The organism is Streptomyces sp. NPDC002004 (genome assembly GCF_053593975.1).
Map to the genome: position 1 here is coordinate 1 of NZ_JBSFDP010000031.1, position 56092 is coordinate 56092.

51 protein-coding genes (1 of these 51 cut by a window edge) are annotated in these 56092 nt (G+C 73.1%); 20 read left to right on the forward strand and 31 right to left on the reverse strand.

Going from position 1 to position 56092, the window contains the following annotated elements:
• Nucleotides 1-96 precede the first annotated feature (96 nt).
• Complete coding sequence (locus tag ACWCP6_RS30020; RefSeq protein WP_365800620.1) at nucleotides 97-471, reverse strand: hypothetical protein; 375 nt, start codon at nucleotides 469-471, stop codon at nucleotides 97-99.
• A 701-nt stretch (nucleotides 472-1172) separates the two neighbouring features.
• Here ACWCP6_RS30020 and ACWCP6_RS30025 point away from each other — a divergent pair.
• The gene (locus tag ACWCP6_RS30025) at nucleotides 1173-1517 is read left to right on the forward strand and encodes a helix-turn-helix domain-containing protein (protein WP_059130428.1); all 345 of its coding nucleotides are present in this window, start codon (nucleotides 1173-1175) and stop codon (nucleotides 1515-1517) included.
• 468 nt (nucleotides 1518-1985) lie between these two features.
• On the opposite strand, the gene ACWCP6_RS30030 is transcribed toward ACWCP6_RS30025, so the two are convergent.
• From ACWCP6_RS30030 to ACWCP6_RS30120, 19 genes are all read right to left on the reverse strand, one after another.
• Nucleotides 1986-4904 carry an ATP-binding protein gene (locus ACWCP6_RS30030; protein WP_450935724.1) on the reverse strand — a complete coding sequence of 973 codons (2919 nt, stop codon included), beginning with the start codon at nucleotides 4902-4904 and terminating at the stop codon, nucleotides 1986-1988.
• Between the two features lie 117 nt (nucleotides 4905-5021).
• Entirely contained in the window at nucleotides 5022-5786 is a 765-nt protein-coding gene (locus ACWCP6_RS30035; protein WP_450935725.1) for an SDR family NAD(P)-dependent oxidoreductase, read from the reverse strand.
• Between the two features lie 297 nt (nucleotides 5787-6083).
• Complete coding sequence (locus ACWCP6_RS30040; protein WP_450935726.1) at nucleotides 6084-6296, reverse strand: hypothetical protein; 213 nt, start codon at nucleotides 6294-6296, stop codon at nucleotides 6084-6086.
• Nucleotides 6297-6363: 67 nt separating this feature from the next.
• Nucleotides 6364-7629, reverse strand: coding sequence for a mannosyltransferase family protein (locus tag ACWCP6_RS30045; RefSeq protein ID WP_450935727.1), 1266 nt, complete (start codon nucleotides 7627-7629; stop codon nucleotides 6364-6366).
• A gap of 26 nt (nucleotides 7630-7655) precedes the next feature.
• The gene (locus ACWCP6_RS30050; RefSeq protein WP_450935728.1) at nucleotides 7656-8933 is read right to left on the reverse strand and encodes a hypothetical protein; all 1278 of its coding nucleotides are present in this window, start codon (nucleotides 8931-8933) and stop codon (nucleotides 7656-7658) included.
• Nucleotides 8930-10150 carry a glycosyltransferase gene (locus ACWCP6_RS30055; RefSeq protein WP_450935729.1) on the reverse strand — a complete coding sequence of 407 codons (1221 nt, stop codon included), beginning with the start codon at nucleotides 10148-10150 and terminating at the stop codon, nucleotides 8930-8932. The genes ACWCP6_RS30050 and ACWCP6_RS30055 overlap by 4 nt, the downstream gene beginning before the upstream one ends.
• 99 nt (nucleotides 10151-10249) lie before the next feature.
• On the reverse strand, nucleotides 10250-10756 hold the full coding sequence (locus ACWCP6_RS30060; protein ID WP_450935730.1) for a hypothetical protein: 507 nt from the start codon (nucleotides 10754-10756) through the stop codon (nucleotides 10250-10252).
• 11 nt (nucleotides 10757-10767) lie between these two features.
• Nucleotides 10768-11274: a SigE family RNA polymerase sigma factor gene (locus ACWCP6_RS30065; RefSeq protein ID WP_450935731.1), complete on the reverse strand. Its 507-nt coding sequence runs from the start codon at nucleotides 11272-11274 to the stop codon at nucleotides 10768-10770.
• 348 nt (nucleotides 11275-11622) lie between these two features.
• Nucleotides 11623-12819, reverse strand: coding sequence for an NAD(P)/FAD-dependent oxidoreductase (locus ACWCP6_RS30070; protein WP_450935732.1), 1197 nt, complete (start codon nucleotides 12817-12819; stop codon nucleotides 11623-11625).
• Nucleotides 12820-12912: 93 nt separating this feature from the next.
• Nucleotides 12913-13857 (reverse strand): RNA polymerase sigma-70 factor, encoded by a 945-nt coding sequence (locus ACWCP6_RS30075; RefSeq protein ID WP_450935733.1) that lies wholly within the window; start codon nucleotides 13855-13857, stop codon nucleotides 12913-12915.
• A gap of 277 nt (nucleotides 13858-14134) precedes the next feature.
• Entirely contained in the window at nucleotides 14135-15193 is a 1059-nt protein-coding gene (locus ACWCP6_RS30080) for a CU044_5270 family protein (RefSeq protein ID WP_450935734.1), read from the reverse strand.
• Complete coding sequence (locus ACWCP6_RS30085) at nucleotides 15190-15810, reverse strand: RNA polymerase sigma factor (protein ID WP_450935735.1); 621 nt, start codon at nucleotides 15808-15810, stop codon at nucleotides 15190-15192. Before ACWCP6_RS30085 ends, ACWCP6_RS30080 begins: the two co-directional genes overlap by 4 nt.
• Before the next feature lie 271 nt (nucleotides 15811-16081).
• On the reverse strand, nucleotides 16082-16723 hold the full coding sequence (locus tag ACWCP6_RS30090; protein WP_450935736.1) for a hypothetical protein: 642 nt from the start codon (nucleotides 16721-16723) through the stop codon (nucleotides 16082-16084).
• Nucleotides 16724-16907: 184 nt separating this feature from the next.
• Nucleotides 16908-18155 (reverse strand): serine hydrolase domain-containing protein, encoded by a 1248-nt coding sequence (locus tag ACWCP6_RS30095; RefSeq protein WP_450935737.1) that lies wholly within the window; start codon nucleotides 18153-18155, stop codon nucleotides 16908-16910.
• A 258-nt stretch (nucleotides 18156-18413) separates the two neighbouring features.
• Nucleotides 18414-18749 carry a hypothetical protein gene (locus ACWCP6_RS30100; RefSeq protein WP_450935738.1) on the reverse strand — a complete coding sequence of 112 codons (336 nt, stop codon included), beginning with the start codon at nucleotides 18747-18749 and terminating at the stop codon, nucleotides 18414-18416.
• Nucleotides 18750-19109: 360 nt separating this feature from the next.
• A complete protein-coding gene (locus ACWCP6_RS30105; RefSeq protein WP_450935739.1) occupies nucleotides 19110-19706 on the reverse strand; it encodes a hypothetical protein in 597 nt (198 codons plus the stop codon).
• Nucleotides 19707-19932: 226 nt separating this feature from the next.
• Nucleotides 19933-20214 carry a Sec-independent protein translocase subunit TatA gene (gene tatA, locus ACWCP6_RS30110; protein WP_450935740.1) on the reverse strand — a complete coding sequence of 94 codons (282 nt, stop codon included), beginning with the start codon at nucleotides 20212-20214 and terminating at the stop codon, nucleotides 19933-19935.
• A gap of 146 nt (nucleotides 20215-20360) precedes the next feature.
• Nucleotides 20361-23060, reverse strand: a complete 2700-nt coding sequence (mgtA, locus tag ACWCP6_RS30115) for a magnesium-translocating P-type ATPase (RefSeq protein ID WP_450935741.1) — start codon at nucleotides 23058-23060, stop codon at nucleotides 20361-20363.
• Nucleotides 23053-23415, reverse strand: coding sequence for an ArsR/SmtB family transcription factor (locus tag ACWCP6_RS30120; protein WP_450935742.1), 363 nt, complete (start codon nucleotides 23413-23415; stop codon nucleotides 23053-23055). Before ACWCP6_RS30120 ends, mgtA begins: the two co-directional genes overlap by 8 nt.
• 437 nt (nucleotides 23416-23852) lie before the next feature.
• Between ACWCP6_RS30120 and ACWCP6_RS30125 the strand changes: the two genes are divergently transcribed.
• Entirely contained in the window at nucleotides 23853-24119 is a 267-nt protein-coding gene (locus tag ACWCP6_RS30125) for a GlsB/YeaQ/YmgE family stress response membrane protein (RefSeq protein WP_450935743.1), read from the forward strand.
• 152 nt (nucleotides 24120-24271) lie between these two features.
• On the forward strand, nucleotides 24272-24727 hold the full coding sequence (locus tag ACWCP6_RS30130; RefSeq protein WP_450935744.1) for a tellurite resistance TerB family protein: 456 nt from the start codon (nucleotides 24272-24274) through the stop codon (nucleotides 24725-24727).
• 71 nt (nucleotides 24728-24798) lie between these two features.
• Here ACWCP6_RS30130 and ACWCP6_RS30135 read toward each other — a convergent pair whose 3' ends face one another.
• Nucleotides 24799-25527, reverse strand: a complete 729-nt coding sequence (locus tag ACWCP6_RS30135) for a lytic transglycosylase domain-containing protein (protein ID WP_450935745.1) — start codon at nucleotides 25525-25527, stop codon at nucleotides 24799-24801.
• Between the two features lie 382 nt (nucleotides 25528-25909).
• Here ACWCP6_RS30135 and ACWCP6_RS30140 point away from each other — a divergent pair, with 382 nt between their 5' ends.
• A complete protein-coding gene (locus tag ACWCP6_RS30140) occupies nucleotides 25910-27097 on the forward strand; it encodes an acyltransferase family protein (protein WP_450935789.1) in 1188 nt (395 codons plus the stop codon).
• Here the strand turns inward: ACWCP6_RS30140 and ACWCP6_RS30145 are convergent.
• From ACWCP6_RS30145 to ACWCP6_RS30155, 3 genes are read right to left on the reverse strand one after another with little or no spacing between them, the layout of a single operon-like run.
• Nucleotides 27045-27617: a potassium channel family protein gene (locus ACWCP6_RS30145; RefSeq protein WP_450935746.1), complete on the reverse strand. Its 573-nt coding sequence runs from the start codon at nucleotides 27615-27617 to the stop codon at nucleotides 27045-27047. The genes ACWCP6_RS30140 and ACWCP6_RS30145 overlap by 53 nt on opposite strands.
• Before the next feature lie 6 nt (nucleotides 27618-27623).
• Nucleotides 27624-29045 (reverse strand): DUF1254 domain-containing protein, encoded by a 1422-nt coding sequence (locus ACWCP6_RS30150; protein ID WP_450935747.1) that lies wholly within the window; start codon nucleotides 29043-29045, stop codon nucleotides 27624-27626.
• A gap of 19 nt (nucleotides 29046-29064) precedes the next feature.
• Nucleotides 29065-29505 (reverse strand): hypothetical protein, encoded by a 441-nt coding sequence (locus tag ACWCP6_RS30155; protein WP_450935748.1) that lies wholly within the window; start codon nucleotides 29503-29505, stop codon nucleotides 29065-29067.
• A gap of 234 nt (nucleotides 29506-29739) precedes the next feature.
• Between ACWCP6_RS30155 and ACWCP6_RS30160 the strand changes: the two genes are divergently transcribed.
• The 3 genes from ACWCP6_RS30160 (at nucleotide 29740) to ACWCP6_RS30170 (ending at nucleotide 32811) form a co-directional block, all read left to right on the forward strand.
• Nucleotides 29740-30258: a DUF7144 family membrane protein gene (locus ACWCP6_RS30160; protein WP_450935749.1), complete on the forward strand. Its 519-nt coding sequence runs from the start codon at nucleotides 29740-29742 to the stop codon at nucleotides 30256-30258.
• Entirely contained in the window at nucleotides 30255-31622 is a 1368-nt protein-coding gene (locus ACWCP6_RS30165; RefSeq protein WP_450935750.1) for an ion channel protein, read from the forward strand. Before ACWCP6_RS30160 ends, ACWCP6_RS30165 begins: the two co-directional genes overlap by 4 nt.
• Nucleotides 31623-31761: 139 nt before the next feature.
• On the forward strand, nucleotides 31762-32811 hold the full coding sequence (locus tag ACWCP6_RS30170; RefSeq protein WP_450935751.1) for an NAD-dependent epimerase/dehydratase family protein: 1050 nt from the start codon (nucleotides 31762-31764) through the stop codon (nucleotides 32809-32811).
• A 72-nt stretch (nucleotides 32812-32883) separates the two neighbouring features.
• Here the strand turns inward: ACWCP6_RS30170 and ACWCP6_RS30175 are convergent, their stop codons facing one another.
• Both ACWCP6_RS30175 and ACWCP6_RS30180 read right to left on the reverse strand, forming a co-directional pair.
• Nucleotides 32884-34002: a sensor histidine kinase gene (locus tag ACWCP6_RS30175; RefSeq protein WP_450935752.1), complete on the reverse strand. Its 1119-nt coding sequence runs from the start codon at nucleotides 34000-34002 to the stop codon at nucleotides 32884-32886.
• A 29-nt stretch (nucleotides 34003-34031) separates the two neighbouring features.
• Nucleotides 34032-34751 carry a response regulator transcription factor gene (locus ACWCP6_RS30180; RefSeq protein WP_450935753.1) on the reverse strand — a complete coding sequence of 240 codons (720 nt, stop codon included), beginning with the start codon at nucleotides 34749-34751 and terminating at the stop codon, nucleotides 34032-34034.
• 123 nt (nucleotides 34752-34874) lie between these two features.
• Between ACWCP6_RS30180 and ACWCP6_RS30185 the strand changes: the two genes are divergently transcribed.
• The 3 genes from ACWCP6_RS30185 (at nucleotide 34875) to ACWCP6_RS30195 (ending at nucleotide 37608) form a co-directional block, all read left to right on the forward strand.
• Nucleotides 34875-35567, forward strand: a complete 693-nt coding sequence (locus tag ACWCP6_RS30185; protein WP_450935754.1) for a glycosyltransferase family 2 protein — start codon at nucleotides 34875-34877, stop codon at nucleotides 35565-35567.
• On the forward strand, nucleotides 35564-36277 hold the full coding sequence (locus ACWCP6_RS30190) for a TIGR04282 family arsenosugar biosynthesis glycosyltransferase (RefSeq protein ID WP_450935755.1): 714 nt from the start codon (nucleotides 35564-35566) through the stop codon (nucleotides 36275-36277). Before ACWCP6_RS30185 ends, ACWCP6_RS30190 begins: the two co-directional genes overlap by 4 nt.
• Before the next feature lie 467 nt (nucleotides 36278-36744).
• Complete coding sequence (locus ACWCP6_RS30195; protein WP_450935756.1) at nucleotides 36745-37608, forward strand: class I SAM-dependent methyltransferase; 864 nt, start codon at nucleotides 36745-36747, stop codon at nucleotides 37606-37608.
• A gap of 382 nt (nucleotides 37609-37990) precedes the next feature.
• Here the strand turns inward: ACWCP6_RS30195 and ACWCP6_RS30200 are convergent, their stop codons facing one another.
• Nucleotides 37991-39247 carry a molybdopterin-dependent oxidoreductase gene (locus ACWCP6_RS30200; protein WP_450935757.1) on the reverse strand — a complete coding sequence of 419 codons (1257 nt, stop codon included), beginning with the start codon at nucleotides 39245-39247 and terminating at the stop codon, nucleotides 37991-37993.
• Nucleotides 39248-39474: 227 nt separating this feature from the next.
• Between ACWCP6_RS30200 and ACWCP6_RS30205 the strand changes: the two genes are divergently transcribed.
• Nucleotides 39475-40836, forward strand: coding sequence for a hypothetical protein (locus tag ACWCP6_RS30205; protein ID WP_450935790.1), 1362 nt, complete (start codon nucleotides 39475-39477; stop codon nucleotides 40834-40836).
• 127 nt (nucleotides 40837-40963) lie between these two features.
• On the opposite strand, the gene ACWCP6_RS30210 is transcribed toward ACWCP6_RS30205, so the two are convergent.
• The gene (locus tag ACWCP6_RS30210; protein ID WP_450935791.1) at nucleotides 40964-42178 is read right to left on the reverse strand and encodes a PP2C family protein-serine/threonine phosphatase; all 1215 of its coding nucleotides are present in this window, start codon (nucleotides 42176-42178) and stop codon (nucleotides 40964-40966) included.
• Between the two features lie 113 nt (nucleotides 42179-42291).
• Here ACWCP6_RS30210 and ACWCP6_RS30215 point away from each other — a divergent pair, with 113 nt between their 5' ends.
• Nucleotides 42292-42681 (forward strand): hypothetical protein, encoded by a 390-nt coding sequence (locus ACWCP6_RS30215; RefSeq protein ID WP_450935758.1) that lies wholly within the window; start codon nucleotides 42292-42294, stop codon nucleotides 42679-42681.
• Between the two features lie 128 nt (nucleotides 42682-42809).
• Here ACWCP6_RS30215 and ACWCP6_RS30220 read toward each other — a convergent pair whose 3' ends face one another.
• Entirely contained in the window at nucleotides 42810-43151 is a 342-nt protein-coding gene (locus ACWCP6_RS30220; RefSeq protein ID WP_450935759.1) for a hypothetical protein, read from the reverse strand.
• 131 nt (nucleotides 43152-43282) lie between these two features.
• Here ACWCP6_RS30220 and ACWCP6_RS30225 point away from each other — a divergent pair, with 131 nt between their 5' ends.
• Nucleotides 43283-44197, forward strand: coding sequence for a hypothetical protein (locus ACWCP6_RS30225; protein ID WP_450935760.1), 915 nt, complete (start codon nucleotides 43283-43285; stop codon nucleotides 44195-44197).
• Here ACWCP6_RS30225 and ACWCP6_RS30230 read toward each other — a convergent pair.
• Nucleotides 44112-45458 carry an aminotransferase-like domain-containing protein gene (locus tag ACWCP6_RS30230; RefSeq protein ID WP_450935761.1) on the reverse strand — a complete coding sequence of 449 codons (1347 nt, stop codon included), beginning with the start codon at nucleotides 45456-45458 and terminating at the stop codon, nucleotides 44112-44114. The genes ACWCP6_RS30225 and ACWCP6_RS30230 overlap by 86 nt on opposite strands.
• A 92-nt stretch (nucleotides 45459-45550) precedes the next feature.
• Here ACWCP6_RS30230 and ACWCP6_RS30235 point away from each other — a divergent pair, with 92 nt between their 5' ends.
• The 3 genes from ACWCP6_RS30235 to ACWCP6_RS30245 all read left to right on the forward strand — a co-directional run bounded on the left by ACWCP6_RS30235 (nucleotide 45551) and on the right by ACWCP6_RS30245 (nucleotide 50012).
• Entirely contained in the window at nucleotides 45551-46318 is a 768-nt protein-coding gene (locus tag ACWCP6_RS30235) for an alpha/beta fold hydrolase (RefSeq protein ID WP_450935762.1), read from the forward strand.
• Nucleotides 46319-47059: 741 nt separating this feature from the next.
• Nucleotides 47060-48028, forward strand: coding sequence for an endonuclease/exonuclease/phosphatase family protein (locus tag ACWCP6_RS30240; RefSeq protein ID WP_450935763.1), 969 nt, complete (start codon nucleotides 47060-47062; stop codon nucleotides 48026-48028).
• Nucleotides 48029-48035: 7 nt separating this feature from the next.
• Nucleotides 48036-50012 carry an FUSC family protein gene (locus ACWCP6_RS30245; RefSeq protein ID WP_450935764.1) on the forward strand — a complete coding sequence of 659 codons (1977 nt, stop codon included), beginning with the start codon at nucleotides 48036-48038 and terminating at the stop codon, nucleotides 50010-50012.
• A 129-nt stretch (nucleotides 50013-50141) separates the two neighbouring features.
• Here ACWCP6_RS30245 and snpA read toward each other — a convergent pair whose 3' ends face one another.
• Nucleotides 50142-50837: a snapalysin gene (gene snpA, locus ACWCP6_RS30250; protein WP_450935792.1), complete on the reverse strand. Its 696-nt coding sequence runs from the start codon at nucleotides 50835-50837 to the stop codon at nucleotides 50142-50144.
• A 206-nt stretch (nucleotides 50838-51043) separates the two neighbouring features.
• Here snpA and ACWCP6_RS30255 point away from each other — a divergent pair, with 206 nt between their 5' ends.
• The 4 genes from ACWCP6_RS30255 to metG all read left to right on the forward strand — a co-directional run.
• Nucleotides 51044-52138, forward strand: a complete 1095-nt coding sequence (locus ACWCP6_RS30255) for a LysR family transcriptional regulator (protein WP_450935765.1) — start codon at nucleotides 51044-51046, stop codon at nucleotides 52136-52138.
• Nucleotides 52139-52305: 167 nt separating this feature from the next.
• Nucleotides 52306-52926, forward strand: coding sequence for a hypothetical protein (locus ACWCP6_RS30260; RefSeq protein WP_450935766.1), 621 nt, complete (start codon nucleotides 52306-52308; stop codon nucleotides 52924-52926).
• A 284-nt stretch (nucleotides 52927-53210) separates the two neighbouring features.
• Entirely contained in the window at nucleotides 53211-54830 is a 1620-nt protein-coding gene (locus tag ACWCP6_RS30265) for a VWA domain-containing protein (protein WP_450935767.1), read from the forward strand.
• A 169-nt stretch (nucleotides 54831-54999) separates the two neighbouring features.
• Nucleotides 55000-56092: the 5' portion of a methionine--tRNA ligase gene (gene metG / locus ACWCP6_RS30270; RefSeq protein ID WP_450935768.1), read on the forward strand. Its footprint extends 635 nt past the window's final position; only the first 1093 of its 1728 coding nucleotides appear in the window; it begins with the start codon at nucleotides 55000-55002; the stop codon falls past the right edge of the window.

A 56092-nucleotide genomic window follows, 5' to 3' on the forward strand; every position in this document is an offset into this window, starting at 1 on the left:
GTGGGGGCTCTGTCGACGCGCGTCGACAGAGCCCCCACCGCTGTGTCCTCGTCCGCTCGGAGACTCTTGGCCGAGCAGCGGGGCGGGGACAGCGTCTCACCGGTCGAAGTAGCTGAAATCACCCACGGTCCATGCGCTGACGTCCTTGATCGCGACTCGGTACATGCCGCCCGTCTCCGGGATACCGAGGCTGCCCTGCAGGATCCGCGCGAGATGGAAGTGCAGATGCGTGGGATCTCCGCCGCGGCCGGGCCGTTCCCCTCGCGGGCCGCCGGTGAAGACGCCGGAGAACGGCCCGAGGCGGTCCGATTCCTTCAGGACCTCCGCCACCCGCTCCCTCCACACGGCCTCGGGAGCCAGCCGGCCGGTGATGACGGCGCCGCCGACGACCACGGTCAGCGACATCTGATTGCTTCGCTCGGACTCCACCGCGGCGGAGAGAGCGACAAGCAGTTCATCAGGGTTCGACATGAGAGCAGATCTTATTCAGCTGCCTGTCTCGGGCCCGCCCCGCGGGAGGTGAAGCAGCTTCGCGGACGGCGGGAGGCGGTTCTTGACCGAGCGGCGAGGAGCCCCATCCGTCGTGGCGCCGCGCGCGACGGACTAGAGGGAGGTCGTCGTCGCAGGTGGCAGGATTCCTCCTCTGTCATAGAGGTGAAATCTACTCTTGCCAGAGTAGACATTACCTCGCGGCGTGGTTATGCTCCCTGTCGTAGAAGACGGTCGAACGAGACCCGGCAGAAACGAACTGGCGGGTAGCTGTACACGAAATTCGCAGGTCAGTGCGGCTCTCGAGCCTCGAAGCCAAGGTTTCCCAGAACGGCGACGGCGCTGGGAGCCGCACTGGGCGGCTCGCATGTCGAGGAGCTGCCGCAGCAGTACCGCAGTGCCGATTCATCCAGTGGTTGGTTCAGAGAGGAACGGAGGAGCAGACGCCATCAGGATCGCCCGGCCCGAGAAAGCACTCGGCCCGGGTACCGCAAGACCCCGGAATGGATGGTGGTCCCCGGTCAAGCAACTGCGATCCCCCGCTACCCCGCCCCCTGCCGGGCCGGATAGCGGAAACAGAAGGTCGGCACAGCAGTAGGGCCGACAGATGGTGTTGAATTTCCTTCGGGGCCTTGGTGCCGTACGGCACCAAGGCCCCTCGACGCGTTGCACAGCGAGGTGACATGACAGCGGACAACCCTCTTAGTGATTTTCTGGACGACGACGACTACCCCGCCTACACGATGGGCCGGGCAGCCGAGATGCTCGGCACCACCCCGGGCTTCCTTCGAGCCATCGGCGAGGCTCGTCTGATCACTCCGCTCCGCTCGGAGGGTGGGCATCGCCGGTACTCCCGCTACCAGCTGCGGATCGCCGCTCGCGCCCGCGAGCTCGTCGACAGGGGCACCCCGATCGAGGCCGCCTGCCGCATCGTCATCCTCGAGGACCAGCTCGAGGAAGCTCAGCGCATCAACGCCGAGTACCGTCGTGCCGCGGACGAGGCGGCCGGCAGCTCCGGTTCCAGCTGATCGCGTGGGCGCGGGCCACCCGGAGCGCCTTGTGGTGGTCACACGAGAGTACGGGCCGGAAGTCCCGCGGTCGGGGTGACGACAGCGTCGGCTGTCGTGGGAGCGACGGGATGGAGCTGGGCCGGTTCCCGCCCGTCCGGCGGACCCAGCCCTCACCGGGCCGACCTCAAGGGTGGGCATCAGGCGGGCTGTGCACCGATGCCGCGGAGCGGGCAACAGCGGTCAATCACGGTGCGATCCCGCACTCGTGAGGAACTCCGATCAGCGCGTACGTCCAGCTCGGGGCGTATGAGTCCGCGCAAGCGCCGTCGCTTCCCAAGCTGAGAGCGCGAGTTCGATTCTCGTCACCCGCTCCACCAGAAACCCCCAGGTCGTGGACCCGGGGGTTCTTTGTTGTCGGGAAAGGTGCGGGCCGCCGCCCGGGTCCAGGCCGAGGCATCGGCACAGGCCCAGCACCGGGGCAAGCGCTCACCGTCGGCTCAGCGTCTCGACGAGCGGCCCGGGGAGGCCCAGCAGGCGCAGTGCTTCGGGCAGCGTGGCCGCCACGACGACCGCGGACACCGCGGCCTGCGCGGCCTCCCGGTACCGTGCCCGGGCGTCGGCGTAGTCGCCGTGTGCCTCGGCGGTCCGGCCCAGGCCGGCCAGCGTACGCACGCGGTTGGCGGCCCCCTTCACCCCGTGCGGGTCGAGGTGTTCCAGGGCCTGGGTGTAGAGGTTCTCCGCCGTGGCCCGGTCCCGCCCCGCCAGGGCGATGTCGCCGAGTCCGCGCAGCGCCGCCGCCAGGGCGCCGGTGCTGCCGGCGCGGCGGGCCAACTCGGCTGCCCGCGCGTAATCGGCCCTTGCCGCCTCCGGGTCGACGTCGACACGCAGGTCCCCCCGGTTGACCAGAAGGTCGGCACAGTCCTCCAGGGCGTCCAGCTGTTCGGCGAGGCCTAGCGCCTCATCGGTGAGCGCGACCGCCGTCCGCCGGTCACCCCGCGTGCCCGCGACGCCGGCGAGCGCGTCCAGCGCCAGCGCGGCGCCCCAACGGTCGCCCAGCGCACGGAACTCCGTGACCGCCGTACGGAAGGTCCGTTCAGCCTCGGCCAGGTTGCCATCGCCGAGCGCACCGAAGCCGGTCACGTACTGCGCCGCAGCGCCGGCCCACGGTTCACGGCTCTCGCGCTGGGCCGAGACGAGGGCGAACGCACCCGGTGCGTCCCCCTCGCTCGTCGCGTTGTGCATCATCCACAGCAGCAGGGCAGCCGGGTGGTGACCCGACCGACCGTCCGACCACGCGACGGTCAGCGCCTTGCCCGCCGTTGCCCGGTGCCGGTGCCACACCTCCCGCCCGGCCGTGCCGGATGCGGCGATCAGCACGCAGACCGCGTACTCTTCGCCCAGCCCGTCCGGGGGCGTGTCGCCCATGGCACCGAGAACGGTGCGTGCCGGTGGGGCCAGGGTGCCGGAGGCGCCGCGGATCCACAGGTACGTCGAGGCCGCGGCGATCAGTTCCAGGGCAGTTCCGGTCTCCCGTGCCCCGACCGCCCAGCGCACGGCCGCCAGCAGGTCGGGCTGCTCCGCCGCGAGCGCGGGCAGCAGCTCCAGTTGCTCACTCCGCCGCAGGCCGGGGCCGGCGGCGCGCAGCAGCTCCAGCAGCGTCCCGGCATGGACGCGCCGTACCGGCTCCGTCTCGCCCGCGGCATCCAACTGCTCGGCGCCGTAGGCACGAATCGTCTCCAGCATGCGGCAGCGACCGTCCGTCCACTCCAGCAGGGACTTGTCGGCGAGCGACTGCAGGGTCTCCTCGTCCGTGTCGCAGACCCGCAGGGCGGAGGCGACACCCGCCCCGCCGGCGAACACCGAGAAGCGCCGGGCGGCCCTTTGCTCCGGCTCCGACAGCAGGTCCCAGCTCCAGCCGACCACCGCGCGCAGCGTGCGGTGCCGGGTCTCGGGAGTGCGGCTGCCGCGCTCGGTCACGCCGAGCCGGTCGTGCAGCCGGGCCGAGAGCTCCGCCAGAGTCAAGGTGCGCAGCCGGGCCGCCGCCAGCTCGATGGCCAGCGGCAGGTTGTCGAGAGCGGTGCAGACGCGCCGTACGGTCTCGGAGTCGGGGACGAACGCCCGGCGCGCGGCCCGGGCCCGGTCGGTGAAGAGTTCCGCGGCAGCGGCGTCATCGAGCGGTCGTACGGGGTAGAGGTGTTCGCCGACGACACCCAGCGGTTCGCGGCTCGTCGCCAGCACGCGCAGGCGCGGACACATCGCCAGCAGGCGTGCCGCCACTACGGCGACCTCCTCCACCAGGTGCTCGCAGTTGTCCAGGACGAGCAGCAGCCACCGGCCGGACAGCGCCGCGACCAGGCGGTCCAACGGGCCCTGGACGCCGGCCGCCGTGTGCAGCCCGCTCTCCCGCAGGCCCAGGGCGCCCAGGAGGACCTGCGGCAGAACGGCAGCGTCGCGCAGCGCGGCCAGTTCCACGAAGCACACCTCGCCGTCGGCCGTCTCCGCCACCTCCGCGGACAGCCGCGTCTTGCCGACGCCCCCTGGGCCGGTCAGGGTCACCAAGCGGGCTGCACCCAGGAGTTGCCGGACCTCGGTCACCTCGTCGGCACGGCCGACGAATGCGGTGAGCGGGGCCGGCGGCGCGGCGGGAGCGGGTGACGCGTCGGCACGCAGCAGCTCGCCGTGGAGTGCGGCCAGCTCCGCGGAGGGATCGGCGCCCAGCTCGTCGGCGAGATGTCGCCTGACCTGCTCGAAGACGACCAGGGCCTCGGCCTGGGCACCATCCGCGTGCAGCGCCCGCATCAGCAGCCCGGCGAGGCGCTCGCGCAGTGGATGGTGATCGAGGAGTTCGCGTAACTCGGGTACGGCAGCGCGGTGTTCGCCGAGGCACAGCTCGGCTTCGAGCCGGTCCTCCAGTGCCGCCAACCGCAGCTGCTCCAGCCGTACGGCGGCTGCGCGGGCCGATGCGCTGTCGGTGAGGTCGGCGAGCGCCGGGCCCCGCCACAGCTGAAGCGCCTGACGCAGCAGCGGCAGAGCCGTTCCGGCATCTCCCTCCGCCAGCGCCGAACGGCCCTCCCGCGCCAGCCGTTCGAACCGTCCGGCGTCCACGTCCTCGGTGGTGACGGCGATCCGATAGCCGGCTCCCGCCCGCTCGATCGCCGCCGTGTCGCCCAGGGCCGACCGCAGCCGGGACACCTGGGACTGGATCGCGTGGGCGGACGGCGCCGCGCCCTTCGGACCGCCGGCCCCGGCGGCCCCGATGTCGTCCGCCAGCCGGTCGGCCGGGACGACCTCGCCGGGGGTGACGAGCAAGAGCGCCAGCAGTGCTCGCCGCGCCGGCCCGCCCAGGGGCACCTCCGCACCGTCCTCGCCCCAAGCCTGTGTCCCGCCGAGAATTCCGAAGCGCATGCGGGTGATTATCCACTCGCGCAACTGCCCGTACATCGGGCCGGCGGGCCGGGAACGGGAGCCGGGGACGGCTCGTAACGCGTGCCGGGGACGGCTCGGAACGGGAGTGTGGGACGGTCAGGCGATCGGGCCGAGGTACGTACCACCGGACACGTCGATGGTACGCCCGGTGATCCATCGTCCTCCGGGGCCCACCAGGAAGCCGACGACGTCGGCCACGTCCTCGGGTTCCCCGATGCGGCCCAGCGCGGTGATCGCCTCGAGCCCGGCGACCACCTCGGGAATCGAGGTGTACCCGGCGGTCAGATCGGTCCGCACCGCGCCCGGTGCGACCGTGTTCACCGTGATCCCTCGTCGGCCCAGCTCGTTGGCCAGCGATGGGGCCAGCGATTCGACCGCGGCCTTCGTGACGGTGTAGCCGATCTGTGTGGAGACGGCGAACCGGCTGGCGGTAGACCCCATGCTGACGATGCGTCCCCCGTCGTTCAGCAGGGGCAGTGCCCGCTGGATCACGAAGAACGGCGCGGTGACGTTGACCGCCAGCAGCTTGTCCCACTCGTCCGCGCTCACCTGGGAGATCGAACTCGTCGAGGAGATGCCCGCATTGTTGACCAGGATGTCCAGCCCGCGCCCCGCGAGTCCTGCGACCAGCCCCTGGAACAGCTTCTCCACCGCGCCCTCCTCCCCGAACCGGGCCTGGATGGTGAAGGCCCGGCCGCCGGCCTTCTCGATCCGCGTCACGGTCTCCTTGGCCGCGTCGTCGTTGCCGCCGTAGTGGATCGCAACCAGTGCTCCCTCGGCGGCCAGCCGCAGGGCCACCGCCCGGCCGATGCCCCGCGACCCACCGGTCACCAGTGCCGTCTTACCCGTCAGTTCACCCATCGTCCGCTCCTCGCTCGGCGGCCGGTCCTCGATGCGGGACCGGCGATGGCCCAACACTGGCGACGACGACTCACCGTGCGCTCACCGCGGGCTCACCGGGGCACGGCCGTGCCGAGTCATGGCGCGCCGCGCTGCTTGCAGTGGAGAGAGAAAACGCGCGACCGCTGCCGACGCCACCGGCTCAGCTCCGCGCCCTCGCCTCACTGGCTCTGGCGCTGCTCGCCGCCGGGCCCGTGCCCATCCGTCCGCAGCCCTGCCGTGGGTGCCGAGGTGCTTCTGTGCATGCTCACACGGTGGCTACGCCTCCTGGACGCCCCGCCTCAGGAGTTCGTCCTCGACGGCGCGAAGCCTCTCGCGCCACTCGCGCGCGGCCTTGGGGTTGCGGCCCATGCCACGCGCCGCGGCACCCTCGGCCCGCTGGGAGGCGAAGGCCCGGCGCTCCCGCAGTTGCTCGACGGAGAGGCCGGCCAGATCGGCGTACCAGTTGTCGTAGAGCTTCCAACGACTCATGGCCCAAGGATGCCGACAACCTCGCCCCGGGCGCTCGCCCATTTCGAGAGCGCCGGTTCGGGTCGGGTCAGCCGGTCCAGTGGCCCGAGGTGAACGTCACCGCGAGCACCACCATCAGCGGAGCCACTACGCCGGTGTACGCCTCCTTCACCCAGGTGCGCCGCAGGCTCCAGTGGGCCAGGCCGGTCCACAGCGGCCACCAGAGCAGGGTTGCGCGGGGGATGGACTGGTACCAGTACGACGTCCCCAGGGCCCAGAGGTTGAGCCCGATGTACACGGCTTCCGGCCAGCGGCGGCGGAGCAGGAGGGAGGAGAACAGCAGAACACCGACCGCCATCGCGGCCAGTTCGAGCTGGAACTCCCAGGCGTAGCCGGTGGTCTGGAGGTGGTCGAAGGCGTTGTGCCAGGTGTTCCGGAACGCTTCGGCGGGAGTGTGGAAGTCGCGGTACCAGCCGCGTTCCTCCGCGTGCTTCCAGGCCATCCAGTCGCCGGTGTTCGCGTACAGGTAGGCGGTGTAGGCCGCGGCGGGTACGGCGGGCAGGGCGCACCAGGGCAGGGAGCGCCGGAGGCCACGGCCTCGGTGCTCGTCCCGGGCCGGGGCCAGGACGCATTCGACCGTGATCGCGGCAGCCAGGAACAGGCCGCTGATCCGGGTGGTGGTGGCCAGGGCCGCGAGCACGCCTGCGACCGGCCAGTTGCGGTTCCTCGCCGCGAGCCAGGCCGGCAGCGCGAACGCGAGGAAGAGGGACTCCGTGTAGCCCGCTGCCAGGAACACCGCGGCGGGCGACAGCAGCAGGAAGCCCGTGGCCCGTCGGCCGGCCAGGGCGCTGTCCGGTCGGCCCAGTCCGGCGATCCTGGCCAGGGCCACGACGGCCACCGCGCCGGTGACCAGGGAGATCAGCAGGCCGGCCGCGGCCCAGTCGGCGACGAGGGTGTGCACGGCGCGCAGCAGGAGGGGGAATCCGGGGAAGAAGGCCACCCGGTTGTCGGACGCGGGGTCGATTCCCGGGAAGGGGTCGAAGTAGCCGTACCGGGCTATGTGTTGATAGTGCACCCAGTCCCATTGCTCCCAGCGGGACAGCCATGGGGCGGGTGTTCTGGGATGGGATCCGGGAGGGAACAGCCAGGCGGTGCAGTAGGCGAGGAGCCACAGCCCGAGGCGCGTGAACAGGTAGAGCCGGAGCACCCGGAGGTCCGTGGAGGTCAGCCGGTCGCGCAGTCGCCGCTGTTCGGGCGCGCCGGTGGGGTTCCGTACGGGGCTCGGCTTCCGTGCAGGAGCGTGGTGTGCCGGACGCGAGGCCGGCTGCTCGGCGGTGGGCAGGGTCGTGGTCATCGGGCATCCATTCCTGGGGCCGCCGGTTACGGGACGCCGAGTTCGAACAGGCCGTAGCCCGCATACGAGCCGGAGGCCAGAGCCGCGATGCCGAGCAGCATGAGCTGGTGGGTCGGGCTGAGGCGGCGCAGGGCGAGGGCGAGCGGGAGGAAGAGCGGGAAGAGGGGGAGCAGATAGCGGGAGACATTGCCGAAGATCTGCTGGCTGCCCAGGACGAGGACGAGCGTGAGGACGGTGTAGACGATCAGTACGGCCGGGGGACGCCGCCGGATCAGCAGCGGGAGCAGGGCGAGGGCGAGCAGGACGACACCGACGCCGATCAGGTCCGCGAAGGGCCAGGCGAAGAGGTAGTCGGAGTGGCCCACCGGTACGGAGGTGAGGACGTCGAGGGTCTGCCGCCCGAAGTCCCACTCGTGGGCCCAGGCGCCGGACTGGAGCTTGAAGTAGCCGCCGTAGTCGTTCATCCGGTGACCCACCCAGCCGAGATAGGCGAGGAGGCCCAGCGGGGCGATCGCCATCGCGGCCACCGGACGCGCGATGCCGTCCCGACGACGGTGGAGCGCGAGCAGGGCAGCGACGGCGACGGCGGCGATCAGTGCCACGGCGGTGGGCCGGTTGAGCCCCGCCACGCAGGTGAGGAGACCGGCGGTGAGCCAGCGGCGGCTCAGGACGGCATGGCAGGCCCAGGCGGCCAGGGCCACGTAGAGGGAGTCGGAGTAGACCGCCCACTCCACGCCGGAACCGGGCCAGACGGCCCAGAGTCCGGCCGCGGCCAGCCCGGCCCGTCTCCCGCCGAGGCGTTCGGTGACGGCGTGGATGCCCAGGGCGGCGGCGAAGGAGGCGACCACGGAGACCAGCAGGCCGGCGCCGTACAGGCCGAGGCCGGTGACCTCGGAGACCAGCCGCATCAGCGCCGGGTAGAGCGGGAAGAACGCCGCCGAGTTCCCCTCGAGCGTGATCGGGCCGGTGGCGCCGGGGACCGGGACCAGCTGAGGGTGGTAGCCGTGCGCGGCGATCTGCTGGTACCACCAGCCGTCCCAACTGGCCAGGACGTCCCACGGGTGGGCGCCGCCGCCGAAGCGCGGGTTCTTCGTGCGGTAGTCCCCGGCGGAGTGCAGCAGCCACATGAAGGCGGCGAAGCCGGTGAACTTGAGCGCGCCGTAGACGGCCAGTACGGGGCCGCAGCGCTCGGCTGTGCGGCGCAGCCGGCGCCTGCGGTCGGGGCCCGGGGTGGCGGGCTGCTGCGACAGCCTCGCGTTCCAGCCCAGGGTGTCGGTCGCGGTCGTCCGGGCGGTCCTGTTCATGCGCGGAACACCCACGCTCGGAAGAGCAGGAACTTCAGCAGCGTCGCAGCCAGGTTGGCGACGATGAGAACGGCGAGTTCCGGGGCGGGCCCGGCCGAGGGCGCCGCGTGGTGCAGGGCGGCGAGCGATCCGCCGGTGAGCGCCAGTCCGATCAGGAGGACGACCAGGCCCCTGACCTGGTGGCGCAGCACACCTCCGCGGCCGCGGAGGCCGAAGGTGAGCCGTCTGTTCGCGGCCGTGCCGGCGACGGTGCAGACCAGCAGCGTGAGTGCGTTGGCGGCCTGGGATCCCGCCACGGGGCGCAGCGCCGCGTAGAGGAGCAGGTACGCGAGCGTGCTGACTGCTCCTACGGCGGCGAAGCGCACGAGTTGGCCGGCGAGCCCGCCCGGTGCGCCGCCGCCGTCGCGCAGCGACCCGCCCGGCAGCAGTGTGCCGCGCGCCAGCGCCCTGCCGATCCTGGCTATGCCGCGCAGATCGGCCAGTGCCGTGGGGAGGATGTCGACCCGGCTGTCGGCATCGTCCACCCAGTCGACCGGCACCTCGTGGATGCGCAGCCCGGCACGCTCGGCGATCACCAGCAGTTCGGTGTCGAAGAACCACTCGGAGTCCTGCACGAGCGGCAGCAGCCGCTCGGCCACATCACGCCGCACCGCCTTGAATCCGCACTGCGCGTCGGAGAAACCCACGGCGAGTACGGAGTGCAGGAGGGCGTTGTAGCAACGAGAGGTGATCTCCCGCTTGGGGCCGCGCACCACCCGGGAACCGGGGGCGAGGCGGGTGCCGATGGCGATGTCGGAGTGCCCGGAGAGCACCGGGGCCACGAGCGGCAGCAGCGCCGTCAGTTCCGTGGACAGGTCCACGTCCATGTACGCGAGTACGGGGGCCGGCGAGAGCGACCAGGCGGTGCGCAGTGCCCGGCCGCGGCCCTTCTCGGCCAGCCGGAGCCACTGGGCTTCGGGCAGTTCGTCCGCCAGCCGGGCGGCGATCCGCGGAGTGCCGTCCGTGCTGGCGTTGTCGGCGATGGTGATGCGGAACGGATAGGGGAAGGTCTCGCGCAGGTGTGCGTGGAGCCGCCGCACGCTCGGCTCCAGATCTCCCTCCTCGTTGAACACGGGGACGACCACGTCCAGGACGGGCTCCGCGTGGTGCGTCGGCACCGGTGCGCGGTGCGGCAGTCGGCTCAGGTCCTTCAGCTCGAGTGACCCTTGGTTTCTCATGTTCTGTCCTTGTTTGTGACCCGGCGCGAGGCAGGCCGAAGACACTCGGGGCGAGCGTGTGCTCGGGAGTTACGGGGTGATGGGCGAGGACGAGGCGGTCTACGGCTCGTTCTGCGCGGTCGCCGTACCCGAAGGCGGCGCCGAGGTCGCCGGGTCACCCGTGCGCCCCGGCGGGGTCTCGGTCGCCGTACCGGAAGGCGGGGCCGAGGTCGCCGGGTCGCCCGTGCGCCCCGGCGGGGTCTCGGTCGCCGTGCCCGAAACCGGCGGCGTGGTGGCGGGGGGCGCGGGGGCAGTGGTGGTGCCCGAGGAGGAGGGCGTGCTCGGGGACGCGTCGGGTGTCTCGGTCGGGAGGGAGGGCGAGGGGCTCGTCGCGGGCTGGGGGCGGGGGTGACCGGGCTCGACCCGGGCCGCATGGCCGGGCAGCAGGAACAGCCCGATGCCGAGGCCGGCGACGGCCAGGACGGAGCCGACGGCCCTCTGCGCGGCCCGTCTGCGACGGCGGACACGCACCCCCGCCCAGAGGCGTTCCCGGTGCTTCGGCTCGAACGGTGCGGGCGCCTCGGTGTCGCGCATCATCTGTGCCAGCTGCCGCTCGAAGTGATCCATGGGGTTCTCCTTCACCGCACCGGCTCGTTCATATCGGCCAGCAGCTTCCGCAGCCGTGCCACTCCGCGTGCGGCATGGGACCGGGCAGTGCCCACCGGGCACCCGAGCGCCTCCGCCACCTGCCCCTCGGGCAGGTCCTGGTAGTAGCGCAGCACCACCGCCACCCTCTGCTTCGACGACAACTGGGCCAGTGCGGCCTCCAGTCGAGAACGCTCCGCCACGTCCGCGGACACATCTCCGGCCACCGCCGCCTCGGGCAGCTGCTCGACGGGGCGTTCACCCCACCAGAGCCGCTTTCCGGAGCGTGCCGCCGCGCGCACCATCACCTTGCGGACGTACGGCTCCGGTGCGTCGTCCGCGACCCTGGGCCAGACGAACCAGAGCTTGACCAGGGACTCCTGCAACAGGTCCTCGGCCCGGTGCCGATCGCCTCCGACGAGCAGACGGGCCAGGTGGACCAGCGCCGACCAGCGGGCAGCCACGAACTCGTCGAACTCACGGGCTCGGCCCTGCTCCATCCGCACTGTCCCTGTTCTCGCCGGTCGCCTACACCTTGTAGAAGGCACTGGCACGCGCCCCACGCTGCACCTGCGGATCGTGATCCGGGTCACAGGGCATTCCGGCGACGGGCGCGCTGCCCCTCGGTCCCGTCGACGCGACGCTCCGGCACTGTCACGGCTCGGGCTGAAGCGCATATGTGCAGCTCCGAAGTCACCGGGCTCGCAAGCGCCGTCGCTTGCCGGGCCGAGGGCGCGCGTTCGGTTCCCGTCACCCGCTCCATGACGGAGGCCCAGGTCGGAGACCTGGGCCTTGTGTTGTGCGGAGCGGGCGCCCCCGCGGCGAGGGAGCCCGTTCCGTCGTGCGGGTCAGGCCGGCGCCTTGACGGCCGAACCCGTCCGGGCCGCCCCCCGCACGACGCGGCGGCGCCGGGTGGGCATCCCGAGCACCGGGTTGGCGACGCCCCAGGCCGCGCCCTTGCAGACCAGCTCCTTGTAGACGGCGGCGAACCGTCCCGTCAGGGCCGCCCGGACTGCGCGGTCGTCGGCGGTGACGTACTGGATCAGGCCTTGCTTGCGGCCCAGCGAGATGCACTGGTTGAAGTAGCGGAGCGCGACGTTCGGGAGCTTCCCGCCGGTCAGGCGTGCCGCGATGGCATCGGCGGCCTGCCACGCCATGGGGACGCCCGAGGCGCACGACATCCGCAGCGGCTTGTCGCCCGAGCCCATCGCCATGGCCGCATCGCCGATGGCGTACACGTCCGGGTGCGAGACCGAGCGCATGGTCCCGTCGACCACGATCCGACCGGTCTCGGTGACCTCCAGGGCGGTGGCCTTCGGGATCGGGTGGACGGCGAAGCCGGTGGTCCACACGGTGACAGCGGCCGGGATGGACGTGTTGTCGGCGGTGGTCACGCGGTCGGCCTCGACGCCGGTGACGGCGGCGTGCTCGTGCACGGTGATGCCGAGGTCGTCGAAGACGTTCCGCAGGTGCCGGCTGCCCTTGGGCGAGAGCCAGTCACCGAGGCCGCCGCGGGCGGCGAGGGCGACATCGAGGTCCGGGCGGGCTTCGGCGATCTCGGTCGCGGCCTCCAGGCCGGTGAGGCCGCCGCCGACCACGAGCACGTTCTGTCCTGCGTCCAGGCGGCCCAGGCGCTCGCGCAGCCGAAGCGCTCCGGGGCGACTGGCGATCTCGTGGGCGTGCTCGGCGGTGCCGGGGACGCCCTGGGTGTTCCAGCCGCTGCCGAGGGCGTACACGAGGGTGTCGTACGCCAACTCCTCGGCGCCGTTGGCGTCGGTGACGGCGACGGTCCTGCGGTCGACGTCGACGCCGGTGACCTTCGCGAGCTTCAGTGCGACGCCGGTGCCCGCGAACATCTCGCTGAAGGGCCGGGACTTGAGGTGCCGGCCGACCGCGAGCTGGTGCATCCGGACGCGCTCGACGAAGTCGGGCTCGGCGTTGACGAGGGTGATGGCGACATCTTCGCGGTGCAGCCGCTTGGCGAGGCGCCCGGCGGCGATGGCTCCGGTGTATCCGGCTCCGAGGACGACGATGCGGTGCTGCATATCCGTGCTCCTGTCTTGAGCGGGGTCGCCACTTGAACCGGGCGGCCCGCCGTTTCCTGACAGGAACGCGATGTGAAGCACCTCACATCGGACTCAGAAGGCGTGGAGCAGGGGTTCGCCGTGGTCGGCGGCCGCCCATCGCCGGGTCGCGCGTTCGAGCTTGTCGGGGTTGACCTGGTTGCGGAACGCGGCGATGCCCTCGGCGGTGATCTCCAGGCACATGACGCCGATGACCCGGCCGTCGACGACCACGACGAGGGCGGGGCCGCCGTTGGCGGTCGCGGCGTACACCTCGGGCGAGCCGCCGACCAGGGCGCGCTTGGCCTTGCCGGGCTTGAACAGGCCCCGCATGAACTTCGCGACCGCGAGGGCGCCCTCGAACGCCCTGGCGCGGGCCGGGACCTTCCCGCCGCCGTCGCCGATCGCGATGGCGTCCTGGGTGAGCAGCCGCACGAGCGGCTCGGTCCGGCCACTGGTGGCGGCCGCGAGGAACTCGTCGACGATCCGCCGGGCGGCGGCCTCGTCGATCTCGGTGCGGGTCCTGCCGTCAGCGACGTGCTTCTTGGCCCGGTGGAAGATCTGCTGGCTGGCGGCCTCGGTGAGGTCGAGGATCTCGGCGATCTCCCGGTGCGGATAGTCGAAGGCCTCGCGCAGCACGTACACCGCCCGCTCGTTGGGGGTGAGGCGCTCCAGCAGGGCGAGGACCGCGTACGAGACGGATTCGCGCTGTTCGGCGCTGTCGGCCGGGCCGAGCATCGGGTCCCCGGCGAGCAGCGGCTCGGGGAGCCATTGGCCCACATAGGTCTCGCGCCGCGCGCGGGCCGAGGTGAGCTGGTTCAGGCACAGGTTGGTGAGCACCTTCGTCAGCCAGGCCTCGGGGACCTCGATGTGCTCGACGTCGGCGGCCTGCCAGCGCAGGAACGTCTCCTGCACGGCGTCCTCGGCCTCGCTAGCGGAGCCGAGGAGGCGGTAGGCGATGGCCTCCAGGCGGGGCCTGGAGGCCTCGAACCGGTCCACATCGTTCACGGTCAGGGCCATGGCCCGGATCCTAGCTCTCGCGGTGCGCGACGGCCCCTGCATCGCGGCCCTGCGCGCACGACCGGTGCTGTTCGGCGTCCCGGACGCACCAGCGCGGTGCGCGCCGCACGGGGGTGCGCGGGCGACGGCGCCCGACGCGCACCGAGCCGTCGGAGCCAACTGCCCATGCGGGGCCACTGCCTTCCGCATCGCGTCGTACCGGCCGGGCACCGGCCGGTACGCAGGAGACGACCGCTCCACCGACGCCGTCGACGACCTCCACCCGCGCCGGGTCTCGTCAGCCGTCGGTCCCGGCGGGTTCCTGGCCGTGCCGGTCGACGACTGCGCGCTCCATGATGGCGTCGGTGCCGTAGAGCGTGTCGGCCGTGATGCCCCTGGCCTTGTCCTTGGTGATGTACGAACGCCCCCCGAGGTAGGCGAGGGTGTCCTTGTCGAAGATCCATTCGTCACGTGTCGTGGAGGAGGCGTCCACTCGCGTGATGCCGATGCCGTGGCGGCCGGCCGCGTCGACGGCGTCGGGGATCTCGGTCACACCGGGGATCCTCTCGACCGCCTTGTAGAGAGCGGAGGCATTCGCGGGAGGCATGATCGTCGAGCTCAGCAGGTCGCCGATCGTCCCGAAGACCGCCTGGTCCTTCGATTCGCCCTTCTCCGCCCGGGTCTGGGCGTAGAGCTGCTCGAGCAGGGCGCCGGGGTCGGTGGGCAGCGAGGCCAGCCACTTGTACGTGGGGCGGTCGATGCCCGCCGGGACGGGATCCGTGGACGTGATGGGGACCTCCTCACCGGGCATCACGGCGTCCTTCCCGGTTTCGCGGATCCACCCGGTCCTGGTGATGGGGGCGGGGTTCTGCGACGTCCAGACCTCCTGCCGGTGCAGGGCACCGAGCCGCACGGGGCCGTCGAACGTGCCCGTGTTCCCTCGGACCAGGCTCTTCACGTACACGAACCGGCCGTCCTTCACCGGCGTCGTGTCGGTTTCCATGGCCGCGGCGGCGATCCGGTCGAGCGTGACGGACGCGCTGTTCCCCTTGGCGGTGGTGGTGGCCCCGGTCGCCGGGGCGGAGCTGTGGCCACCGCCGGAGAACGTGATGACGAGCGCCCCGGCCAGTGCCATCGACGCGACGGGCACGATCAGGGCCGGGCGCAGCAGTCGACGGCGGCGCGGTGCCGGGGACGCCTGGGTGGAGGGGGTGTGGTCGTGGTCGATCTGCTGCATCAGAACTTCCTTGCAATGGAGTTGACGGCTCGGCGAGAGGTCCCATTCGCCGGAGTTCGCCAGCAACTCCTCGGCCTGACTCCGGGGCGACCCGGCGTGCGGCGGATTGTCGGCGTTCATCGGGCTTCCTCCTGCAGAAACAGGGCCGCGAATGCGGCCTCACTCTCCATCTCTCCGCGAGGGCCCCGCGGTTCCGCCTTTTCGCGGCGGGGTTGGCCGGAGCTGAGCCGGGCCAGCCGGGCGCGGGCGCGCGACAGCCGCGAACGCACGGTGCCGACCGGGATGCCGAGGGCCTCGGCGGCCTGCTGATAGTCCAGCCCGGCCGCCACGCACAGGGCGAGCACCTCCCGGTCCTGACGGCGCAGTTGGCGCAGCGCGTCATGGACCGCCGCGAGACGGCGGGCGTCGTCGATCCGGCCCGCTGTCTCGTCCGCGAAGTCGTCGACCGGAGGTGGCGCCGGGTAGCGGGCCAGGAAGGACAGCCGGCGACGCAGGCCACGGTTGGCGTTGTGCGCCTTGTGCGTGGCGATGCCGAGCAGCCACGGTTTGAGCGAACCGCCCTCCGGCTCCACCGCTTCCCGGGTACGCCACGCGGCGAGGAAGGTCTCGGACATGGCCTCCTCGGCCTCCGACCAGTTGCCGGTCAACCGCAGGGCATGGCTGTAGACCGCCCGCGCGTACTGGTCGTACAGGTCGGCGAAGGCCGCACGGTCCCCTGCACGTATGCGCGCACGCAACGACTCTGCTGGTTCTGTATGCCTCACACTCGTTACTCACCGCCCGGCCGCACGAGTTCCTGTGGCCTTGGCCACACCCGTCGGGTTCACGGTCACCACCACCCTGCACGAGTGCCGGGAAACCGGCTTCGGGCAACGCCCGTCCGTGCGCACGCATCGCCTTTTACCGGCCCTTGCCGTCCGTGCCCACAGCGTGGTTTCCGAGCGGACGACCACGGTGAACGGCGGCTCGTTCGAACCGGTCGAGGCTGCCTCCCGAACACCGAACGGATCAGCTGCTGACCGTCCGCAGGAAGTGGTCGGCGTCCTCCGGCTCGCCCAGGCGGCCGAGCTCAAGCCAGGAACCGTCGGCGAAGCAGAGCCGGAACGTGGCGAAGCCCCGTGGCCGGCCCGCCTCCCCCTCGATACGGGCCTGCTCGAGGGGGAACTCCGCGACGGTCCGGAAGTCGTCGGCCTTGGTGGGCGCCAGCCGGCGGCGGGGGGACGCGGCCACACAGATGCGGTCCCGAGCGAGCAGGACCAGGCGCTTGGGGTTGGGCGAGTGGCCGTACCACCGCAACAGCAGCTGCCCCGCGGTCAGACTCCAGTCGCCGTCGAAGACGCCGTCGGCCGGGTCACGCACAGGATCGCGCTCGGGGGCGTGGCTCCTGCGGGGGCGTCGGTCCCCCCGTCGTCGGGCCGGTCCGTCGCCGAGCTTGTCGATCAGGATCATCGGTACCACGACGAAGAAGAACACGACGCCGCCGACGTACAGCAGCCAGTGATGGCCCGGCTTCAACCGGCCTTTGCCCGCTGCCCGGTGAACGTCCCGGGGCGGTGCAGGGATGGCCTTGTGGATCTCGCACCAGACGAGGGCCACGGGCTCCTCCCCCAGGATCTTCCGGGCCCGTCGCCGCACGCCGCGCTTCGCCATGCCGCAGATCCTAGGCAGACCAGGTGCCACCGGCATCGCTGGGCCGGCAGGGGACGGCACCCGGCTCATTCCAGGTAGCCGCCGCGGTGGCGGGGGAAGGCGGGCCGGTGCGCGCAGGTTCGCCTTGCGGCGGACCAACGCGCCTGCGGCACCGGCGCCTTCGCGACCGGTTCGTCCCGCCCCGTCAGCTTCCGGCCGGGACGATGGGGCCGAAGGAGGCGGCGGCTATCCGCTGGATGTAGCCGGCCTCGGTGCCGTTGAGGTTGGTGGGGTTGAGGGAGTAGACGATCTTGCGGGAGAGGTCGCGGGTGGAGAACACACCGCTGGTGTAACCGGGGCGGGAGCCGGTCTTGCCCCAGACGACGACGCCGTTGGAGGCCTTGACCCGCATCAGGCCCATGGTCATGCAGGCTCGGCCGGCGTCGGCTTGGGTGCGGCACTGACTGCTGTGGAAGCTGGGGACGTCGGGGACGGCGAAGAGCTCGCCCTGCTGGGCCGGCGGGAGGAAACGGCCGCGGAAGAGTGCGGTCACGAAGCGGTCGAGGTCGGCGGGGGTGGAGATCATGCCGCCCTCGGCCCAGGGCCAGGGACTCTGCTCGGTGACGTCCGCCGGATGCGTACTGCCGTCCGCGGACGTGACCGTCAGATAGCCGTGGGAGTGCGGGCTCGGCAGGCTCGGGTCGTCGGAGTCGGGGACGTAGGTGTCGTGCAGGCCGAGGGGCCCCGTGATCCGGGACCGCACCTCGTGGGCAAAGGGGTGCCCGGTGACCCTCTCGATCAGCATGCCGGCGACGTAGTAGTTCATCCCGTTGTACTGCTGCGCGGTGCCCGGTGCGAACTCCATCGGTTGGCCCGCCATCAGGTCGACCACCTGCTGCGGGGAGAAGCTCTTCAGACGGTGGGCGGCGAACCATTCGGGGCTGCCGTCGCCGAAGTCGGGGCTGTCCGCGCCGCGCGGCAGGCCGCTGGTGTGGTTGAGCAGACTGCCCACCGTGACGGGCGGCAGGTCGGCGGGCAGGACTCCCGGCAGGTACCGCTGGACGGGCTCGTCCAGGTCGATCCGGTGCTCGGCGGCGAGCTGGAGGACGATGGTGGCGGTGAAGACCTTCGAGATGCTGCCGATCCGGATGTGCGCGTCGCGCGGGACGCCCTGACCGGTCCGGAGGTCGCCCACGCCCGAGGTGCCCGACCAGTGGCCCGCGCGGCCGGTGATCCGCACCAGCGCGCCGGTGACGTCCGCGTTCGGCAGGCCGCCCATGGCCGCCTTCAGCTCGGAGGGGTCGAGCCCGGGCAACGGCTCGGTGGCGGCAGCGGGCTTGGGCACCGGGGTCGCGGCGGAGGCGGGAGCCGCCATGCATGCCGCCAGGGTCACCAGCAGAGTGCCGGACGCGGCCAGGGTGGACCAACGGGTACGACGGACAGAGGAGTTCACGGCAGGGCTCTCCAGAAGGGTCGCGGTCGGACCGGCGGTCGACCGGCCCGATCCCAAGTCTCTTCCGGACCAGCAGCCCCACTCATCGGGGAAATCCCCTGAGCACACCCTGATCGGACCCCGACCACTGAGTCCGGGTCGGGTGTCGTACACAGCGGAAACCCCCAGGTCGTGGACCTGGGGGTTCCGTGCCGTCCGGGGCGGTCGGCAGGTGCACCGCCGACGCAGCGGTGCTCGACGGCGCCACCGCGCGGAGCCTCAGTGCTGGACCATGGCGCAGCGAATCGTCGTCGTCCCGTTGGCCGTCTTGACGGTGAACTTGCTCCCCTTGAGGCCGTCGACGTCGAACCGTCCCGAGTTGTCGGTGGAGACGGTGCCCTTGCTGGAGCCCGAGTAGGTCACCTTCGTGACACCGTTGAATCCCACGCCCCACAGGTGGTACTTGCCGTTCGACTCCTTCTCGACGTTGCACGCCGCGCCGGACGGGGCGCCGGGCACGGTGGCGGTCGATGCGTGTGCGGCAAGCGCGGGGCCCACCGCGAGTGCGGGGGCGACCAGGAACGTGAGTGCTGCAAGACGACGCGTCCGATTCATCGTTCAACCTTCCTGGGGAGGCGTGGGGGAGTCACCAGTGCGGCCGGTGGGGCGTGACGGCTCCGTCGCCCGCCGCAGCGGGCGCGCAGAACACCGACGGGAGAAGCCTCGCTCCGTCACGCGTAACGCACATCACCCCACAGCGGCCGTACATCCCGTTTTTTTGTCGGCAGCGCCTTTTGTGAGGTATGACGCCTTTGTCATCGTATCCCCCGCCCTGCCGTGCGGCATCTCGCGTACGAGGGGTCCGCTGAGCGGTGCACGACAGCTGCCGCGGACCGCCGGGAGCACGGTCAGATCCCGTCCGGTGCAGGCGAGTTCACCGATGCCACGTCCATGCACCGTACGGTCGCGTGGAGTTCAGGAAGCCGGGGCGTCCCAGGCGATCGCCCTGATCGTCGTGGTCTGCCCCTCCTTGCCGGTGACCTTGAAGTACACGACGGCCTTCTGGGCATAGGTCGTGCTGCAGAACTCGTCGCCCACGCGGTACCGGTATCCGCGCTTCTCGTCCGCGCTCAAGGGGTTCGACGTGATGGCATCGCGGCAGTCGTCGCGGCTCGGTGTCCTGCCGCCGCTCCAGGGGGCGGCCTCCACCTGGGACTGCCACACGAGCTTGTCCGGCTCCTGGAAGGCCAGCCCCATGGTGCCGGCGCCGTAGATGTCGCTGTGGTGGGGCGGGGCGTAGTCGAAGTCGAAGCTGCCGTCCGACAGACGCAGGGGTCCCTTCCAGCGCACGAGGCGCCCGGCGTCCACGGGTGATGTGGACGGGGATGCCGACTCCGTGGCGGGGACGCCGGCGTGCGGGCCTGGCGCCTTCGGAGTGCCGCTCGCGGGAGTCGCGGAGGTGCCGGCCGGCGGGCTCCCGCTGTCGGCGTCGTGATCGCCGCCGGAAAGCATCCACGGTACGAGACCGATGAGCGCGGCGACGATCGCCGCCCCTGCCCCGATCAGAGTCACGACGATCCCATTGCCTTTTTCGGCCATCGGCCCATCCCCCCGGACTCGGAGGCCCACAGTCGTGACGCAGTGCCCCCCGGCAATGCCCTGTGCCTCCAGCACCTTTGCATCCATACGTGCTCGACGCGCGAGCCGGATAAACCAGGAGCAAGGTGTGCTTCCGGCCCGTGGTCCGTCGGAGCGGCAGGCGCAGTGCGGGATGCAAGCCGTGGTGCGGTGCGCCCGCTCAGTGCGCGGCGTTCTCCTGCGGGACCGGCCGGGCCTGGGCCGGCTCGGCCACGGAGGACGCGACGGCCTGGGACGCCTGCGCGTCGGAGGCCTCCGCGGGAGCAGCGGTCGCGGACTGCGCGGCGCCGTCCTCCTTCATGGCCTTGGCCTCGCTCTTGAGGATGCGCATGGACTTGCCCAGCGAGCGGGCGGCGTCCGGCAGCTTCTTCGATCCGAACAGCACGATGAACGCGATCGCCACGATCAGCAGGTGCCAGGGTTCCAGTCCGTTGCGGAGCATCCAGCCCACCCTTGTCTCTTCACCGGACGAGGACGGCTGCCGGGCACGCCGCCCTCGGACATGATTGCTATTTTGCGCAACTGTACAACCATTGGGGAGGAAACGGTCCTGGTACGGCACGCCCCGGCCCGCACCGGGCCCCGCGTTCACCGGCGGCGTTCGTATCGCGCCCTGACCTGCTCCAGGCCCGCCGCGTACAGCGCGAGGACGGCCGCGAGCAGGAGGTAGTACGCGGGCGGGAGCGGGGTCATGCCCAGCGCCGGTCCGGCCGGCGATGCGGGCAGCAGCAGCCCGACGGCAGCGAGGACGGCGGCCGCCCGGCGGACGGGGTGCCCGCGCCCCCGGCGGGCGCCGTCTGCGTCCACGGCGGCCCCGGTCCTGCGGCCGGGCAGCCGTCCCGGGCGCAGCAGGAGCATCACCAGGGCCTGGGTGAGCAGGTTCTCGGTGAACCAGCCGGAGTGGAAGACCGCCTCGTCGTCCAGGGCGTCCGGGCCGTGCAGCGCGAGCGCGAGGACGGCGAAGGTGGCCAGGTCGGCAATGGCGTTGAGGACGCCGAAGCCGGTGATGAAGCGCAGGAAGTCCCCGGGGCGCAGCACCGTCGGACGACGCAGCACGGACGGGTGCGGCCGGTCGTGGGCGAAGGCGAGCTGGGCGGCGTCGAAGCAGAGGTTCTGCACGAGGACCTGCGCCGGGAGCATCGGCAGGAAGGGCAGCAGCAGACCCGCGGCGAGCATCGCGATGACGTTGCCGAGGTTGGACGAGAGAGTGACGCGCAGATAGGTGGCGATGTTGCCGCTGCTGTGCCGCCCCGCCGTGACGGCGCGGTCGATCGCGGTGAGGTCCTTCGCGGCGAGGACCACGTCGGCGCTGTCCCGGGTCACGTCGGCGGCGTCGCGCGGAGCGATGCCGACGTCGGCTGCGTGCAGCGCCGGGAGGTCGTTGACGCCGTCGCCGAGGAAGCCGGTGGTGTGACCGCCGCTGCGCAGGGCTGCGGTGATGCGTGCCTTGTGCTCGGGGGTGCAGCGGGCGAAGACGGTGGTGCGGCGCACGGCGTCCGCGAGCTCGGTGCCGGTGAGGCCGTCGAAGCCGCCGGCACTCACCACGTCGGCGGGTCCGACGGCGACGCCGAGGTCGCGGCAGGCGCGGGCCGCGGTGCCCGGGTGGTCCCCGGTGAGGACCTTGACGGTGACGCCCCGGTCCGCGAGCACCCGCAGGGCTTCGGCGGCGGTGGGGGCGAGCGCGTCGCGCAGGGTGACGAAGCCCCGGAAGTCCAGGCCGCGTTCGTCGGCCGGGGCGGGGTCGCGGTGGGGGGCCCGCCGTTCGGCGGTGGCGACGGCCAGCACCCGCAGGCCGTCGTCCGCCTGCGCGGCGGCGAGGGCCAGCAGCCGCTCGCGTTCGCCGTCGTCCAGGACGCAGCGCTCCAGTACGTTCTCGACGGCGCCCTTGACGACGTAGGTGCGGGCGCCGGGGCGGCCCGGGGTGCGCAGGACGGCGGTGGAGAGCCGGCGCGCCGGGTCGAAGGGCAGGACGCCCACCGCCTCGTACCGCTCCGGTGCGTCGTCGTCGGCCGCCTCCAGGATCGCCTGGTCGAGGGCGTCCGGGGCGGGCAGGTCGGCCAGCTGGAGGGTCCACCAGGCATTGACGGCGGCCCAGTGCAGCGCCTCGGGGTCGTCCCGGCCGTCCGCGCCCAGGGCCCGGTGGACGACCGGCCGGTCCTGGGTGAGCGTGCCGGTCTTGTCCAGGCAGAGCACATCCATCGCGCCGAGGTCGTGCAGCGCGGGCAGCCGTTTGACGATCACGCCGTGGCTGCCGGCCAGCAGGCGGGCGCCGCGCGCCAGGCAGGTGGTGACGATGACCGGCAGCATCTCCGGCGTCAGCCCGACCGCGACCGCGACCGCGAACGGCAACGTCTCCAGGCCGCGCCCGCGCAGCGCGGCGTTGGCCATGAGCACCAGCGGCGGGGTCAGCAGCATGAACCGGATGAGGATCCAGGAGATGCCGTGCACGGACCGGTCGAAGGCGCTCGGTCCCCGGGCCCCCGAGCGGCCGTGCGCGGCGGCGAACCGGGTCCGCGCACCCGTCGCGAGGACGACGGCTGTGCCGCTGCCCGAAGCGACACTGCTGCCCTGGAAGCAGAGGTGCGGCTGCCCGAACACCTCGTCGGCGGGCCCTGAGCCGGGCTCGTCCACGGGATGTTTCGGGACCGGGGCCGACTCGCCGGTCAACGGTGCCTGGTACACGTTCAGGCCGGTGGCGCGCAGCAGCCGTACGTCGGCGGGTACGAGGTCGCCGGGGCCCAGCCGGACCACGTCGCCCGGCACCAGCTGATCGACCGGGAGCTCACGGGCGACGGGCGCCGCATCCTCGTCGGGCCGGCGCAGCACGGTCGCGGTGGTGGCGACCAGTTCCCGCAGGGCCGCCACGGAACGGTCGGCCCGGTGCTCGCCGGACGAACGCAGCACACAGCCGACGACCACCAGCACGGTGATCACGCCCGCTGTTCCCCAGGAGGCCACGGCCGCCGACACGACGCCCAGGGAGAGCAGGACGGCGGTGAAGGGGTCGCGGAGGCTGCGGACGAAGAGCCGCGGCCAGGACGGCGTACGGCGGGACGGGACCGTGTTCTCACCGAAGCGCCCCAGACGGTCCTCGGCGTCGGCCTCCGTCAGCCCGCGCGGGCCGCTGCCGAGTGCGCGCAGCTCCTGGAGTGCGGTGGGCGGGGCGGGCGCAGGGGCGACGGCGATGCCGCCCGTGCGGGCATCCGGGGGCGTGTCCCGGCGCGCCGTCCCGGCCGGGGAGCCGGGCGCCCCGGGGCCCGCTCCGGGGGCGGCTTCGGTCTCAGGCACCGGCCCGGCGCAGTCGCGGCAGCACGGCGGACGCCGTCTCGGCCCGCGCGGCCAGCTGTCCGACCATCAGCCGGACGACGGTCACCACATCGGGGTCGTCGACGAAGTAGACCTGCCGGCGGCCCTCACGGCGGGAGCGCACGAGACCGGCCAGCTTCAGCTTCGACAGGTGCTGGCTCACGGCGGGCAGGGCACCGCCGACGCGGTCCGCGAGATGGGTCACATCGCTCTCGCCCTGCGCCAGGGCCCACATGATGTGCAGCCGCGCCGACGACGCCAGCAGCCCGAAGGCCGCGGCCGCCTCCGCCAGCACCTCGGCAGGCGGGTCCACGAATCCACCGCCGTCTGCCGCCACAGTCCTCTCCCGTCGCTCCCGGCCGGCGGCCCCGCACCCGCGGTGCACCGGTGCCCCGGCCGGTGGCCCAGTCTAGGGGCGGGGCCGCGGCATACCCCGCGGCCGAGCGCGCGGGCCTTCCCCGGTGCTGCCCCGTCCCGCCGCGCCTCCCCCCGCGGTTCGGGCGCCTGCCTCCGCGCGCCCGCCGCCGGAGGCCGACCCTCCGCAAACGGACCTCGGGACAGGGATCCTCCGGACACCGGACACCGAGCACCCAGGCACCCAGGCACCCAGGCACCCAGGCACCCAGGCACCGAGCGCAACCACCCGCGGCCCGTGTCGCGTCCTCCACGACGACTGTAGGGTTGCGCAACTGAGCAACGCACGGTCGCGCGAATCCACCGTCTTCGCTGTGCCCGGCCGCCTCACTGCCGCACAGCCCGGCAAAGGACACTGCCATGGGCATCGTCAGCTGGATCATCCTCGGTCTCCTCGCCGGAGGCATCGCCAAGATCGTGCTCCCGGGACGTGATCCGGGCGGCCTGTTCGGCACCACCCTCATCGGCATAGCGGGCGCCTTCGTCGGCGGCTGGCTCTCCGCCCGGTTCCTCCACCGCCCGGTGGAGAAGCACTTCTTCGACCTCTACACCTGGGGCGCGGCGATCGGCGGCTCCCTCGTCCTGCTCATCGCCTACCGCATCCTGTTCGGCAACTCGCGCGACTGACCGCCGGCCGCCGGCGGGGCGTACCCCGTGCGTACCGCGCCCGACGAGCCGGCGTACGGGGGGCGAACTTCTCCCGATCTGCCGGAACTTACCCGTCTCGTCATTAGTTTCTACGGTGCTGTAGCCATTCACGACGAACAGATGGAGTTCTCATGGCCCTGTGGGACCGCATCAAGGAGTCCGCGTCGACGATGCAGACCCAGCTCGTGGCGAAGAAGAACGACCTGAAGAGCGGCGCCTTCCGCGACGCCAGCATGGCGATGTGCGCGTTGGTCGCTGCGGCGGACGGCACCATCGACCCGTCCGAGCGTCAGCGTGTGGCCCAGCTCATCGCCACGAACGAGGTGTTGCAGAACTTCCCGGCGGACGACCTTCGCCGCCGCTTCGAGGACAACCTGAACAAGCTGACCGCCGACTTCGACTTCGGCAAGGTCAGCGTGCTCCAGGAGATCGCCAAGGCGAAGAAGAAGCCCGCCGAGGCCCGCGCCGTCGTGCAGATCGGCATCGTCATCGGCGGCGCCGACGGCGACTTCGACAAGACCGAGCAGGCCGTGGTGCGCGAGGCGTGCTTCACGCTCGACCTGCCGCCGCACGAGTTCGACCTCTGACCGACGACCGCGGCCTCCGACCGACGGCCGCCCCGTCGGGCCAAGTCGCGGGTGCGCCACGACGTCCCCTCCTACGGCGTCCGCTCCGCGACCGCCGCGCCAGCCTTCCCCCAGTTCGTCCGCAGTCTGTCCAGGTAGGACCGGGCCTGGGGGCCCGGGGTCGCTCCGCCGGCGAAGGCGAGCATGTTGCCGGCGCCGGCGTTGTAGCCGAGCGCCAGCAGCTGGTCCTTGGTGTAGGGGGCGGACCACCGGGCCGGCAACCGGCGGGCCAGGTCGTGGAGGTACCAGGCCGCCGCCTCGACGGCGAGGTCGCGGTCGTCCGGGAGCTCGTCCCAGCGGCGGCCGGCGAAGTCGCGGCCCTGCTTCGTCTCGTCGAAGGCCGCCCGGTGCATATTGGCGATCCCGAAGGAGGCGTCCGGCTTGTAGCGCTGCCAGGCACGCTCGAGCTCCGGATCGTGCGGTTTGTACGCCTCGTTGTAGAGGACGGCCATCAGAAGGCGCGGATCGATCCCCGCCCGGGCGGCGTGGGTGCGCACCTGAGGCGCGTAGTGGGCGGGGTCGTATCCCGTGGACGGGCCGGACGACCCGGTCGGCGCGTACGACGAGCGGGACGGCCGGGGTGCGGCGCTCGTCGCCGACGGGTGGGACGACCGGGTGGGCGACGAGGTCGGGCGCGCCGAGGGCGCCGCCTGCGGCTGCGGGGAGTTGCCTCCGCGGAACACGAACCAGATCACCAGTGCCGCGGCCACCAGGGCGAGCAGACGCCACCCGGGCCGGCCGCCCGTACGGCCTTCCGCCATCCTCGGTCCCCTCGACTCCCGTACCGGCACCGGGTGTTCGGATTCCGGTCACGGCCGGTCGGCCGCCGGTGCACGAACCCCGCTGTCCGGGCCCGCCCCACCATCCTGCGCGCACGGCGCGCCGTGCGCCGCCCCCCGCGCACCGGTTGTGACCCGTGCAACGCCCGTGACTGGCGGGTTTACGGAGACCGGCACCGATGGTTACGGTGCCGGTGATGTTGCGCACCGATGAGACTCCCGCATTCCCCGTAAGACGCAGAATGACCTGCCCGGGTTGCCTGTGGGAGGGGCCGTGAGCGAGACACTGCAGCCCTTCGGCCCCCGGTCGATGCCGCTGCCGCCCCAGCGCACGGATTCGCCGTCCGGGGGTACACGGGCGGGTATGACGCTCGACGCCCTGCCCCCGCAGAGAAACCCGAAGCGCGCACCCGCGGGCAAGGACGCCGGCAAGCGTGACGCGTTCTTCGACAACGCCAAGTACCTGGCGATCGTGCTCGTCGCGATGGGGCACGCCTGGGAGCCCCTGCGCGGCGGGAGCCGGGCGGCGGCGGCGCTGTACATCACCGTGTACACGTTCCACATGCCCGCCTTCATCATCATCTCGGGCTATTTCTCCCGGAGTTTCGATGCGAGCCCGGCGCGGCTCAAGCGGCTGGTGACCGGTGTCGCCGTGCCGTACGTGATCTTCGAGGTGGCGTACACCTTCTTCAAGCGCTGGGCGGACGACGACCCGACGTATCCGATCAGTCTGCTGGACCCCTGGTATCTGACCTGGTTCCTGGCCGCGCTGTTCATCTGGCGGCTGACCACGCCGCTGTGGAAGGTCGCACGGTGGCCGCTGCCGATCGCGCTCGCCATCGCCGCCCTCGCCTCGGTCTCCCCCGACATCGGTGACGACCTCGACCTCCAACGGGTGCTGCAGTTCCTGCCGTTCTTCGTGCTGGGGCTGTGCCTGAAGCCGCACCACTTCCAGTTGGTTCGGCGCAGGGAGGTCCGCCTGCTCGCGGTGCCCGTCCTCGCGGGAGCCCTCGTCTTCGCGTACTGGGCGGCGCCGCACATGAACGCGGCCTGGTTCTACCGGCGCGACAGCGCCCAGGAGCTCGCCGCGCCCGGCTGGACCGGGGCCGTCATGACACTGGCCATGTTCGGCTGCTCGCTCGTACTGGTGGCCTGCTTCTTCGCCTGGGTGCCGCGCCGCAGGATGTGGTTCACGGCGCTGGGCGCGGGCACGCTGTACGGCTATCTGCTGCACGGTTTCGTGGCGAAGGGCTCGCGCTTCTGGGACTGGTACGACCACGACTGGATGCACACGCCGTACGCCGAGGTCGCGGTGACCCTGGCCGCGGCCACGCTCATCACGGTGCTGTGCACCCCGCCGGTGCAGCGGGCCTTCCGGTTCGCGATGGAGCCGAAGATGGAGTGGGCCTTCCGGCGTGACGCGGCGGCCATCGCCCGGGAGCGCACGGGGCGGGTGCCCGGCCCCGAGTCCGGTCTCCGGCCCGCCCCAGGGCCCGACCTCAGGAGCGGTGCTTCCGCCGCCGCGCAGGCATCCTTGCGATCTGCGACCTGATCCGCCGCGAGAGCGTGGCCGCCGCCGCCGTGAGGAAGACGAGGTTGTACACGATCTGGAAGAGCGTGACCATGCGCGCCGTCTGGGTCAGCGGGACGATGTCCCCGTATCCGATGGTCGCGAGCGTGACGACGGTGAAGTAGAGGCCGTCGAGCCGGGTGCTCAGCCCCTGGAAGGCACCCGGCTGGCGCGCCAGCGCGAAGTCCGCCGCGGAGAAGACGAGCAGCGTCAGCGTCAGCAGCAGCATGATGGCGATGGCGGGGTGGGCGTTCGGACGCTCCAGGACGACGTCGCGCATGTGGTTGATCAGCAGGAGCGCGATCAGGGCGAGCGCCACGACGAAGGTGGTCCAGCTCAGTACGGGGTGCGCCGGCCCGAACCAGTCGATCGGCGCGGCGAAGTACAAGGCGACCAGGCCCGCCATCCCCCCGACGGTCGCCACCCAGGCGAGCGGGGGCACATGCGTCGGCTCCGGACCGTGCTCGGTGCCCCGCTCCTGCTCTCCTCCGCGTCCCTCCACGCCCGCTCACCTCCGCTCGATGCGCGGCAGTTCGTACTCCCCCGTGAGGACGGCCTCGTGGGGGGCGCGCAGGTGGGCCACGGGGCGGAATCCGCCCTCGGGCGTCGGCAGCCAGTTCGCGGCCTGCGCCGGGTCCGTGGGGCGGTCCCTGCTCAGCCGAAGCGTCAGGCCGCCGTCCCGGTCGCGCACGAGGCCGGGCGTCCGGTCGCCGATCGTGTGCCGCCCGGCCGGGTTCTCGACGAGCCGGTGGCCCGCGGCGTCGTACACCGCGATCGACCAGCTGCCGTCCACCGCGGGCGGCCTGTCGAAGCGCAGCGTGTACGCCCGGTCGCCGCCGAGCGGCTCGCCCGCGGCGTCGGTGGACGTGTGCGCGCAGACGGCCTCGTAGCCGTGGTCCGCCCAGGGGGCCACCCGCGCCGCGACCGCCCGCAGCCGGTGCGCGCTGGCACGGTCGGGGGCCTTCCACCGGTCCAGGTCGATCGCACCCACGCCGAAGTGGTCGAGGCCGTGGTCGCGCAGATGCGGGTTCATCCGCCAGGCACCGGGCGCCCGTTCGGGACCCGGCGCGGGATTTCCGGGCAGCGGTGCGCCGTCGGCCGACGACTCCGCGGCGGCCTCCTCGACCCGCGCCCGCCCGGTCGCGAGCCCCGCCTCCAGAGCCCGTACGAAGGCGGGCTCCGCCGCGGCGTACGGCGAACGTCCCTCCTCCAGCAGGCCGAGCGGCTGGAAGCGGGACTGGTACTCCTGGTCCGGTGCGGCGGGCGGATAGTCGGCCATCCACACCCGCATCCGCTCCAGGAACTCCAGCGGCCGGGGCACGTCCGGGTCGCCGGCGGGCAGTTCGGTGTGGTGACGGCGGACCGGGCCCACCGGTGTGAGGGTGAAGCCCTGCTGGAGCGCACGGACCCGGGGGACGTCGTCGGGCCCGTGGCAGGCGTTGCGCCCGACGATGGACACGACCGCCGTCGGTGCGTCGATGACCCCGGTGACGTCGTCGGGGACGGTGCCGGCCCAGTCGGGCGGCACGATCAGCCACTCGCCCTCCCCGGTGCCGGTGGCGCGCTCGCCCACGTAGGCGAAGGGGTTGCTCCACGCGTCCATGAACTGCAGGACGTAGTACGCCCCGTCGGTGTCCGGCACATGCAGCCGCACCGGGCCGCCGGACAGGTCCAGCTGGGCGAGCGAGAGCAGGACGTCGGCCGGGACGCGGGGGACGAGGGCGTCCCCGGCGGACGCGAACGCGTCGGCGGGCCCGGGGAGCCGGGTCGCGTGCCCGAAGTGGTTGAAGGGCGTGGCGCCGATGCCGCCGAAGCCCCGGTCCAGGAAAGCGCCGACCGTCTCCAGGTGGGAGACGAGCGGATATCCGTACACACAGGCTTCGGCGGCGAGCGCGGAGAGGTCGTCCGTGTCCTCGTGGGTGCCGCTCACGGGCGTACCACGCGGTGTGTCAGCAATGGAGGTTGCTGGACGCCGAGGCGATCGCCTGGTCCAGGCCCTGGATCTGCGGCTGGATCTTGGCAAGGGCGTCCTTGCCCGTCGTGTCCCCGGGCAGGTCCTGGTACGCCTTCTTCAGGTTCTCGGCCGCGCTCTTGACCTCGTCCCGGCGGGCGGTGGCGAGTGCGGTGGCCTCCTCCTTGACGTTGCTCCAGTCGGTCTGCACCGCGTCCACCGCGCTCTTGATCTGGTCCTTGGTGGCGTTCGCCGGATTGAGGGCCTTGAGCTTGGCGTTGTCGGCCTTGAGCGTGTTCAGATCGGTGCACATCTGCGCCGAGGCCTTGCTCGCCTTCTCCGCGGGCGTCTCGCTGCTGCTGCTGGAACACGCGGCGAGGGAGAGGGCCGCCGTCGCACTGGCCATGCAGACCGCGCCGGTCGCGAGCAGACGCTTCATGGATGCCGCCTTTCGGGAGGCCGGGGCAGGGGCGGGGCGAGGGCCCGCCCGTGGACATACGCCCGGCGGGACATACGGCTCAAAGCTCGCATGCGGCGCGATCATTCGCATCCCGGGGTCACCCCGTCACCCGTCCGGCCCACACCGGGTCGCCCGCCGTCGCGTACGGCCCGAGGCTCGGTAGGACCCGGAGTCGACTAGGACCGGACGACAGACGAGAGAGGACGGAACGCCATGAGCGGCATATCCGGCGGCAGCACCACTCCCACCGGCGACGGCCCCGTCGGCACCCCGAACGCGGGCGGTACCAGCCCCACCGCGACCACGCGCCCCGGTCACGGCGCACCGGTCATCACGCCCGCGCCGTCCGGCGGCGGATGGTCCGCGGGCGGCACCGCGTTCGCGGGCGTCGTGATGATGGTGATCGGCATCATCGGGATCTTCGAGGGCATCGCAGCCATCGCCCAGGACGACGTGTACTCGCGGCTCGGCCAGTACACCTTCAAGTTCAGCCTGACCGGCTGGGGCTGGATCCACCTGATCATCGGGATCCTCGTCCTCCTCGTCGGCGGGTTCATCCTGAAGGGCGCGGACTGGGCCAGGGCGACGGGCGTCGGCCTGACCTGTCTCTACGTGATCGCGCAGTTCGTCTGGCTGCCGTACCAGCCCGTCTGGTCGATCATCGCGATCTTCATCGGCATCTTCGTGATCTGGGCGCTGTGCGCAGACACCGGTCGCGGCCGGACGGTGTGAACGGGGAGCGTGGCGCGAACGAGACCCCGGGCGGGCCGGCACGCGGCTCGCCCGGCGGCGGCTCGCCCGGCGGCGGTTCCCCCGGCCGGCCGTCCCCGTTCCGGCCCACCCCGCAGGCACGCGCCCTTCTGCCGCTGGCCGTTCCCGCCCTGCTGATCGGCATCGGGTCCAGCCTGATGCTGTATCTGCTGGACACGGGGGCCAACTGGCTGCGGGTCCGGATCTGGCAGAGCCTGCCCGGCGCGCTCGGCATCGACGGCTACGGGCCCGGGTGGACCGCGGCCGTGCTCACGGCGACCGGTGTCGTGGTGGGTCTGGTCGTGTGGAAGGTCCCGGGCCACGCGGGCCCCGACCCTGCGGGCACGGGCCTCTCCGACCCACCGCTTCCCGTGCGGGTGCTGCCCGGGATCGCGGTGACCGCTGTGCTGGGCCTCGCGGGTGGGGTGAGCCTGGGTCCGGAGAACCCGATCACGTCGATCAACATCGCCCTCGCGTTCGCCCTCGGGGTGCGGGCGATGCCGCGCACCCCCACCGCCGCATGGGGCGCCCTGGCCGCGGCCGGGACCATCGGCGCGCTCTTCGACACCCCGGTCGCCGCCGCGCTGGTCATGTCCGAGCCGGCCGCCACGGGCGACCCCCGCCCCCTGTGGGACCGGCTCTTCGCCCCGCTCATCGCGGCGGCCGCAGGAGCGTTGACGACGAGGGTCGTCAAGAACGAGACGCTCGCGGTGAACGCGGCCCCCTACCCGGGCCCCCGTGTGGTCGACGTCTTCTCCGCGATGGTCATCGCGACGGCGGCGGCGGCGATCGCCCTCGTCGCCGTCTACGCCCTGCCCCATGTCCACGCGCTCTTCCACCGTCTGCGCAACCCCGTCCTCATGCTCACCGCGGGCGGGCTCGTGCTCGGCGGCCTCGGCGCGCTCGGCGGCCCGCTCACCCTGTTCAAGGGTCTGACCGAGATGAAGCAACTGGTGGCCCACCCCGACGAGCACAGCGCGGGCAACCTGGCCCTGCTCGCCGTCGTCAAGCTGGCCGCCCTCGTCGTCGCCACGGCCTCCGGCTTCCGCGGCGGCCGGATCTTCCCCGCGGTGTTCGTCGGAACGGCCCTCGGCATGCTCGCCCACGCCCTCGTCACCGCGGTCCCGAGCGCCATCGCGATCACCAGCGGGGTCCTGGGCGTCCTCCTGGCGACGACCCGGCTGGGCTGGCTGAGCCTGTTCACCGCCGTCGCCGTCGCCCTCGACATCGACCTCCTCCCCGCCCTCTGCGTCGCGACCCTCCCCGCCTGGCTCCTCGTCACCGGCCGCCCCGAACTGCTCGTCAAGGCCCCCGGTCCCGACCGGAACGCGCCCACCCCTGCCTGACGGCCGGACGGTGCGGACGCGCCCCGACCCGCGCCCCTGACGAGGCAGGGCCCCGGTGGCCCCGGTGGATCCCTTACGAGGCGGTGACGCCGGGGCGCGGAGGGCCGCTCGGGCGCGGGTGCGCGCCTAGCGTGGAGCCATGCGAGTACTGGTCACCGGCGGGGCCGGATTCATCGGCACGCACGTCGTCGAGGCGCTGACGGAACGCGGTCACGAGGCGGTGGTGTACGACGTGGTGCCACCCCCGCCGCACCCCGGCCCGTGCCCGCCGGCGACGCAGTGGATCACCGGGGACGTGCGCGACCGGGACGCCGTGGCGGCGGCGCTGCGCGGCGTCGACGCGGTGTGCCATCAGGCGGCGATGGTCGGCCTCGGCCAGGACTTCGCCGCGGACGCGACGGCGTACGTCTCCTGCAACGACCTCGGAACGGCCGTGCTGCTCACGGAGATGGCGGACGCGGGCATCGGCTCGCTCGTCCTCGCCGGGTCGATGGTCGTGTACGGGGAGGGCCGGTACGAGTGCGTCCGGCACGGTGTCGTGCGCCCGGGGCCGCGCCGGGTCGCCGACCTCGACGCGGGCCGCTTCGAGCCTCCGTGCCCCTCCTGCGGATCGGAGCTGGGTCCCGGCACGGTCGCCGAGGACGCACCGACGGACCCGCGCAACGTCTACGCCACGACCAAACTGACCCAGGAGCACCTGGCCGCCGCCTGGGCCCGGTCGACGGGCGGCCGGGCGGTGTCGCTGCGCTACCACAACGTGTACGGGCCGGGGATGCCGCGCGACACCCCGTACGCCGGAGTGGCCTCCTTCTTCCGCTCGGCCCTGGCCCGCGGCGAGGCTCCCCGGGTCTTCGAGGACGGACGCCAGCGCCGGGACTTCGTGCATGTGCGGGACGTGGCGTCGGCGAACGCGCTGGCGCTGGAGGGTGCGGGCGCTCCCGGCGGGCTCGTCGTCTACAACACCGGGAGCGGGGAGCCCCACACGGTCGGCGAGATGGCGACGGCGCTCGCGTCGGCGGCCGGCGGCCCGGAACCGGTCGTCACCGGCGAGTACCGTCTCGGCGACGTCCGCCACATCACCGCGGACTCGGCGCGGCTGCGACGGGAGCTGGGCTGGCGGCCGCAGGTCGGATTCGCGGACGGCATGCGGGAGTTCGCGTCGGCGCCGCAGCGCGAGGGCCGGTTCTGAGAACAGCGCTCCAGGCCGGGCGGCGCGGCCTCCGCCTTCGGCTCGACGGCAGGGCTGCACCGCCCGGTCCGCTCACGGGGCCACCGGCAGGATCACCTCGAACCGGCAGCCGCCCTGGACGTTGTGCACGGCGGCGTGGCCGCTGTGGGCCTCGACGATGCCGCGGACGATGGCGAGGCCGAGACCGGCGCCCGCCGGGGGCGTCCGGGCGTCGGTGCCGCGCCAGCCGGTGTCGAACACACGCGGCAGGTCCTCGTCCGGGATGCCGCCGCAGCCGTCGGTGACGGACAGGACGACCCGGTCGGGGTCCGCGGTGTGGCGGGCGGCGACCGCGACGGTCCCGTCGGCCGGTGTCCGGCGGATGGCGTTGACGAGGAGGTTGCCGAGGACACGGCTCATCTCCTTGCCGTCGACGTCGACCGGGACCGCGTCGACACGGTCGCCGACCAGCCGTACGCCGTGTTCGCGGGCGAGCGGGTCCGCGCCCGCGAGGGCGTCGCCGACGAGATCGTGCACGGACATCCGGGAGCGGGACAGGGCGAGGGCGCCGGCGTGGATCCGGGAGAGCTCGAACAGGTCCCCCACCATGGAGTTGAGCCGTTCGACCTCGGTGCGGATCTGGCGCAGATACCGGTCGGGGTCGGCGGCGACGCCGTCCTCCAGCGCCTCCGCCATGGCGCGCAGCCCCGCGAGAGGGGTGCGCAGGTCGTGCGAGATCCATGCGACGAGTTCGCGGCGTGAGGACTCCAGGGCGCGCTCGCGCTCCCGGGACGCGGCGAGCTTCGCGCTCGTCGCCTCCAGCTCCCGGGTGAGCGCGGTCAGTTCGGCGGGTGTCGCCCCGCCGCCGGGCGCGGCGAAGGCCCCGCCCTCGCCGAAGGAACGGGCCGCGAGCGTCAGCGCCCGGCTGCGGGCCACCACCCAGCGGCCGAGCAGCAGCGCCGTCGCCAGCGACACGACGGCCGCCATCGCGACGACCGTGGTCACGACCGTCAGGTCGTGCGGCGACAGGAACATCGCCCAGGCGACGGCGAGCGTGCCGGCGAGCATCGCGCCCACGGCGACGGCGGACACGACGGTGAGCGACACGGCGAGGGAGCGGTGCCGCAGCACACGCAGCGCCACGGCGCCGAGCAGCCCGGCGGCTGCGGCGCCGAGGAAGGCGAGCAGGGCGATGAGGAGAAGATCGCGCACAGGGAATCCCTGGTTGGTGAAGGGCCGTTCTACCGCGGCGCCGGGGACGGCGCATCGAGGCGGTAGCCGACGCCCCAGACGGTCTGGATCAGGGCGGGGCGCGCCGGGTCGGGCTCGACCTTGGCGCGCAGCCGCCGGATGTGGACGGTGACGGTCGACAGGTCGCCGAAGTCCCAGCCCCAGACGTCCCGCATCAGCTCCTCGCGGCTGTAGACCCGTCCGGGATTGCGGAGGAGGAACACCAGCAGGTCGAACTCGCGGACGGTGAGGGCGAGCTCCGTGCCGTCCCGGGTGACGCGCCGGGCCGACGGGTCCACCAGGAGGCCCCCGGCACCGAGCACCTCGCCGTCGGGCCCGGATTCGGCCGCGGCCCCCGGGGGCCGGGAGCGGCGCAGTACGGACTCCACGCGCAGCACCAGTTCGCGCGGGCTGAACGGCTTGGTCACATAGTCGTCCGCGCCGACCTCGAGCCCGAGGATCCGGTCGTCCTCGTCGCCGCGGGCGGAGAGCATGACGACCGGCACCGGGGCTCTCTGGCGGAGCCTGCGGCAGACGTCGAGGCCGTCGATGCCGGGGAGCATGAGGTCGAGGACGACCAGGTCGGGCCAGTCGGCGGCCGCGTGCGACAGGGCCGTGGGGCCGTCCGACGCATGCGTGACCGTGTGACCGGCGCGGGTGAGGTAGCCGGTGACCACCTCGGCGACGGTGGGGTCGTCGTCGACGAGCAGGATCCTGGCGGCGGGTTGCATGCTCCCAGCGTCGCACCGCCCCCGCCGCCACGGACCGGCCCGGGGCGCCGTCGAGGGCGCCGTCCCTGTTTCGTAAGGACGCCATGGGCGGTTTATGGGGTTTTGGGTTCGTAGGGTGAGCGTGTGGATGCGGATCTGAGCGTTGACATCGTGTTTCCCTGCCTGGACGAGGCGGCCGCGCTGCCGTGGGTGCTGTCCCGGGTGCCCGACGGCTGGCGCGCCCTCGTCGTGGACAACGGCTCCCGGGACGGCTCGGCGGACGTGGCCCGGGACCTGGGGGCGACCGTCGTGCCCGAGCCCCGCCGTGGTTTCGGCGCCGCCTGCCATGCCGGGCTCGCCGCGGCCACCGCCGATGTCGTGGGTTTCTGCGACTGCGACGCGTCGTTGGACCCGTCGCTGCTCGTGCCGTTCGTGGAGCGCATCGCGGCCGGCGGGGCCGACCTCGTGCTCGGGCGCCGCCGGCCACGGTCCCGGGGCGCGTGGCCGCCGCACGCCCGGGCCGCCAACCTCGCGCTGACCGGGATGCTGCGGCGCCGCACGGGCGTACGCCTGCACGACCTGGGCCCGTTGCGCGCCGCACGCCGCGAGGCCCTTCTGGGGCTCGGCATCACCGACCGGCGCAGCGGCTATCCGCTCGAAATGGTCGTCCGGGCCGCCGACGCCGGCTGGCGCATCGAGGAACGCGACGTGCCGTACCTGCCGCGCACCGGAAGATCCAAGGTCACCGGGACCTGGCGCGGCACCTGGCAGGCCGTGCGCGACATGCGCGCCGTCCTCGCGGAACCCCGGCCCCGGACGGAGACGACGGCCCGATGAACGCGCACGCGACCGTGCCGCCCACCGGTCCGCAGGACGAACGCCCGGAACCGGCGGCGGACGGAACCGGCCCCACCACCCTCCTCGTGCTCGCCAAGGCACCCGTGCCGGGCCGGGTCAAGACGCGCCTCTGTCCGCCGTACACGCCCGTCGAGGCGGCCCGGCTCGCCGAGGCTTCCCTCGTCGACACCCTGCACACCGTGCTCGCGGCGCCCGCCCGTCGCCGGATCCTGGTCCTGGACGGCACCCCGGGGCCCTGGCTGCCCGCCGGTGTCGACGTCGTGCCGCAGTGCACCGGGGGGCTCGACGAGCGGCTGGCCGCCGCCTTCGCGGCGCAGCGCGGCCCGGCCCTGCTCATCGGGATGGACACACCCCAGGTGACCCCCGCCCTGCTCGCGCCCGCGCTCGCGCACGACGCCTGGGCCGGGTGCGACGCCTGGTTCGGCGCCGCCGAGGACGGGGGGTTCTGGGCGCTGGGACTGGCCGCGCCCGACGCCTGCGCGGAACTGGTGCGGGGCGTCCCCATGTCCGAGGCCACCACCGGGCGGCAGCAGCTCGCGCGGCTGCTCCGGGCCGGGCTGCGGGTGCGGCAGCTGCCACGCCTGCGCGACGTGGACACGGCCGAGGACGCCGCGGCGGTCGCCGCCGCCGCTCCCGCCGGCCGCTTCGCCGCCGCCCTCACCGCCCTCGACCGGCGCACGGACCGGTGACCCCGATGACCGGCGTCCCCCGCCTCCCCTCCGTCCCGCCGGTGTCCGCGTCCGAGGTCACGCAGCAGAGCACCGCCGCACGGCAGGCCGCGGGACCGCAACGGGCCGCAGCGACGCACCGAGTAGCAGGACCGGACCGAGCGGCAGAACGGCGACGAACCGCAGCCACGGAGCAGGCCGCAGGAGCGCAACAGGCCGCAGCACCGCACCAAGCAGCCGCACGGCAACAGACCCCGGCACCGCAACAGACCGCAGGAGCGCAACAGGCCGCCGTTCCGCGTCAGGCCGCAGGAGCGCAACAGGCCGCCGCCGTGCCCAGGACCTCAGCCACCCCACGGAGCCCCGTCATCCCCCAGGCCGTCACGCCCCGGAGTCCCGCCGCGCCCCAGGCCGTCACGCCCCGGAGTCCCGCCGCGCCCCAGGCCGCCGTCGTGCCCCGGGCCCCCCTCACCCCACGGAGCGTCCTCGTGCCGCAGACCCCCGTCGTGTCCCGGAGTCCCGTCGCACCCCCGCCGCCCTCCTGGTCCGCCGGACCCTATGCCGCCGCCCTGCGGGCCGGGCGCGGGCCGCTCTATCTCCGCCGGACCGACGGATGGCTGCTGCCGCTGGACGTCGAGCGGTGGTGCGCGTGCGCCGACGCGGCCGATCTGTCGGCCCTGGTGCGCTGCGAGGGCGCCGTGCTCGACATCGGGTGCGGGCCCGGGCGGCTGGTCGACGCACTGGCGGAACGCGGCCACCGGGTGCTCGGCATCGACGTCAGCGAGGCCGCCGTCGCACACACCGTGCGGCGGCTGGGTTCCCCGCCGGCCGGCCCGGCGGCCGGGGCCGGGCAGGGGCAGGCGCTGTGCCGCTCGGTGTTCGAACCGCTGCCGGACGAAGGCCGTTGGGACACCGCGCTGCTCATCGACGGCAACATCGGGATCGGCGGCGATCCGCGGACGCTCCTCGTCCGGGTCGCCGAACTCGTCGCACCCGGCGGCCTGTTGATCGCCGAGGCCGCGCCCGCGGAGGTGGACGAGCGGGTGCACGTGGGCGTGGTCGCGGACGGCCACCCCGAGCGGACCGGCGAGCTCTTCCCCTGGGCACGGCTCGGCGTCGGCGCCCTCGTGCGGCACGCGCGCCGCGCCGGCTGGCGCCGCGCCGGTCAGTGGACGGCGGGCGGCCGCCCCTTCGTCGCCCTGCGCCGCCGCACGGACGACGCTGTGCGCCGCCATGCCCGGGGCGCCGTCCGCACCGCGAGCCACAGCGCCGACAGGCCGAACAGCACCGCCGTCACGGTCAGCCAGCGAGGCAGGAACACATCGGCGGGCAGCCGGGTCGCCGACGTGTAGTGCGCGGCCCGCTGCTCCGTGACCAGCGGCCACCACACCAGCAGGAGCAGGCCCGACAGAAACGCCGGGACCCTGATGTGGTTCAGCCACGGACGGCCCACGACGGTCTGCAGGGCGCGGTCCGCCGCCGCGTACAGCGGCACCAGCACCAGGTCGTGCAGCAGCGCCGCCCCGACGAACCACATCGTCACACCGACCCAGTCGCCCTGGAGCAGGCGCACCCCCGCGTACGCGGCCACGGCGAACGACACGACGAGGACGGCGAAGTGGGCCGGGCCCTCCCCGTACCAGCGGCCCGCGCGGGCGCGGACCGCACCCAGCGCGCCGCCCGTCCAGCGCAGCGCGGCCCCGGCGGCCGACGGCAGCCCCTTCTTCACGGTCATCACAGCTCCCCGAACGTCAGATGCATGACCCACTTGGTGTTCAGCACCCCGGGCGCCGCCGGGACGATGATCCGCGCCGGATAGCCGTGGTCGGGCGTGAGGTCGGCCCCGCCCACGCGCAGGGCGAGCAGCGACCGCGGGTCGCGGACCTGGTTGGCGCGCAGCGCGCCCTTGCGGAAGGCGCCGTGCCGCTGGAGCGATTCCACGAACACGTCCGGCGGTTCGGTGCCCGGATGCCCGACGAGCTCGGCCAGGTCCCGCAGACGCACACCGCTCCAGTGCAGATCGTTCGTCGACCAGCCCTCCACGCAGGCGATCGGCAGCAGGGCGTCGTGCTGAGGCATGCCCATCAGGTCGGCGCGCGACAGCCGCACCGTGCGCGCCGGCCCCGTGACCGTGAGCCGCCAGTCCTCACCCGTCTCGCGCGGGTCGATGCCGACACCCGCCGCGGACTTGTTGACCTGGAAGTCGCCGCCGCCGCCCAGCGCCGGGTCCGCGCCGCCGTGCGGGGCGAGCAGCGCGGTGCGCCGCAGCACGCCGCCGATGCTCTGCCCCGCCGTCGTGAGCAGCAGCAGGAGCGACCCCGCGCCGACCATGCCGAGCGCTCCGCGCCGGGAGATGGTGGGCTCGGCGGGTCGCGGCGACACCAACTCACGGTCCTCCTCGGTCTGTCGGCGGCCCCGCAGGACCCGGAAGGCCTGTGGGCCGCGCAGCGCCACATGCGCGGCGAAGCCGGCCAGGAACACCCACGCGCCGTAGAAGTGCAGCGGATAGAACGAGCCGGGAAAGATGTAGTCCAGTTGGATGTTGAGGAGTCCCGTCACGAACTCGAAGAGGACACCGCCCACCAGCAGGAGCAGCGAGAGCCGTTCCAGGGCGTGACCGACCGACCGGGCCGGCGGCAGTGCGAACAGCTTCGGCACGACCGACCACAGCTTCGCGAGCAGGACCGGGACCAGCACGATCCCGAGGGTCACGTGGACGCCCTGGGTGAGGCGGTAGAGCCAGTGCGGGTCGGTGGGCCAGGAGAAGAGGTAGAAGCCGAGCAGCCCCTTGCCGGGGGTCTTGTCGTTCACCCGCGCCAGGTCCGGGTTGTAGGCGGCGTACGACAGCAGGCCGGTCACCGAGACCAGCGTGATGCCGCCGAGCAGCACCACGCCGAGCACGGACGTCAGCCACGGGCCGCGCAGCGGACTGCGCCAGAAGCCGGGGGAGGTGGGAAGAAGGTCCTTCGGTACGTCTCGTACGTCGCCCATGCCGCGACCGTAAGTCGTGCCGGGCCCCGGAAAGGGGGCTCGGCCCATGACGAAACGCTGACATCGCCCCGCCGTACGCCCCCCGGCGGACCCACTCGGCCTAGCGTGCCCACGTGAGCACCGAAGACGACCCCCAGAACGCCCCGGAGAACGGCCCCGAAGAGGCCGCCGACGGGGCCCGCGAGGACGGCTGTGCCCGCGCCGAGCGGCGCGCGGTCCGGCTCGACCTGCTCGCCGCCGGGCTCGCCGCGCTGCTGTTCGCCGCGGCGGTCGTCGTCGGCCGCGCCGTCGAGCACGCCCACCACACCCTGCACGTCGGCTGGCCGCCGCTGTACGCGAACTGGCTGCCGCACACCGGTCCGGGCACCCCGGCCGCCCTCGCCGTCGCGGCCGCCGTGGTGGCGTACGGGCCGGTGCTCGCCGACCGGCTGTCGTGGCGGGTGCTGGTGCCGGGCGCCTGGGTCGTCTCGATGGCGTGGATCTGGTCGCTCGCGCTGGTCGACGGCTGGCAGCGCGGCGTCGCCGGGCGGCTCACCGCCCCCTACGAGTACCTCCGGGTCATCGACCGGTTCCACGACGTCGGCGCGGCCCTGCGGGACTTCACGCACCACATCCTGCTGCACTCGCCCGACCACTGGCCGCCGCACGTCGCCGGGCATCCCCCGGCCGCGACGCTCACCTTCGTGGGACTCGACCGGATCGGTCTGGGCGGCGGGGGCTGGGCAGGCGCCTGGTGCATCACCCTCGGCGGCTCCGCGGCGGCCGCCGTCCTCGTGGCCCTGCGCGCCCTCACCGATGCCGCGACCGCCCGCCGGGCCGCCCCGTTCCTCGTCCTCGCACCGGGCGCGGTGTGGATCGGGGCCTCCGCCGACGGGTACTTCGCAGCCGTGGCGGCGTGGGCGGTGGCGCTCCTGGCCGTCGCGACCGCACGGCGGGGGGCCGCACGGGCCGCGGCGGCCTTCGGCTCCGGTCTGCTGTTCGGGCTGACCGCCTATCTCTCCTACGGCCTCACGGTCTTCGCGCTGTTCGCCGCGGCCGTGCTCCTGCTCACCCACCGCCGGTCCAGCGGCTCCGCCCGGACGGGCGGGAGTCCTGTCGTCGCCACGCTGCCGTGGCTGCTCGCGGGCGCCGCGGTCGTCCCGGTCGCGTTCGCGCTCGCGGGATTCGACTACGGGGAGGCGTACCGGCTGCTCGTGCAGCGCTACTACCAGGGCGCGGGCGGCGTACGCCCCTACGCGTACTGGGTGTGGGCCGACCTCGCGTGCCTGGTGCTCCAGGTCGGGCCCGCCACCGCAGCCGGGCTGCGACGGACGGCCGTGGCGACGCCGGAGGCCGTGCGCCGGGTGCCCGAGGGGCGCACCCGGCCCGTCGACCGGCTCGTCGTCCTCGTCCTCACCGCGGTGCTCGCGGTCGCCGTGGCCGATCTGTCGGGGATGAGCAAGGCGGAGACGGAACGGATCTGGCTGCCGTTCGCGATGTGGCTGCTGCCCGCGACGGCGCTGCTGCCACGGCGCGGCCGACGCGCGTGGCTGACGGCGCAGGCGGTGCTGGCCCTGCTGGTCAACCACCTGCTGCTGACGGGGTGGTGAGGCCGCCGGGGCCGCCCGGGCACGGCACGCAATCGGCCACAGGCACGACGAGGCGGCGTGGCGGCAGGAGCGGACCGCACCGGCCGCGCGCACGGCGGTCACGGCGCGGCCGGCCCGCCGCAGCGCCTCACATCAGGCGCGCCCGCACCGCGAACACCGTGGTGTCGTCCGCCAGATGCCCGCCGCTGTGGGCCAGCGTGCCGTCACGGACGAGACGGACGAGATGGGCCGGCTGGGCCGCCAGCGGGTCCTCGGCGACCACCTGGACCAGCCGGGCGTGCAGCGGGAAGAACGCCCCGGCGGCGTTCCGCGCCTCCGTCACGCCGTCCGTGACCAGCAGCAGGGTCTCCTCCGGTGACAGCCGCACCCGGCGGGGGTCCGGAAGCGGGCCGCCCAGGTCGGCGAGGCCGAGCGGGAGGGCGTCGCCGGGCGGCAGCACGCGGACACCGTCGGGGCCCACGACCAGGGGCGGTTCATGGCCGAAGTTGATCAGGTCGATCCAGTGGTCGAGCCCGGTCGGGGTCGGCTCGGGGAAGCCGACAAGCACCGCCGTCGCGAACCGGTCGCCCTCGTCACGCCCGATGGCCCTGCAGTAGGCGCGGTGCCGGCGCATCCGGGTCTCCAGCCGCTCCGCGACCAGCCTCAGGTCCGCATGGAAGTGGGCCGCCTCGCGGAAGGTGCCCAGCAGCGCCGCCGCCGCCTCCACCGCGCCGAGGCCCTTGCCCTGGACGTCGCCGAGCAGGACGCGCGTGCCGTACGGGCTGGGCTGGATGTCGTAGAAGTCCCCGCCCACGCGCGCAGCGCTGTCCGCCGCGAGATACACGGCGGCGTGGTCGAGGCCGCCGAAGCGCGCCGGCAGCGGACGCAGCACCGTACGGCGGGTCGTGTCGGCGACGTTCTGCATGTGCCGGCTGCGGCGTTCGTCGCGGACCCGCAGCCCGCAGGCCACCGTCGCGAGCATGCCGCCGATCGCGACGAGGATGAAGAAGGGCAGTCCCGTCTGGTACTGCTTCGCCCAGGCCCGGTCCTCCTCGACGAACGCCAGCAGCGACACCGTCGCGAAGGCCGCCGTCGTCCACACGTCGCAGATGGCGGCCGCGATCCCGGGCACGACGACGATCCACAGGATCACCCCGAAGTGGCCCTCGGTGGTCCAGTCGACGAACAGGATCAGCACGAGCAGCAGCAGCGGAAGGACCCAGGCGAAGCTGTGGCCACGGATCCTGAGCACGTTCTGCCGCGTCGGCGGGTCGGCCGGCCCGTCGAGGTCGAGGGGCACGCCGGGGCGCGGCCCGAGGCTGATCACGGGTCCTAGCCAAGCACGAGGGCGCTGCGGTCGCATCGCCGGAGCGGCGGCCATGCGGACGCGGGGAGCCCTTGGGCCGCGGCCGACTTGCCAGGGGTCGCCCTGCGGGTGTGCTCTGGAAGCGGGGGCGGGCAGAGAGGAGTTACCTCATGGCTCACGCGGCACCCACGACACGGGCCAGGGCAGGCCACCCGACGATCCCCGCGGGGATCTGGGTACCGGTGGTGCTCGGCATCGTCTACGGATTCTGGACTTCCGGCAATGCTCGCGACGGTGGTGACGTCACCCCCGGCAACATCCTTCTCGGCTTCGTGTCGGGCATCGTCTTCGCGGGCCTGTGGTACGCCCTCCACCGGGCACACGCGCATCTGCCGCGCGAACTGCGGGCGGCCGCCTGGGCGGCGTTCGGCGGCATCGCGCTCGGCTTCCTGGTCAGCCTGTCCGGCAAGACGGTGCTCTACTCCGTCTATCTCGGTCTCGCCGTCGCGGCCGGCGTCTTCGTGACGATGTTCTACCGGTACTACACGACGGAGGACTGACCCGCGGTCAGTCCCGCCGGCTCCGCACCCGGTGGGACGTCACCTCACCGGCGAAAGGCCGCCACGCTGCGGCGCGGCGGCCTTTCTCGCTCTGTCCTCCTGTCGGTCCGTTCGGCGCCGTGGGCGCGTCAGCGGACGATCACGACGACGGGGGTGTTGTTGTAGGGGTAGCCGCCGTAGGGGTAGAACCCGTTGACTCCGGCGACACCGCCGACTCCGCCGACTCCGCCGACACCGAACGGGTACCCGAACCCGAACCCGCAGTACGGGTTGAAGCCTCGGTTGAAGCCCACACCCAGGCGGCATCCGCCGCCGCCGCCGCCGTTCGCCAGGCTGGTGTGCGACAGCGAGGCGACGCCGTTCGTGGTCGTCGCGGCTGAGGCCGGGCTTGCGACGGCTCCCATGCCCACGATTACGCCGCCGGTGAGAAGGGCGGCGGCCAGGGTTCGCATGACCGGTTTCCTGCGCATATTTCGGTCTCCTTTGCCCCGGGGTTTCCGGTTTCTCCCCTCACACCAGGTAACACCTGATCGGCGGAACGTACCACCCGAGCGCTCCACGGCCCCGTGGTTCCGGGCCTGGACCGGGTTATGCCTGAAGGGTGTCCCCTCGTGTCCGGAGCGTCGTGTCGGCGGTGCTGCTCACCGCCGCATGCGTCCTGGTGCCCCCGGCGGCCCTCTCCGCCTGGGCCACGTACGACATCGGCGACACCGGACCGTACGTCGTGACGATGGCACCGCTGGCGTCGGACCCGCCGGTGCAGGACGCGGTCGCGGGCGACGTCACCGACGCGATCATGCAGGAGATCGACACCTCCGAGACCGGACCGTCGGGGCCGATGCGCAGCAAGGTGCGCGCGTTCGTGCACGACGCGGTGCGGTCCTTCACCGACACACCGGCCTTCCGGGCGGCCTGGAACACGGCGAACGAGGCCGCACACGACGCGGTGATGGAAGCCGTCCGGAGCGACAGCGCCAGCGCCGTGACCATCGATCTTGCGCCCATCCTCCAGCAGGTCAAACAGCAGCTCACGACGGACGGCGTGGCCTTCGCGGACCGCATCCCCGTCACCCACAACAACGTCACCGTGGTGCGGGCCACGGACCTCGCGAAGGTCCGGAAGGGATTCCACGTGTTCCAGCTGATGGGCTTCTGGCTTCCCCTGGGGACCGTTCTGCTCGCCGTCGGGGGGATCCTGCTCTCGATGGGGCGGCGCAGGGCGGTCGCGGCGACCGCCCTGGGGGTCGCCCTGGCCGGCGCCTCGCTCGGCGTCGCCATCGCCGTGGGCCGCACGCTCACCCTCGACGACCTGCCCCCGGACGTGTCGCGGGACGCCGCGGGCGCCGTCTACGACGCGCTCACGGACTCCCTGCGCACCGCCGTGTGGATCATCATCGCGCTGGGCCTTGCGGTGGCGGGCGGCGCCTGGCTCACGGGCCGGCTGCGGCGACGGCGGCGAGCGTCCGCAGCGCGGAGGTCAGCTCCGGTGGACTCGCAGACGCGAGTCCGAGCCTGACCGCGTCCACGGTGGCGTGGTCCTTCCCCGGGCCCGGTCCGGCCGCGAAGGCCGGTCCCGGCGTGACGGCGATCCCGTGTGCGGCCGCCGCGGCCGTGAAGGTGTCCGCCCGCCAGGGCGCGGGCAGCCGCCACCAGGCGAAGTAGGCGTACGGTGCGGCGTCCACCGTGAAACCGGCCAGCTCCCGCCCGACGATCCGCTGCCGGGCCGCCGCGTCCTTCCGCTTGGCGTCCACCAGCCTGGCCACGGTCCCGTCCTCGATCCACCGCACGGCCGCCTCCAGCGCGAACCGCGGCGCCGTCCACCCCCCGGACCGCAGCACCGCGGCGACCGGCTCGACGGCCGACTCGGGCGTGACGAGGAATCCGACGGTCAGCCCCGGGGCGACCCGCTTCGACAGCCCGTCGACGAGGTGGGTGCGCTCGGGGGCATGGGCGGCGAACGGCGCGGACCCCGCGCCGTGCGGCCGGAGGAACGCCCAGATGCGGTCCTCGACGACGGGCAGGTCCAGCTCGCGCACGCACGCGGCCAGTTCCCGCATCCGCTCACCGTCCATCGTCACGGACGTCGGGTTGTGCAGGGTCGGCTGTACGTACACCGCACTGAGCGGCGTACCGCGGTGGGCGGCGGCGAGCGCGTCCGGCCTGAGTCCCCGCGCGTCCGTCGCGACGGGGACGAGGACGATACTCAGCCGCCGGGCGATGTCCTTGACCAGGGGATACGTCAGCGACTCCACGGCGACGCGGGCGCCCGGACGGGCGAGGGCGGCGAGGGCACCGGCGATGGCCTGGCGGGCGTTCCCTGCGAACAGGACCCGGTCGGAGGCGGGGCGCCAGCCCGGCACGGCCAGGAGCGACGCCGCGGCCTCGCGCGCAACGGGCGTGCCGGCGGCGGGGCCGGTACGGGTGGCCTCGGCGAGGACGTCGGGGCGCAGCAGGGGGGCGAGCCCGGCCGCGAGCAGTTCGGACTGGCCCTCCACCGACGGGTAGTTCAGTTCCAGGTTGATCCGCGCCGTGGTCGCGGGCTCGGCGAGAGCGCGACCGGTCGGCGGGGCGCCGGCCCGGACGAAGGTGCCGCGGCCGACCTCACCCACGACCAGTCCGCGGCGCACGAGTTCGGCGTAGACGCGCCCGGCGGTCGACGCGGCGATGTGACGGCGCCGGGCGAAGAGACGCTGCGGAGGCAGCCGGTCGCCCGGCTTCAGCCGCCCCGACGCTATGTCCGCGGCGACGCGGTCGGCGATCCGCCGGTAGTCGTCCATGACCTCCCCCTCCGCTCGGCCCGCCCACGGGATTGCACCGAGGGCAAAGATCTTATTGCACCGAGAAGTTCACCGCTCCTAGGCTCACGCACATGACCTTCCTCTCCTACGGGGACGACGGCGCGGGAACGCCTCTCGTCCTGGTCCACGGCCATCCCTTCGACCGCACGATGTGGGCGCCGCAGGTCGCGGCCTTCGCGTCGACGCACCGTGTGATCACCCCGGATCTGCGCGGGTACGGCGGGTCGCCGGTGACCCCGGGCGTCGTCCCCCTGTCGGTCTTCGCCGAGGACATCGCCGAACTCCTCGACGAACTGGGCGTGGAGCGCTTCGTGCTCGGCGGTCTCTCCATGGGCGGTCAGATCGTCATGGAGTGCTACCGGCTGTTCGGGGAGCGGATCCGGGGGCTGGTCCTCGCCGACACGTTCGCGGCCGCCGAGACGGAGGAGGGGAAGAAGCAGCGCAACGAGACGGCGGACCGGCTGCTGCGGGAAGGGATGCGGGGGTACGCCGACGAGGTGCTGCACAGGATGGTGGCGCCGGACGCCGACCCGGATGTGGCGGCGCACGTCCACCGCATGATGACGGGTACGGCGCCGGAGGGAGCGGCGGCTGCCCTGCGGGGGCGGGCCGAACGGCCCGACTACCGGGAGCTGTTGACCCGGGTCACGGTGCCGGCCCTCGTCGTCGTCGGCGCGGACGACTCGTACACGCCCGTCTCCGATGCCGAGGCCCTCCATGCGGCCCTCCCCTGCTCCACGCTGCACGTGGTCGCCGGCGCGGCCCACATGCCCAACCTCGAACGCCCCCAGGCCTTCAACCAGGCCCTGGCCGCCTTCCTCCACACGCTCGAACCGTGACCCCGACCGGGTTCCCCCACACCGGTTGCCCGGCATCTACACCCCCACACGGCACTCGGGGCACCACCTGCACGCGGTAGCCCCGGGCACCGGCACCTCCGCCCCTCCGGGCACCACCAGGCAGCCCCCCGGGCACCACAGCACGTCGCACGCGGGACCCGGTACCGGGGGCTGTGCCCACCTTCCCCCAAGCTCTCGACTGTGCCCCCATCGCCCCTGGGGGTACCGCCCAGGCCCTTGAGGCACTGGGGGAGGAACGATTGCCCACAGCGGCAGCAGTGAAGCCGCCGTGAATCAGCGAACCCGCCAGGTCGGGACAGCCGCCGAACTGGCCGGAGGGGGCGTGGCGGGACCTCCGCCCGCAGCGGCCGGCGCGCAAGTGCCGAGTGGCTGAACATGTGACGGGTGCGCGCCGGTCCGAGGACGGAGGTCCCGGCGCGCACCCGACCCACCACGAGGCGAGGCGCACCGCCCAAGCACCGCAGGCCGCCCACGCACCCGACCCACCACGCACAGACGGCGCACCCGCCCAGGCACCGCACACCGCACGCGCCCCCGACCCACCACAAGGAAGGCGCACCGCCCGAGCGCCGCAGGCCGGACGCGGCGCTCACCCATGACGGCCTGAGCGCGCACCGCGCAGCGGCACGCAGCGGCACGCACTGTGAGGAAGAGGGGACGGCGGACGGTGCGTTGGGGGAGGATTCGGGCAGTGGTGTGGTGCGACGGGGGTACGGGGTGATGGCTGTGACCGTGGGGCGATGGACGGCCGGGACGGTGTTCGCCGGTGTGACCCTCGTCGTGGGCTGCCGAGCCGCGAACACCGACGGGATCACCCCGATCACACAGGTACTGGCCTTCCTGCCCTGGTTGACCGCCCCCACCATCGGCGCCCTGCTCATCGCCGCCGTCTCCCGATGGCGCACCGGACTCGTCTGGGGCCTGGCCGCCCTGGCCGCCCTGGCCTGGTACGGCGAGCCCTACGGCAGGGTCGCCGACCCCCACGGCACCCCGGTGGCCGAGCTCCGCGTCCTCGCGTCGAACGTCCAGTTCGGCCGCGGAGCCCCCGCCTTGGCGACAGCCGTCCGCCGCGACCGTCCAGACCTGGTCTTCGTCGAGGAGTGCGACCCCGCCTGCGCCGCCCTGCTCCAGGACCGTCTGCCCGCGGACACCTACCGCTACCGCAGCACCGTCGACCGCCCCGGCTCCGGGGGATCCGTGATCCTCAGCCGGTACCGCCTCACCCCGACCGCCGGTGTCCCCGGCACCATGGGGATGCCGGGAGCCGTCGCCGACGTCGCGGGCCACCCGGTACGGCTCCAGCTGGCCCACCCGATGCCGCCCCTGCCGCGCCAGGTCTCCCTCTGGCGCTCGGAACTCGGCGGCCTGCGCCGCTTCGCGGACGGGGACGGCGACCGCCCCACGATCCTGGCCGGGGACTTCAACGCCTCCCAGGACCACGCGGCGTTCCGCCGCATCCTCGACACCGGCCTGCACGACGGCGCCCGTCTCGCCGGCTCGCCCCGCACCCCGAGCTGGCCCTCGAACGCGCCGAGCCCGCTCGGCACCCAGATCGACCACGTCCTGGTGTCCCGGGTGTTCTCGGCGCGAGCCGTCCGCTTCCTGCAGCTCACCGACACCGACCACCGCGCGGTCCTCGTCGACCTCACCCTGCACGCCCCGGACGCCCCGGCCCGTACGCGCCGATAATGGGCGCATGTCCCGTGAGCTTTCCCGTCTGTCCCCACCCGACTGGCTGCTCAGGACGCTCAAACCCCAACCCGCGCCCGTCCCCTGGGGCGCCGCCGCCCGCGCATCGGCGGCCATGGCGCTCCCGCTCGCAGCGGGCCTGGCCACGGGATACACCGCCTACGGAGCCCTGGCTTCCATGGGCGCCCTCTCCGGCGTCATCGGCGACACCGCCGACGCGTACCGGATGCGCATCCTCAACATCGCCGTACCGCAGCTCTTCGGCGCCGTCGGCGTCACCCTCGGCTCCCTCGCCTTCGGCCACGGCTGGCTGACGGTCGCCGTCGTCACCGTGATCGCCCTGGTCTCGGGCATGATCTCGACGATCGGCGCGGTCGCGTCCGTGTCGGGCCTGCTGCTCCTGCTCAACGCGGTGGTGGGCGCGGGCCTTCCGCTTCCCGGCCCCTGGTGGCTGACGCCGGTCCTGATGGCCGGGGGTGGCCTCCTCGTACTCGCCCTGGCCCTGCTGACGTGGCCGCTGCGTTCCGGGGTGCCGGAACGTTCGGCCGTCGCGGCGACGTACCGCACGGCCGCCGATCTGCTCTCCACCGTGGGCCACCGCCCCTCCGGCACCCCGGAATCTCCTGCCCCGGTGGAGGCCGTCTCCTACGAGGACGCCCGGCGCGCCGTGACGACCTCGCTCAACCAGTCCTACGACCTGGTCCTGGCCCGCAGGGCCCGCGCGCACGGCCGCAACCCGGACCTCGTACGGCTCCTCGCCCAGCTGAACGCGATCACGACCGTGATCGAGGCGGCCCCGGCGGCCCACCAGGCCGGGGCCCCGCTGCCCGCGGAGATCCCTGCCGCGGTCCGCAGCCTCGCCGACGTGGTGGTGTCGGGCCGGGCGGGGGCCCTCGACCTGCGGCTCCCCGCGACCGAACCGGCCACCCCGGAACTCCGCGCCGTGGACCACGCCCTCCGCCACGCCGCCGACGTCGTCACCGGCCGTGATCCGGACCCGCAGAACATCGACGACCGGCTGGGCAGGCCCGCCGCCCTGTGGGTGCGGTGCCGCCGCGCCGCCCGCGCCGTCCTGCTCTCCGGGGCGTCCTGGCGCTACGGGCTGCGGCTCGCGCTCTGCATCGGCATCGCCCAGGCCCTGGTGTCGCTGGTCCTCGTGCCCCGCTCGTACTGGGTCGCGCTGACCATCACCTTCGTGATGAAGCCCGACTTCGGCTCGGTGTTCTCACGGGCGCTGCTGCGCGCACTCGGCACGGTCGCCGGGCTCGTACTCGCCGCGGCGGTGCTCACGGCGGTGCCGCGCGGCTGGTGGGACGTGGTGGTCATGATGCTGCTCGCCCCGCTGATCCCGGCGCTCTCCCCACGCGGCTACGGCTATCAGACCGCCACCATCACCCCGGTGATCCTGCTGCTCTCGGACATCCTCAACCACCAGGGCGTCGGCCTGCTCGCGCCACGGCTCCTCGACAGTCTGGTGGGCTGTGCGATCGCACTGGTGGTGGGCTATCTGCTGTGGCCGGAGAGCTGGCACGCCCGGATCGGCGACCGGCTCGCCGACGCGGTCACGGACAGCGCGCGCTACGTCGAGTACGCCTTCGGGCCGGCCGGCGACCCCGCCGCCCGCGCCCGGATGCGCCGGCGCCTGTACCGCGATCTGTCCGTCATCCGCACCGATTTCCAGCGTGCCCTCACCGAACCGCCGCCCATCGGCCGCCACGCCGCGGCCTGGTGGCCGCTGGTCGTCGCCGTCGAGCGCATCGTCGACGCGACGACCGGCGCCCGGGTACGCGTCAAGCACGGTGCGGGGGCGCCGCAGCCCGCCGAAGTGGGGCAGGTCGCCGCGCAGTTGCGGGCCCTCGCGGACCAGCTGCGCGCCGGCGGCGTACCGCAGACGCACACCCCCTCCGACGGCCCGCCGGACAGCGTCCTCGAACCGCTCCGGCAGGAGGTGGACGCGGCGCAGGCCGTCGCGTCCCCGCACTGACGCGGCACATGCCGGTGCGGGCCGCCCGGGGAGGGGCGGCCCGCACAGTGGGGGGTGGCGGTCGAGAGGGGTACCGGCCCCGGAGACGGGCGGAAGGTTCCCGCGCTCCGGAGGCCGGACCCGGTCGGTCTAGTGGACGGCGTGCGCCGTCCTCAGCTGCTTGAGCGCCTTGGCGAGGCCGTTGGCCCACAGCTGGTCCACGCGGGCCCGCTCGTTGGCGTCCGGCTGGGCGTTGGTGCAGGACGGGCCGGGGCCGCCGCCGGACATCAGCTCGCTGCACGGGCCCTCGTAGTGGTCCGGGAGGCCCAGCACGTGTCCGGTCTCGTGTGCGGCGACGCGCGTCGAGTCGTACTCCTTGTTCTGCGCGTAGTCGAGGAAGACGTAGCCCTTGCCGTGCCCGTCGGTCGACGCGTACGAGCCGCGCGGGTCGTCGCCCTCGCGGTACGAGAAGTCGGCTCCGCCGGAGCCCGCCTGGAGCTTCACGTTCGACACCGCGCCGTTCCAGATCTGCGCGCTGTTGGCTATCTGCTGCTGGAAGGTGGGCGCGCCGGAGGCGTCGTACGTGACCGTGACGGACTCGGCGTGCGGGTGCGCGGCGCGCTTCTCGGCCACCGACTTCACGACGGCCCGGAAGAAGGCCTTGTTCGCGGCGGCCTCCTCGGCGGACCCTGCGTACGCCGTGTACGACGGGCCGGTGTGGGCCGGTGTCTGTGCGGTCGCGGCCGGCGCCGCCGCGCCCAGGGACAGGGCGGCGACGCCGAGGCCGAGGCCGAGCGCGGCGGACAGGCCGCGCCTGCCCGGCCGACGGCTTGCGGAGGACTTCATGAATGTGGGGGGCTTCATGAAAAGGGGCTCCTAGTCGATCCGTTGTGGGGGAAGACCGATCGGTACGGTGAGTGTCGGGGAGCCCGGGGCCGAGCGGGATGATGGCAAACGGCGATAGCCTGGAGCTATCACGTGTCAACTCGTCTGGTTCCGGAGGGGTTTGGGAGGCTGGTGGGTCCCGCACACCCGTCCTAGGCTCAGGGGCCATGGAGCTCGAGGTGAGGCACCTGCGTGCGCTGTGCGCCATCGCGGACACCGGCAGCCTGCACCGAGCCGCCCGTCAACTCGGTATGACCCAGCCCTCGTTGAGCACACAGCTGCGCCGGATCGAACAGGCCGTGGGCGGCCGGCTCTTCCTCCGCGACCGCACCGGCTGCCGTCCCACACCGCTCGGCCGCACGCTCCTCGGGCGCGCCCGCCCGCTGGTCGAGGAGATGCGCGCCCTGGTCGCCGACACCCGGGCCGCGGCCGCGCTCGCCGCCGAAGGGCCCCAGCTGCGCATCGGCTCCACCGCCAGCCGCGCGATACCGGGCTGGCTGCGCCGCCTGCGCGCCCGGCCGCCCGGCGCCGAACCCACGCTCCAGATGGACGTGTCCGCGAACGCGCTGCTGCGGATGGTCGCTGCCGGCCAGCTCGACGTCGCGTTCGTGCACGAGGTGGAGGGCAGCCCGCTGCGCTTTCCCTCCGGGCTGTGCCGTCGCGTACTGGTGGACCGCGAACCGCAGTTCGTCACCCTGGCGGCCGACCATCCCGCGGCACGGCAGCGGGTCGTACGGCTCACCGATCTGGCGGACGACCGGTGGATGATCGATCCCACCGTGGACGGGGAGTGGGACGCGCTGGGCCGGGTGTTTCGCGCGGCAGGGCTGAGCCCGCGCGTCCTGCACGGCGACTACCTCACGGCCGCCGCGCTCGTCGCGTCGGGCGAGGTCGTCACGGTCTGCCAGCCCACCTCGCGCGGGCGCCCCGACATGGCGATACGCCCCCTGCACGGCGACCCCCTCGGCGTACGGCTGCTGCTCGTGGCGCGTACGCCGGAGCGGCTGGACGACGTGTACGGGGAGCTGGAGGAGGCGTACTGGGAGGCCGCGCGGCAGGCCCCCGCGTACCGGGAGTGGCTGCGGGAGCCCGCGGCGGGCGACGCCTGCGGGGCCTCCGGCACGGATGGTCCGGGACCGAGGTCGGAGGGCCCGGGGCCGGAGAGACCCGGCGCTGCGGGTCCACGGGGCACCGCGGGGCCGCAGGGGTCCGGGACCAACGACCCACGGAAACTCGGGACCTTCGGCCAGGACCGGCCCTGACCTGCCCCGACCTGCGGCTCCGTCCCGGTTTACCGGGTCGCCGCGCCACAGGGGCCGCGTTGTTACACGCCCTATGGGTAACCCACACACATCACCCGTAGCTTCATTTCCGTCGCCGCCCAAACAGGCATAAAGACGGACATCCAGCTACGAGGAGCGTTACCGCCATGCGCGCCACCCGACGCATCATCCGCACCGCCGCCATCGCCACCGGAGCGATAGCCGCTCTCGCCGCTCCGAGCGCGGCGGCCTTCGCGGACTCCGCCCCCGCCGCGCAGCAGTCGCGGACCTCCCGGCCCGGCGCCGAGGCCGACCGGACCTGGCGTGGGGCCTACCTGATCACCGTGAAGCTCGCCGACAGCTCCACGGCGAAGATCTACCGGCTGGGTCCGCACTCCTACCGGGCCGACGTCTACGCGAACGGCACACGGCTCGACTCCCTCGTCGCCCGGGGCAGGTCCGCGTACGGCGAGAACAACGGCCTGCACATCGCCCTGCATCCCGACGGCTCGATCAGCTCCTGGGTCGAGGGCCGCTTCACGCCGAAGCCGCAGCCGAAGCCGGTGCCGGACCACCGCAAGCCCGCCCTCGTCGCGAAGGTGAAGCTCGTCGACGGCTCGACCGCGGTGATCCACCAGTTGGGCAAGAACGAGTACAAGGCCGACATCTACGCCCACGGGGTGCGGATCGACACCCTCGTCGCGAAGGGCAAGTCCGTTTACGGCCAGAACAACGGGCTGCACGTGGCGCTGCACCGGGACGGTTCCCTCAGCAGTTGGACGCAGTAGAGCCGTCGGTGGGGGGCCCGCGCTCGGGGGTGGCCCCCCACCGGCACATGTACAAGGGCGACGCATCCGCAAGGGAGTTGACCGGGAAGGGGAGCGCACCGGCGCGAAGGGGTGGGCGGACCGGGCGACCCTCCCCAAGATCGCGGGTTGCGGCGGCTAACCTTACGTGTCCCCCCTGGCCAGGGATTGGCGGGATTCAACTCACGCGGAGGGTTGCGCACATGGGCATTCTTAGTCGCCTGCGGGATGCGTTCGGGCGGTCACGGAAGGGGAAGGAAGCCGATATGTCGGTCTCCTCCTCGCCCGCCGACACTTCCGTCGCAGCCGAGTCCGAGGCACCGGTGTCCTTCGACGGTGCCGGTGCAGCCGGGACCGTGGAGCGGGGGGATTCCGACGTCGTCGTGGAGGCCCCCGCACAGACGGCGGCCGTGCCCGCACCGAGCACGGAGCCCTCGCCCTCGGCGGCGGACGATCTGGTGGCCGCGGCCTTCGACCGCGTGACGGTCCCCAGGCCTGCGCGGCCGGCGGACGAGGTGGTGGCCGACACCCCGGGTGAGCACGCGGCCGACGCCGCCCCCGAGGAGCCCCGGACCACGGCGGAGGCCGCCGAGGCCGACGCGTCCGCGGAGGCCGGGACCCCGGAGGCACAGCCTGCACCCGAGGCCGCCACGGAGGCCGTGGACGCCCCCGAGGCCGACCCTGCGGACGCTCCCGCCGAGGCTCCCGAGTCCGAGACCGGGATCGCTTCCCCGGCCGAGGGCACGACCGCGGACGAGAGCGAGGCCGCCGGGGAGACCGAGACCGCGGCCGAGCCCATCGTCGAGACCGGGACCGCGGCCGAGACCGGCGTCGACGCCGGGACGGTGACCGAGACCGTTGCCGAGGCAGAGCCCGTCCCGGCCCCCGCCGAGGCGGTCGCTGCCGAGCCCGAGCCCGCTGCCGAGCCCGAGCCCGCCGCGGCCGTCGCCGAACCCGAGGCCACCCCGGCTCCCGCCGAGCCCGAGGCCGAGGCCACGACCCCCGCCGACACCGCCGCCGCCGAGACCGAGGCCGCGCCCGAGGCCGCAGCCGCCGAGGCGGAGACCCCCGCCACCGAGCCCGAGCCCGAAGCCCCCGTCGCCGAGACCGAGGCCGAGCCCGAGCCCGAGGTCCAGGTCGAGGACGTCGACCCCGTCGACGTGCCGGAACCCGTCGCGGCCGCCCAGGACGAGACCGAGGCGTCCGACGCTCCGGCGGCCCCCGCCGGAAAGCCCGCCCTCTCGCTCGCCCGGCTGAAGAGCCGCGCACCGGGGCTGGCCGGCCCGTACAAGGCGGCCGGTGCCGTGCTCAAGAAGGCGGGGCTGGCCGGGGCGCGGGCGAAGGTCTACCTGGTGCTGGACCGGTCCGGGTCGATGCGGCCGTACTACAAGGACGGCTCGGCCCAGGGGCTCGGCGAGCAGGTACTGGCCCTCGCGGCGCACCTGGACCCCGAGGCCACGGTCCACGTCGTGTTCTTCTCGACCGATGTCGACGGCACGGGCGAGCTGACCCTCGACGACCACGAGGGCCGCGTCGACACGCTGCACGCGGAGCTCGGTCACATGGGGCGGACCGGCTACCACCGGGCCGTCGAGGAGGTCGTCGCGCACCACGAGAAGTCGGGGACCGAGGGCCCGGCGCTGGTCGTGTTCCAGACCGACGGGGCACCGGACGTGAAGGGCGCCGCCACGCAGGCGCTCGCCGACGCCGGCCGTCACCCGCTGTTCTTCCAGTTCGTCGCGTTCGGCGAGGAGGACGCGAAGGGCTTCGACTACCTGCGGAAGCTGAAGGCCGGGAACGCCGCGTTCTTCCACGCCGGCCCGGCGCCCCGCGAGCTCACCGACACGGAGCTCTACCGCGGGCTGCTGGACGCCTGGCGGCCGTAGCTTCCCGCGATCACCCGGTCGTCACCCCCGGCCGCCCCTTCCCGGTCCGTAAAACGGGAAGCGGGCGGCCGGGTCGTGTCGGCTACGATTTCAAGGTTCGTAGACGGTCGGCGGTCCTCCCTGGCGGACCGAATCGTCACCCCGCGTAGCGACTTGGGAGCAGCCCGCGATGGCTCGACACCTCATCACCAGCGCCCTTCCGTACATCAACGGGATCAAGCACCTGGGCAACATGGTGGGGTCCATGCTCCCGGCGGACGTGTACTCCCGGTACCTCCGCCAGCGCGGCCACGACGTCCTCTACATCTGTGCGACCGACGAGCACGGCACCCCTGCCGAGCTCGCCGCCAAGGAGGCAGGCCTCTCGGTCGACGCGTTCTGTGCGCAGGCGCACGAGGCGCAGAAGGCGGTCTACGACGGCTTCGAGCTGGCCTTCGACTACTTCGGTCGCAGCTCCAGCCCGCAGAACCGGGAGATCACGCAGCACTTCGCCCGGAAGCTGAACGAGAACGGCTTCATCGAGGAGCGTGCGATCCGCCAGGTGTACTCGCCGGTGGACGGCCGCTTCCTGCCGGACCGCTACGTGGAGGGCACCTGTCCGCACTGCGGTTACGACAAGGCGCGCGGCGACCAGTGCGAGAACTGCACCCGCGTCCTGGACCCGACGGACCTGATCGACCCGCGCTCGGCGATCTCCGGTTCGACGGACCTGGAGATCCGCGAGACCAAGCACCTCTTCCTGCTCCAGTCGAAGCTGCAGCACGAGGTGGAGGAGTGGATCGCCCAGGTCGCCGACGAGTGGCCGCACCTGGCCTCCTCCATCGCCCGCAAGTGGCTGACGGAGGGCCTGCACGACCGGGCGATCACCCGCGACCTGGACTGGGGTGTGCCGGTACCGGCCGACACCTGGCCGGAACTGGCCGCCGAGGGCAAGGTCTTCTACGTCTGGTTCGACGCCCCGATCGAGTACATCGGAGCGACGAAGGAGTGGTCGGAGGCGGCCCAGGACGGCGAGGTGCGCGACTGGAAGTCCTGGTGGTACGGCCCGGACGGCGCTGACGACGTCCGCTACACCCAGTTCATGGCCAAGGACAACGTCCCGTTCCACTCGGTGATGTTCCCCGCCACCGAGCTGGGCGTGCGCGAGCCGTGGAAGAAGGTCGACTACCTCAAGTCCTTCAACTGGCTGACCTACTACGGCGGCAAGTTCTCCACCTCGCAGAAGCGCGGCGTCTTCACCGACCAGGCCCTCCAGACCCTGC

Excerpts from the sequence above, each read along its gene's own strand:
- ACWCP6_RS30020 (WP_365800620.1), bottom strand. The coding sequence starts at position 471 with ATGTCGAACCCTGATGAACTGCTTGTCGCTCTCTCCGCCGCGGTGGAG.
- ACWCP6_RS30025 (WP_059130428.1), top strand. The coding sequence starts at position 1,173 with ATGACAGCGGACAACCCTCTTAGTGATTTTCTGGACGACGACGACTAC.
- ACWCP6_RS30030 (WP_450935724.1), bottom strand. The coding sequence starts at position 4,904 with ATGCGCTTCGGAATTCTCGGCGGGACACAGGCTTGGGGCGAGGACGGT.
- ACWCP6_RS30035 (WP_450935725.1), bottom strand. The coding sequence starts at position 5,786 with ATGGGTGAACTGACGGGTAAGACGGCACTGGTGACCGGTGGGTCGCGG.
- ACWCP6_RS30040 (WP_450935726.1), bottom strand. The coding sequence starts at position 6,296 with ATGAGTCGTTGGAAGCTCTACGACAACTGGTACGCCGATCTGGCCGGC.
- ACWCP6_RS30045 (WP_450935727.1), bottom strand. The coding sequence starts at position 7,629 with ATGACCACGACCCTGCCCACCGCCGAGCAGCCGGCCTCGCGTCCGGCA.
- ACWCP6_RS30050 (WP_450935728.1), bottom strand. The coding sequence starts at position 8,933 with ATGAACAGGACCGCCCGGACGACCGCGACCGACACCCTGGGCTGGAAC.
- ACWCP6_RS30055 (WP_450935729.1), bottom strand. The coding sequence starts at position 10,150 with ATGAGAAACCAAGGGTCACTCGAGCTGAAGGACCTGAGCCGACTGCCG.
- ACWCP6_RS30060 (WP_450935730.1), bottom strand. The coding sequence starts at position 10,756 with ATGGATCACTTCGAGCGGCAGCTGGCACAGATGATGCGCGACACCGAG.
- ACWCP6_RS30065 (WP_450935731.1), bottom strand. The coding sequence starts at position 11,274 with ATGGAGCAGGGCCGAGCCCGTGAGTTCGACGAGTTCGTGGCTGCCCGC.
- ACWCP6_RS30070 (WP_450935732.1), bottom strand. The coding sequence starts at position 12,819 with ATGCAGCACCGCATCGTCGTCCTCGGAGCCGGATACACCGGAGCCATC.
- ACWCP6_RS30075 (WP_450935733.1), bottom strand. The coding sequence starts at position 13,857 with ATGGCCCTGACCGTGAACGATGTGGACCGGTTCGAGGCCTCCAGGCCC.
- ACWCP6_RS30080 (WP_450935734.1), bottom strand. The coding sequence starts at position 15,193 with ATGAACGCCGACAATCCGCCGCACGCCGGGTCGCCCCGGAGTCAGGCC.
- ACWCP6_RS30090 (WP_450935736.1), bottom strand. The coding sequence starts at position 16,723 with ATGGCGAAGCGCGGCGTGCGGCGACGGGCCCGGAAGATCCTGGGGGAG.
- ACWCP6_RS30100 (WP_450935738.1), bottom strand. The coding sequence starts at position 18,749 with ATGAATCGGACGCGTCGTCTTGCAGCACTCACGTTCCTGGTCGCCCCC.
- tatA (WP_450935740.1), bottom strand. The coding sequence starts at position 20,214 with ATGCTCCGCAACGGACTGGAACCCTGGCACCTGCTGATCGTGGCGATC.
- ACWCP6_RS30125 (WP_450935743.1), top strand. The coding sequence starts at position 23,853 with ATGGGCATCGTCAGCTGGATCATCCTCGGTCTCCTCGCCGGAGGCATC.
- ACWCP6_RS30130 (WP_450935744.1), top strand. The coding sequence starts at position 24,272 with ATGGCCCTGTGGGACCGCATCAAGGAGTCCGCGTCGACGATGCAGACC.
- ACWCP6_RS30135 (WP_450935745.1), bottom strand. The coding sequence starts at position 25,527 with ATGGCGGAAGGCCGTACGGGCGGCCGGCCCGGGTGGCGTCTGCTCGCC.
- ACWCP6_RS30140 (WP_450935789.1), top strand. The coding sequence starts at position 25,910 with ATGACGCTCGACGCCCTGCCCCCGCAGAGAAACCCGAAGCGCGCACCC.
- ACWCP6_RS30155 (WP_450935748.1), bottom strand. The coding sequence starts at position 29,505 with ATGAAGCGTCTGCTCGCGACCGGCGCGGTCTGCATGGCCAGTGCGACG.
- ACWCP6_RS30160 (WP_450935749.1), top strand. The coding sequence starts at position 29,740 with ATGAGCGGCATATCCGGCGGCAGCACCACTCCCACCGGCGACGGCCCC.
- ACWCP6_RS30170 (WP_450935751.1), top strand. The coding sequence starts at position 31,762 with ATGCGAGTACTGGTCACCGGCGGGGCCGGATTCATCGGCACGCACGTC.
- ACWCP6_RS30180 (WP_450935753.1), bottom strand. The coding sequence starts at position 34,751 with ATGCAACCCGCCGCCAGGATCCTGCTCGTCGACGACGACCCCACCGTC.
- ACWCP6_RS30190 (WP_450935755.1), top strand. The coding sequence starts at position 35,564 with ATGAACGCGCACGCGACCGTGCCGCCCACCGGTCCGCAGGACGAACGC.
- ACWCP6_RS30200 (WP_450935757.1), bottom strand. The coding sequence starts at position 39,247 with ATGGGCGACGTACGAGACGTACCGAAGGACCTTCTTCCCACCTCCCCC.
- ACWCP6_RS30210 (WP_450935791.1), bottom strand. The coding sequence starts at position 42,178 with ATGCGACCGCAGCGCCCTCGTGCTTGGCTAGGACCCGTGATCAGCCTC.
- ACWCP6_RS30215 (WP_450935758.1), top strand. The coding sequence starts at position 42,292 with ATGGCTCACGCGGCACCCACGACACGGGCCAGGGCAGGCCACCCGACG.
- ACWCP6_RS30220 (WP_450935759.1), bottom strand. The coding sequence starts at position 43,151 with ATGCGCAGGAAACCGGTCATGCGAACCCTGGCCGCCGCCCTTCTCACC.
- ACWCP6_RS30230 (WP_450935761.1), bottom strand. The coding sequence starts at position 45,458 with ATGGACGACTACCGGCGGATCGCCGACCGCGTCGCCGCGGACATAGCG.
- ACWCP6_RS30235 (WP_450935762.1), top strand. The coding sequence starts at position 45,551 with ATGACCTTCCTCTCCTACGGGGACGACGGCGCGGGAACGCCTCTCGTC.
- ACWCP6_RS30240 (WP_450935763.1), top strand. The coding sequence starts at position 47,060 with ATGGCTGTGACCGTGGGGCGATGGACGGCCGGGACGGTGTTCGCCGGT.
- ACWCP6_RS30245 (WP_450935764.1), top strand. The coding sequence starts at position 48,036 with ATGTCCCGTGAGCTTTCCCGTCTGTCCCCACCCGACTGGCTGCTCAGG.
- snpA (WP_450935792.1), bottom strand. The coding sequence starts at position 50,837 with ATGAAGTCCTCCGCAAGCCGTCGGCCGGGCAGGCGCGGCCTGTCCGCC.
- ACWCP6_RS30255 (WP_450935765.1), top strand. The coding sequence starts at position 51,044 with ATGGAGCTCGAGGTGAGGCACCTGCGTGCGCTGTGCGCCATCGCGGAC.
- ACWCP6_RS30260 (WP_450935766.1), top strand. The coding sequence starts at position 52,306 with ATGCGCGCCACCCGACGCATCATCCGCACCGCCGCCATCGCCACCGGA.
- ACWCP6_RS30265 (WP_450935767.1), top strand. The coding sequence starts at position 53,211 with ATGTCGGTCTCCTCCTCGCCCGCCGACACTTCCGTCGCAGCCGAGTCC.